This window comes from Pigmentiphaga soli, from assembly GCF_039541095.1.
Classification (GTDB): Bacteria; Pseudomonadota; Gammaproteobacteria; order Burkholderiales; family Burkholderiaceae_B; genus Pigmentiphaga; species Pigmentiphaga soli.
The window spans coordinates 55,417-111,795 of the sequence record NZ_BAABFO010000015.1; the positions used below are offsets into that span (position 1 = coordinate 55,417).

Consider the following 56,379-nt stretch of genomic DNA (forward strand, 5'->3'; position numbering starts at 1 on the left):
GGCCGGTGTTGGCGAACGTCAGTTCGACGATGCCCGAGTCCGCGTCGGTCCTGGCGTCGACATGCAACTCGTACGGCAGCGCGCGCGACGGACGGAAGCCGGTCGCTTGCGCCGGCATGCCGCGGTTGGCATCCGGCACGATCTGGCCCAGCGCCTGTTGCGCAGCCCGCAGGGCATCGGCGTCGGCCTTGCTCTTCTTGCCAGCGATGGTCGGCAGCGGCTCGTTGTTCGGCGACTTGAAATTGAAGGCCGTGGTCAGGTCGCCGTTGATCAGCCGGCGGTACGGCGAAATATTGGTTTCCTTGATGCCGAAGCGGGCTTCCAGGAAGCGCAGCACCGAAGTGTGGTCGAACGTCTGGGAATTGACCCAGCCGCCGCGGCTCCACGGCGAGACCACCCACAGCGGCACCCGCGGGCCCGGCCCGTACGGCTTGCCGTCCGGGCCGCCGGCCGGTTGGCTGTTGGGCGTGGCGCCGGTGTCGGCGCGGGTCACGTACGGATGCGTGAAATACTCGACGCCCAGGTCGGCGCTGTCCAGCGTGGTCTTGCCGGCGTAGCTGCCGTCGCCGTTCGGCGACGGGGGGGCGGCCGGGGGCACGTGGTCGAAGAAACCGTCGTTCTCGTCGAAATTGATGAGCAGCACGGTCTTGCTCCACACCTCGGGCACGGCGGTCAACGCGTCGAGGAACTGCTGCACGAACCACGCGCCCTGAACCGGGCTCGAGGGCCCCGGGTGCTCGGAATACACGTCGGTCGGAACAATCCACGAGACTTCCGGCAGACGGCCGTTTTTCACATCGTCGGCGAAGGCCTCGACGAAAGTGCCGTTGGTATTGGGGTCCTCATCGGTGGTCGGCAGTGTATTGGCGTAGCCTTTGATCAGCGGCTGGGCCTCGGCATCGGCCGGATCGTAGACCGGCTGGGCGGCCTGGCTCAGCGACGTATTGACCTGGCGCGCCGGCGGCAGCGCCTCGTTGGCCTGGCGGAACTGCTTGAAGCCGAGCAGCGGGTTGCAGCCGTAGGTGTTCTTGATGTTCTGGTAGACCTTCCAGCTCACGCCGGCCTCTTCCAGGCGCTCGGCGGTGGTCTTCCAGTCGAAGTAGGCCGATGCCGACGTGGTGACCGAGAAGTCGCCGCTGAAGTTGTTCACGAAGGTCTTGCCGTACAACGCCCCGGTCGTGCCGGTGGAGTGCATGATGCGGTTCGGGTGCGTGCCGCCTAGGAACGCACAGTGGTAGTCGTCGCAGAGGGTGAATGCCTCGGCCAGCGCCCGCTGGAACGGGATTTCAGCGGTGTCGAAATAGCCCATCGTCTGGTTCTTCTTCGACACCGGCCATGCGGCCATGCGACCGCCGTCCCAGGCGTTCTGCGTGTCGACCCAGCTGTGCGGCGTACCGGCGACGCGCTGTGCGTTGCCTTTGGTCTCATCCAGGTGGTAGGGCAGGTCCACGTTGCCGTTGGCATCGAGCTGCTGCCAGACGTTGCGGCCGTCCGGCAGCGGAATCGTGAAGCGGTCGCCGTAGCCGCGCACACCCTTGTAGGTGCCGAAGTAGTGGTCGAACGCGCGGTTCTCCATCATCAGGATCACGACGTGCTTGACGTCCTTGATGGTGCCGGTCTCGTGGAATGCGGGAATGGCCAGCGCCTTGCGGATGCTGGGCGGGAAGGTGGCGAGTGCGGCGGCGGACAGGCCGCTGCCCGCGACGCCTTGCAGAAACTTGCGGCGTGAGTTCATGGTCTTGGTTCCCTGGATTGAATTTTCTTTTGCCGCCCTGGTGCGTGCGGTGAGGAAAATTTAGGAAAGACTTGTGACACGCCAGTGGCCTGAAACCGCAAAAAACGATTTGGGGCGCAGTGTTACGGTTGTTAAGTTTTCTGCGAATTCCTGACGTTTTTCTGAATCATTGACGAGCGTCATTGCGCTCCCCGGCGATTTTCGTCGTTGGGTTTTCTCTGGAGCGCCGAATAATAATGAGAGTCGGGCGCTTTTTATCCGTTGATGCCTGCCGCGCCTATGGACCGGAGGCATCATAATACCGCCGGGATTTTCGAAGATCTGCTCGCGCAGGCGACCCTTCGGGCGTGGACGTCGATTTTGAAAATGTCGGCGGCCGGTATTCGATGCCGTGCTGGGGCGCCTGAATGATTTTTCCCGTGGCGATATGCGGGCTGATTTCGCAATACAACCTTGCAGTGCCTGACGGCCTGGCCAACGTGGCGGCGATTGTGAACCGCAATGTGACGGTCCAGGGCTTCCGATTGTCGAATTATCCATCGCACCGGCCCGCGGCGCTGGCCGACCTGAAGCGCTTGCTGCGCAGCGGGGCCGTGACCAACGATGAAACCGTGGTCGAAGGCATTGAAAACGCTCCCGGCGCGTTTATCAGCCTGTTCCGCGGAGCAAACATCGGCAAGATGCTGGTGCGGGTTGGCGCCGACGATTGAGCCGTTTCAGCGTTGCCTGGGGTTCATTACTGTATGGACGGGGAGGTGATTTTTCTTCGGGTTTCCAGGGCATATAGTCGTAGCGCAAGCCTATTTCCTGGACGAGACAATGAAACTGAAACCAATGGCGGCGGCCGCCGCGATTGCCGCCGCAAGCGGATGTATCGGCACGCACCCGGCCCATGCGCAGGATGTGGACGGCTATCCCACGCGGCCCATAACGATGGTGCTGCCCTATTCTCCGAGCGGCAGCGGCGACCGGTTCGCGCGCGTTCTGGGGCAGGAGGTCGAGAAAACGCTGGGCCAGCCGATCGTCATTGAATACCGGGCCGGCGGAGGAACGAATATCGGCACGGATTACGTCGTCCGTTCCAAGCCCGATGGCTACACCCTGCTGCTCGCAGGAACGCCGCTGACCGTGAATCCCAGCCTCTACAAAAAGCTGTCGTTCAGCGTGTCCGACCTGGCTTCCATCACGATGGTTTCGATTTCTCCGTACCTCGTGGTGACCGGCCCCAAACTGCCGGTGAACACCTTCCAGGAATTCATCGCCTATGCCAAGGCCAATCCGAACAAGGTGAATTACGCATCGGCAGGCATAGGCAGCGGCGCCCACCTGGCCGGCGCGCTGATGAACCAGATGGCCGGCATCGACATGAATCACATCTCGTACAAGAGTTCGTCCCAGGCGTTGACCGATCTGATCGGCGGGCAGGTGCAGCTGAATTTTTCGCCGCTGGTGGTCAGCACCAATATGGCCGAGGCCGGCCGGCTGAAGGCGCTGGCCGTCACCTCCCTGAAACGGTCCGCCACGCTGCCGAACGTGCCTACCGTGTCCGAGTCGGGTCTGGAAGGCTACGAAATACTGGGTTGGTACGGAATCATGGCGCCGAAAGGCACGCCCGACCCCATCATCCAGAAGCTGAACAAGGCGTTCGTCGATGCGATGCACGAGCCCACCGTCATCAAGGCACTGGCCGTCGACGGCATCGAACTGATACCGGGATCGCCGCAGGACATGGACGCGTTCCTGAAGCGGACCGAAAAACAGGCAGCCAGGATCGTCCAGCTGTCCGGCGCCAGGATCGAGTGAGCGGCAATCGCCCGATCGGTATCTATACAGAGACAGAAATGGATTTCGAACTTCCAGAAGTGACGCGCATGGTGCGCGATACCGTCAAGCGATTCGTCACGAACGAATTGATTCCGCACGAGGCCCTGATCATACGGCGCGAGGCTGAACGCGGTTATACCGATGACCCCCTGATTCCGCCCGATCTCGAAAAGTCCTTGCAGGACAAGGCGAAGGCCTTGGGACTCTGGGGCGTTGACGTGCCGGAGGCGTTCGGCGGGCAAGACCTTGGCATGCTGACCAAATGCATCGTCATCGAACAGATCAAGAACACCATCCTGCCGTTCGTCCTGCCCCCCGAAAGCCCGAATCTTTTCCTCCTCAGCCAGCTTTGCAAGGGCGCCCAGATCGACCGCTATCTGGTCCCCTATGCCAAGGGCGAGAAAAGAAGCTGCCTGGCGCTCAGCGAGCCCGGCGCGGGATCCGACGCCGGCGCGATCAAGACGCGGGCCACGCGCAAGAACGGAAAGTGGTACCTGAACGGCAACAAGACCTGGATCAGTAACGCCCGCAGGGCGGATTTCATGATCGTCCTGGCAAAGGTCGAAGGCATCGAAAACCAGAAGGCGGCGATGACGGCTTTCCTGGTCGACAAGGACACGCCCGGCGTCACGATCACGGGCCCGATTCCCATGATCGGCGAACACGCCCCCTATTCGATTTTCTTCGACAACGTCGAATTGACGGACGAGAACGTGCTCGGGGGCATCGGCGAAGCGTTCACGCCCTTGAAGAAGCGCCTGGGAGTAAGACGCCTGGACATCGCGTCCCGCTGTGTCGGCCTCGCCACCCGGTGTCTGAACATGATGATCGAACAGGCCAACAGCCGCTCGACGTTCGGCCAATTGCTCGCCGATCGTCAAACCATCCAGTTCTGGATCGCCGATAGCTATCAGGAACTGGAGATGGTGCGCCAGCTCGTCTACAAGCTCGCGTGGCGGATCGATAAAGGCGAATCCGACATCCGGATGGACGGCGCGATGGTGAAAATCCAGTCCACCGAAATGATCGGAAGAGTCGTCGACCGGGCCATCCAGTTGTTCGGTGGAATGGGGCTTTCCAAGGATCTTCCCTTGGAATACATCGCGAGGCAGGTGCGGGTGTTGCGCGTCGTGGAAGGGCCCAGCGAGGTCCATCGCTGGACGATCGGCCGCGACCTGCTGAAAAACGGGCTGCCGGAGTCCTGATGCTTCACCATTCAAGATGCCCGGCGTCTGCCCCGCGCTTCACTGCCCCTCGGCCACCGCCGCCTTGCGCGCATAGAACGCCGCCACCTCTTCGATCTCGGCATCCGTCATCGGCCTGGCCATGTTGCGCATTTGCGCCTCGGCGTCGTTGCGCCGCGTGCCGGCCCTGAAGGCCTGCAGCTGTTCCACCAGGTATTCGCGCGGCATGCCTTCGATCCATGGAGCGCCCAGCTTCTGGTCGACGCCGCCATGGCAGGAAATGCAGGGCGCGATGTTGCGCAGCGGGGCGCCCACGCGCACCAGCGCCGGCAGGCTCTCGTCGTAGGTGGTCGGCGCCGTGCGCGCCTTGGGCAGGTAGGCATAGTAGGCCGCGAGATCGCGGATGTCGCGATCCGACAGATTGGCCGTCAGCGCCTGCATGATCGCGCTTCGGCGCTGTCCGCTCTTGTAGTCGAGCAGCTGCTTGATGACCACTTCCGGATACTGGCCGGCAAGATTGGGCGCGTTGGAAATGCTGGCGCCCTGGACGCCGTGGCACATCGTGCAGTTCAGCGCGAGCGTGGCGCCGCGCCCCACCGAGCCGGTGCTGCTGCGCAGGTCGGCCATCGATCGTTCGAGGATCACGTCGGTGGAGGGCGGACCGGCGCGTATTCCGTCGGCGCCGGACGACCACGAAGCGGGCGCGCCCGCCGCGCGGCAGATGCTGTCCCACAATCCCCCGGCGGTGAAATCGCCGTGCACCGAGGGCAGCCAGACGAAGCCCACCAGAAAGGCGCCGGCGGTCAGCCCCGCCAGCGCGGCGATGCTGCGCCGGAACCCGCGATTGCGCCACGAATGGCCGTCGTGCCGGTTCATCAGCGGCCTCCGATCGGAATGATGGGCACCGAGGCGTCCTTCAGTACCGCGAGCTGGAAGATGGGGTAGCCGTAGTTGACCAGCGTCAGGCCTATCATCATCGCCACCCACAGGCCGAAGCCGTTCAGCAGCACGGGCGTGTGGCCGTCGGGATGCGCCATGCGGCTGAACGAGAAGGGCTGCGGCCGGGGCCCGGCCTTGCGCCGGCCGGCCGTGGCCAGGATGTAGACGAGCAGGAAGGCCGACACCACCAGCAGCAGGCCCCCCAGCGTCGAGGCCGTCACCGTCCACGCCTGCGACCGCAGATCGGGATGGGTATAGTCGAAATACGCCATGCGCCGCGGCATGCCCAGCAGGCCGACCAGGTGCCACGGCATCGACAGCACCAGCATGCCGACGAACCACAGCCACAGCTGGGTGCTGACCAGACGCCGCGGCAGCGGCCCGCAGCCGGTCAGCTGCGGCCACAGATCGTAGGCGATCATGAAATACATGATGACGATCGCGCCGGCGAAGATCAGGTGGAAGTGGCCCGTGACCCACTGCGTGTTGTGCACGGTTTCGTTGAGCTGGTAGCTCATGTTGATGATGCCGCCGGCGCCGCCGAAGCCCAGCATGACGAAAGAGAAGGTCACCGCCAGCATCATCGGGTTGTCCCAGGGCAGGGCCTTGACCCAGCCGAACAGCCCCTTGCCGCCGCGCAGCCGCCCGGCGATTTCGACCGACGCGACGATGGTGAAGACCGTCAGCAAGGTCGGCACGGACACCATCGCAGTCATCGCCGCATGCACGAACTTGAAGCCGGCGCCCACCTGCGGGTCGGCGAACAGGTGATGGATGCCGATGGGCATCGAGAAGACCAGGAACAGCACGAAGGCGACGCGGCCCATCGTGTCGCTGTACAGCCGCCCGCCGATGGCGCGCGGTACCAGCGTATAGAACGCGATGTAGGCCGGCATCAGCCAGAAATAGACGATGGCATGCAGCGTCCACGAGAAGAACACGCGCGCCAGGCCCGCGTTGATGGTGTCGTTCAGGCCGAGCGAGGCGGGCAGGATCAGCACCAGCACCTCGACCGCCGCGCCCACCGACGTCCAGGCCCACAGGTAGGCGCCGGCCACGTTGCCGAACATCGCCAGCGGCACGGCGGCGCCGGGATTGGCCTTTTTCCAGGCGCGCAGATTGATCGACATCAGCGCGACCCAGAACCACGAGCCCACCACGACCAGCACCACGCCCAGGTAGTAGAAGGGACTGGCGATCATCGGCGGGTAGAAGGTGTAGAGCACCGAGGCCCTGCCCAGCGCCATCGTGACCGCGGCCATGGCGGTGCCGGCGATGACCAGCCAGAAACCGGCCCAGGCCCATTTGAGGCCGACCAGCGGCCGTTTCAGCGCCAGCTCGGAAATGGCGTAGCCGAACCCCATCGCCACCAGCGTCGGCAGCACGTAGGCCATGACCGTGCCGTGCGCGGTGACCGAGCGGTAATAGTGCTCGGGATTGTTGACCCATGCAGCCAGCGGGCTGCGCACGAACATCTGCCATTCCCCCAGCAGGATGGCGCCCAGGAAGGCGATGAAGGCGACCCAGAAGTGCGCCAGGACGAGTTTCTTAGCGTGGAACACAGCTCATCCTCTCTTCGTTGCGGGCGCGGGCCAGGAAGTCTTCGGGCGGCAGTACCTGCACGTGCGCCCACATCGCCTCGTGGCCGGTGCCGCAGTACTCGTGGCAAGGCATGAGCTGTTCGCCAGGCTTGGAGAACGTGGTCGTGAAGGTGGAGACGAATCCCGGGACCAGCATCGTGTTGGCGTTCGTGCGGCCGACCACGAAGCCGTGGATGGCGTCGCTGGCGGTGCCGCGGAAAGTGACGGGGATCCCGGCCGGGACCACGATGCACTGCGGCTGGAAGGAATACTGCTGCGCCACCAGGCGCACGGTCACCTTGCCGTCGGCGTCGACGGCGGTGCCGAGATTGCTTTCGACGAACTCGCCGCGCAGATGCAGCGTTTTGACGTCGACCGTCTCCACGCGCGAAGGCGGCATCGAGGCCCAGTGCAGGCCGGTCACGATCATCATCAGCACCAGCAGCGCGATGATGGCGCCGACGATGACGGCCCAGCGCCGTTCGGCGGCGACGGCGACCGCCTCGGGGGCGTGGCCCGGCGGCCCGTGCGGCGGCATCGTCGCGCTCATTGCACCGCTCCACGCGGCAGATAGACCACCAGGTAGAAGGCGAAATAGATGGCCACCACGATGAAGGTCGCCACGCCGGCCACGGCGAAGGCGCCCATGGGGCCCTTGCTGACGATCTCTTCCACCCGCGCATCTTCGTGGCGCAGCGGTTCGGCGTTATCGCTTTCTTCAGCCATCTTGCCCTGCCTTATTCCGGAAGCAGTTTGCGCAATTCGTTGACTTGCGCCGGCGTGACCGGCGTGCCGCTGTTATCCCACGCCACGCGGATGTAGGTCACCACGGCGGCCGCTTCCCGGTCGTCCAGAATGTGGCCGAACGGCGGCATGCCATGCGGCCGCGGATTCTTTTGCGTGCCAGGCGGATAGCCGCCATTGAGCACCATGCGGATGGAGTTGACCGGCGATGCCATCGTGATCGACTGGTTGCCGGCCAGCGGCGGGTAGGCGGGCGGATGCCCCTTGCCTTCTTCGTCGTGGCAGACCGCGCATTGCTTGCCGTAGATGCGCCGGCCCAGTTCCAGCGTGCCGGGATCGACCAGGCGCGCCTGGCTGGTGGGCGGCGGCTCGGAATCCCGTTGCGGCAAGGCCTTCAGGTAGACGGCCATGGCTTCGATGTCGTCGTCGCTCATGTATTGCAGGCTGTTGTAGACCACTTCGGCCATCGGGCCATAGACCGTGCCGCGATGGGAAACACCGATCTGCAGCAGATCGGCGATCTCCCTGATCGTCCAGTTGCCCAGCCCGGCCTCGTGGTTCGAGGTCAGCGACGGCGCATACCAGTTCTGGTTCGGAATCATGCCGCCCTCGAATTCCCGCGAGGTGCTCGATCCGCCCAGGGCGTTGATGGCGGTGTGGCACATCGAACAATGCCCCAGGCCCTGGACCAGATACCCACCGCGGTTCCATTGCTTCGACTGTTGCGGGTCGGGCTGGTATTCGCCCTGGCGGAAGTACAGCGCGCGCCAGCCGAGCAGCAGCTCGCGGTTGTTGTACGGAAACTTGAGCTCGTGCGGCCGGTTCTTCAGGTTGACCGGCGGAACCGACATCAGGTACGCGTAGATGGCATCGGAGTCCTCGCGCGTGACCTTGGTGTACGAGGCGAAGGGCATGGCCGGGTAGAGCAGCGTGCCGTCGCGCGAGACTCCGGTGTGCATCATCCGGTAGAACTCCTCGGCCGTCCACCGTCCGATGCCGGTTTCGTCGTCGGGCGTGATGTTGGGCGTATACAGGGCGCCGAACGGCGTCGGCATTGCGCGCCCGCCGGCGAAGGTCTTGCCGCCGGGCGCGGTGTGGCAGGCCACGCAATCGCCGGCGCGAGCCAGGTATTCGCCTTTCGTGATGATCTGCGTCGTCGCGTCGACGGCTGCGGCATGCTCGCCGCGCGGCAGAGCCGCCGGATACAGGACGTAGACCACGCCTGCCGCCACGATGACAAGCAGGGCCAGGACGGCGAACAATGCGGTGCGTGTTCTCATCGCGTTACCGTTGGCTGCCGCATGCCAGCGGCATGCGTACCAGGTTCGGGGACTCGGGCGAGGGATTGGACGGCGGCCGCTGCGTGGCCAGCCATGCCGATACGGCGGTGATATCGGCGTCGGACAGGCGCCCCGCTATCCGCTTCATGCAGTCCGGCTCCGCGGCGTGGCGTTCGCCGACACGCCACCGGGTAATCTGGGCGGCGATATAGCTCTGCCGAAGGCCCACCAGCCCCGGAATGCCCGGGTTCATGCCGGTGAGCCCGGCGCCGTGACAGGTGACGCAGGCCGGAACGCCGGCATCCGGATCGCCGGCCGTGGCCAGCGTCTGGCCGCGCCGCAGCGTGGCGGCGTCGGCCGTCGGCGCGCCGCCCGCAGAGAAGGGGGGCTGCTGCCTGGCGAAGTGCTCGGCGATCTCGCGCAGGTATCCGTCCGGAAGGTAGGCCACCAGGTAATTCATCGGCGGGTAGCGCCGCGTTCCGTCGCGGAATGCGACCAGCTGGTTGTACAGATAGCCCGCGGGCTTGCCTGCGATGCGGGGGAAGTAGCCGTTGTTGGTGCCTTGGCCGCTTTGCCCGTGACAGGTGACGCAGCCCTGCACCCGGGCCTCCATGCTGTCGAGCGTCTTGTAGGCCGGCACGGCGTCGTCCTGCGCGCCGGCGCACAGCGGACCGAGGGCGAGCGCCGCGGCGGCGATGCCGGTTCGAACGGCGGGCAGTAGGGGGCGGGATTCGTGGCGTTTCATTATCTTCCCCGGGGGCGGGTCTTACCACTTATGCCGGCTTTATATCGCAGCTTCGACAAAGAGGTACACATTGCGAAGACAAACTTGCGACAGGATGCGACGAAATCCCCCCGCCGCCTCTGCCGCGGCTGGTGGATCCGACAGCTTGACACGCCTTCGATTTCGTCTAGGATTGGATCCAATTAGGATTCAATCGGCTGGAGGATGACCATGGACAGTGGCAAGAAAGCGGCCGTCGCGCCCCGCACGATCGAAGTCCGCACCGACGACGGCGTGCAACTGGCGGTTCGCGTCCTGCGCGAAGGCGCGGCCGCTGCCAGGCCGGTCCTGTTCATCCATGCGCTGGCGATGGACGGCCGCATGTGGGAGCGCGTGGCAGCCGTGCTCGACGTGCCCGGCACGCTGTATGCCATTGACTGCCGCGGCCATGGCGCCTCCGGAAGGCCCCCCGCGCCGTTCACCACCGAACGATTCGCGCGCGATGCCGCCAACGTGCTGGACGCCGTCGGCGCGCCCATCGCGCACCTGGTGGGATGCTCCATGGGCGGCACCGTCGCGCTGGCCTTCGCCGGCCGCTTCCCCGGGCGCCTGGCCAGCCTCACCGCGATCGATTCCACCGCCTGGTACGGTCCCGAGGCCGCCGGCGCGTGGGAAGACAGGGCGCGACGCGGGCTGGCCGATGGCCTGGCCTCGCTGGTCGAATTCCAGGTCGCGCGCTGGTTCAGCCCCGGCTTTGCCCAGGCCAATCCCGATATCGTCGAACAGGCCGTCGCCACGTTTGTGCGCAACGACCCGGAGTGCTACGCCGCGGCCTGCCGCATGCTGGGCACGGCCGACGAACGCGGACTCCTGGGCGCCTATGCCGGCCCGGCGGCATTCGTGGTGGGCGAGGACGACTACGCCACGCCGCCCGCCATGTCTCGGGAGGCCGCCGGTTTTATCGCGGGCGCCCGGGTCACGGTGCTGCCCGGCTGCCGGCACTACACGCCGCTCGAAGCTCCCGAGCAGGTGGGCCGATGCATCGCCGGGGTGGTGTCGGGCGGCTGAACGCCCTGCGGCCGATGCGCTCCGCACCGCATTCTCGTGGATCCAGAAAGGATTCGATTCATGTCCGATTCGCAGACCGAAGCCTATACCTATCTCAAGGACGCCATCCTCAACCTCGAACTCAGGCCGGGGCAGCCGCTGCGAACCCAGGCGCTGGCCGAGGCCGTCGGCCTCAGCCGCACGCCGATCCGGCTGGCGCTCGGGCAGCTCGAGCAGGAAGGCCTGGTCAGCCGGGCGGGCGGCTGGGGCTATGTGGTGCGTACCTTGTCGTTCAAGGAAGCCATCGATCTGTACAAGGTGCGCGAGGCGCTGGAAGTGGAGGCGGTGCGCGAAATGCTGCCGCGCTGCGACGCCGCCGTGCTGGCTTCGTTGCGCCAGTGCCTGGATCGCGCCGAAAGCCATATCGAAAAAGGCAGGCTCGCCGACTTTCGCGGCAATACGCGGCAGTTCTACCGGATCATCGCCAGGGCTTCAGGCAACGAATGCCTCATCTCCATCCTGGCATCGCTCGACGCCCGCATCCGGTTGCTGGGCGCCATGATGGCCCACCGCCACCTGGGCCGCCCGCGCGAGTCGCTCGCCGAAAACCGGGCCTTGCTGGCGGCGCTCGAGCGGCGCGACGCGGCCGGCGCCGAGCGGGCGGTCAGGCAGCACGTGTCCAATGCGCGCGACACGCTGGCGCGATGGGTGATGACCGAGGCCAATGACCTGGCAGTGCGGACCGAGAGCTTTCCAACCTGATCGACCGGGGCATCCCGCCCCTGCAGCACAGAGGAGACACGCCATGAAAATTACCGAGGTCCTGATCCGTCCGATGCGCATCCCGCGCAAGGAGAGCTTCGCCGTCCGCACCGGCGCCTACGATTTCCTGCCCAACACGCATGTGGAAATCCGCACCGACGAGGGCCTGGTGGGCCATGGCGAAGGCGCGCCCATCGTCGATTATTTCGGCGAGGGCCAGGAAAGCATGGTCGAGACCATGAAGCGCTATCTCGCGCCCGCGCTGCTCGGGAAGGACCCGCTGAACATCCGCGAGCGCATCCGCGACATGGACGCCGCCATTCCGCGCAATCCCTGCGCCAAGGCGGCGCTCGACATCGCGCTGCACGACATCAAGGGCAAGGCGTTCGGCGCGTCCATCGGTTCGCTGCTGGGCGGAGCGTCCAGCCGGGAGGTGCCGATCACGGTGTCGATCGGGCTGGCCGAAAGCGAAAAGATGAAGGCCAAGGCGGTGGAGGCGGCCGAGCAGGGCTTCACCGTATTGAAGCTCAAGGGAGGGCAGAGCGTCGTCGAAGACCTGACCCATCTGTCGGTGGTTCGCGAGGCGGTCGGCGAACGCGGGCCCTGGCTGCGGCTCGACGCCAACGCCGGGTACGTGAACCGGGGCGAGATCTACCGCTACCTGGACGAGCTGCGCGCCTTGCGCCTGATCCTGCTCGAACAGCCGTATCCCTCCCAGGAATGGGAGGCGCTGCGATCGCTGCGCGACCAGCTGCGCATTCCCATCCTGCTCGACGAATCGATGCAGACGCCGTGGGACTTCCAGCAACTGGTCAAGTCCCCCGAAGGCTTCGTGGCCAATCTGAAGGTCCAGATATGCGGCGGCCTGTACAAGGCCTCGCAACTGGTGGCCGCGTGCGAGCGCTTCCAGATCCCGGTGATGATCGGCTCGCAGCGCGAGTCCGCGATCGGCAATACCGCCAGCCTGCATCTCGCGTCGCTGATCACGCGCATGGACTACACCTGCGACCAGCGCTACGCCAACGCCGTGCCCGAGTCCGCCGAGGTGGTGGTCGACGGCCCGTCGCTGGCGCGGCCGATGGTTACCGTGCCGACCGGCCCGGGGCTGGGCGTGACGGTGGACTGGAAGCGCGGCGAGGCGAACGCGCTGGCCACGCTGTCGGTCCGCTGACCTTCCCGCCCGCCTGTCGAAGCCCTTCCGCCAGCCGCCGCAAGGCGGCGTCCCGCATCGCAAGCAGTCCCCCCCCCCCCCCCCCCCGCAAACACCCGCTGGACAAATCCATACAGCCGCGCGCACAATCCGGATCGTGCTGACACGTCAGTCAGTACTCCTCGTCATCCAAAAATACACTCCTATGGAGGGGACATCCGATGAGAAAGCTCCTGTGCGCATTCGCCGCCGCGCTGACGCTGGCCGGCGCGGCGGCCCCGGCGGCGGCCAAGTATCCCGACAAGCCGATCACCCTCATCCTGCCGTTCGCCGTGGGCGGCCCCACCGACCTGATCGCCCGCCTTATCGCCTCCGGCATGTCCGACGACCTCGGGCAGCAGGTGGTCGTGAAGAACATCGGCGGCGCCGGCGGCGTCATCGGTTCGGGCGAAGTCGCCAAGGCGGCGCCCGACGGCTACACGCTGCTGTTCCACCACATCGGCATGGCCACGGCGCCCGCCCTGTATCCCGACCTGAAGTTCGACCCGCTCAAGGATTTCTCCTACGTCGGCCTGATCGCCGAAGGCCCGGCGGCCATCGTGGCCCGCAAGGACCTGCCGCCCAATACGCTGGGCGAACTGGTGGCCTACATGAAGAAAAACCAGCCCGACGTGACGATGGTCAACGGCGGCGTGGGCGGCGCCTCCTACCTGTGCGCGATCCTGTTCTCGCACTTCATCGGCACCAAGGTCACCTACGTGCCGTACAAGGGCATGGGCCCGGCGCTGATCGACGTGCTGGGCGGGCAGGCCGATACTGCCTGCGACCTGACCACTTCCTTCGCGGGCTATCTGGACGCCGGCAAGCTCAAGGGCTATGCGCTGGCCGCGCCGCAGCGGATGGACCTGGTCAGGCAGTTGCCGACCACCGAGGAGGCGGGCCTGCCCGGTTTCCATTTCAGCGTGTGGTTCGGCATGTACGCGCCCAAGCATACGCCGGACGACGTCATCGCCACGGTCAACGCCTCGCTGAAGAAAGTGCTGCGCGGCCCCGGCATCGCCAAGAAGATGAACGAGATGGGCGTGGTCATCGTGCCGCAGGAACAGATCACGCCCAGGGCCCTGCAGGAGCGCCTGACCAAGGAGGTGGCCCTGTGGACGCCGCTGATCAACGAAGCGCTGGCCGGCGCGGCCAAGTGACGGAAAGGAAGGCCATCGATATGTTGAAGGGCAAGACCGCCATCGTCACCGGCTCGGTCGGCGGCATCGGCTTCGCCACCGCCGAAATGCTGGCCAGCAACGGCTGCGCCGTGATGCTCAACGGCTTCGCCGCGCCCGACGTGGCCGCCGCGAAAGCGGACTATCTGGCCGGCCGCTATGGCGTGCGCGTGCAATACCACGGCGCCGACCTGCGCGACGTGGACCAGATCGAAGAACTGGTGCTCGCCACCACCGAGCGGCTGGGGCCGGTCGACATCCTGGTCAACAACGCGGCGGTCCGGCACTTCAAGCCTACCGAGGCGCTCGGCCGCGCGGCCTGGGACGAGTCGATCGCGGTCAACATCACGGCGCCGTTCCACCTGTGCCGCCTGGCGCTGCCGATGATGCGCGCCGCCGACTGGGGGCGCATCGTCAACATGGCCTCGGTCCTGGGCTTCTTCGCCCAGCCCGACCGCATCGAGTACGTGACCACCAAGACGGCGCTGCTCGGCCTGACGCGTTCGATCGCGGTCGACGTGGCACGCACCGGCATCACCTGCAACGCGATCTGTCCGGGCACCGTCCACACCGAATCGATCGAGGCGCGCATCCGCAGGCAGATGGCCGAGTCGGGCCTGTCCTACGACGAGGCCTTCGCGCGCTTCATGGAAAGCCGCGCCGCCGCCGGCCGGCTGGTCAGCGAAAACAGCGTCACGTCGATGATCGAGCTGTTGTGCGGCCCCGCGGGCAAGGACATCAACGGTTCGGCGCTGACCATCGACGTCGGCTATTCGGCGGGGCGCTGACCATGGCCGCTTCCGATACCGTTACCCGCGTTCTGGCCCGGTGGTGCGCCGATACGCCTTTCGACGGCATTCCCGGCGACGTGCTGGCATCGACCCGGCTGCGGATTCTCGACACGCTGGGGCTGGGCATCGCCGGCGCCGCCTCGCCCATCGGCCGCGCGCTGTCGGCCGCGGTGGGCGAGGCCCGCTGCCCGCAGGGCGGGGCCACGGTGCTGGCCGGCCCGGCGGGCGTGCCGGCGCAGACCGCCGCCTTCGCCAACGGCGCGCTGGCCGAGGCGCTGGACTTCGGCGATTCGCACAATGAAACCGTGGTCCATGTGTCCAGCCCGGTGGTGGCCGCCGCGCTGGCCGCGGCCGAGGCGCGGGGCCTGCCGGGGCCCGAGCTGCTGCGGATCGTCGCGCTGGCCTCGGAGCTGACCTGCCGCGTCGCGCTCGGCGCGCCGGGCGCCTTCCATGCGCGCGGCTTCCATCCCACGGGCATCTTCGGCGCGTTCGGCGCCGCCGCGGCCGCGGCGCTGGCGCGCAGGCTCGACGCACGGCGCATGGCCGACGCGCTGGGCATCGCCGGCGGCTTCGCGGCCGGGCTGCTGGAGAGCTGGGCCGATGGCACCTGGGCCAAGGCCGCCCAGCCCGGCTGGGGCGCCATGGCCGGCGTGCTGGCGGCCGACCTGGCGCACGGCGGGCTCACCGGCCCGGGCACCGTCATCGAAGGGCGCGCGGGGGTCTACGCCTCGCACGTGCAAGGCGCGGCCGCGCCCGATTTCGCGCGCATCGCCGCCGATCTCGGCCGGACCTGGGAAAACCGCGAGATCTCGTTCAAGCCCTATCCGAACGCCCACATCATGCACGGCGTGATCGACGCCGCCTTCGACGCGCTGCGCAGCGGCGGCTTCGGCCCGGGCGAGGTGGAATCGGTGGATTGCCTGGTGGCCGGCTACATGGTCGACACCATCTGTGAGCCGCGCCAGTCCAAGCAGCGGCCCGCCACGCCGGCGCAGGCGCGGATCAGCGCCGCGCATTCGGTGGCCGAGCTGTTCTGCACCGGCCGCATGGATCTGTCGAACTACACCGAAGCCAGCCTGGCCGACCCCGCCATCCGGGCCCTGGCCGCGCGCATCGGCTACGAGGTCCAGCCGCAGTGGACGGGCCGCAAGACCTATCCCGGCGGCGTGCGGGTCCGGCTGCGCGACGGGCGGACGATAGAGCGCATCGCGCAGGCCAATCTCGGCAGCCGCGCCAATCCGATGACGCGGGCCGCGATCGAGGCGAAGTTCCATGCCTGCACGGCGGCGCTGCTGCCGCGCGAGCGGGCCGACGCCATCGTGGCCGCGGTGTTCGACGAGGATGGGCCCGATGCGCGCGGCCTGATGCGGCTGGCCGCGGCGGTTTGAGGCGCGTTGAGGCGGTTTGGCGTCGTTCGAGGCCGTCCGGGCGGCCGCCCGGCGCTCTGGCCTCAGTCCGCTCCGGCTTTCTTTTCTTTCTTCTTCGCGACGCCGTAGGCGTGTTCGACGATGCGGTAGAAGCCCAGGTACAGGTCGGCCAGCTTGTCGAACGAGCCGGTGTCCTGCGTGAGGGCGCCGGCGCTGTTGGCGATCGCCACGAACTGCAGCATGATTTCCTGCACCGGCGCATCGGCCCGCAGCCGGCCCGCCGTCACTTCCATTCCCACGCCGGTCAGGATGTATTTTTCCAGCGAGCGGGCGAACTGCTCCAGCGCGTTGCGCGCCTTGTCGCCCAGCAGGTGGCGGTCGGCGCGCAGCACCGAGATCAGGCTCCAGCTGTGGCCGGAAGTGCCGGGCGGATTGAAGGTGTCGTAGCGCGAGCGGTGGAAGGCCAGCAGCGCTTCGATCTTCTGCTTGAGCGTGGTGCTGTCGTCGGTCCAGATCACCCGGAAGCGGTCGATGACGTTTTCCACGTATTCGACCGTGACGATCTCGATCAGCTCCTGTTTGTTGTTGAAGTGGTAGTGCACGTTGCCGCGCGTGATCCCCAAGCGTTCGGATATCTGGTGAAAACGCAGGCCCTGGTAGCCGTCGCGGATCAGGATTTCCGTCGTCACGGCCTTGATCCGGTCGCGCATCAGCATGGGTTCTTTGACAACATCTTCCAAGGTTTACCGTTCCCCCGATCAATGGCCGCGCGGATGGGCCGGGCCGCCCGCATCGGCGGCGCCGCCGTCCCGGCGTTCCAGCGCCGCCGCATAGGCCTGGCGGATGGCGTCCACGCTCTTGCCCGGCTTGCGCGCGTCGCCGATCACGACGACCTCCGGGCCGGCCAGCCCACGCAGCGCCGGAACGGCGGGCGTCCTGGCACGATAATAAGTCCAGTCGCGGAACGCCGGCCAGCCCGCCAGGCGCCGCAGCCCCGGCCAGCGGAAGAGGCCGCCGCGCAGCGCCCGGCGCGCCAGCCCGTCCAGCCCGCAGCGGTAGCGCGCGCCGGTCGCGATCACGACCACGTCGAAGCGTTGCAGCTCCGCCGCGGCGGCCTCGTGGTTGAAGACGAATCCGACGCCGCGTTCGACGCATTCCCGTTCCAGCCCGGCGATGAAGCGCGCCAGGCTCGCCACCCTGGCCTCGACGTTCTGGAAGCGGGGCGCCTCGCCGGCCAGCAGCAGCGAACCGCCGGCGCGCGCCGCGCGTTCGAAGACGACCACCTCGTTGCCGCGCGCCGCCAGCGCCGCGAAGCTCAGGCCCGCCGGGCCGGCGCCGACCACGGCGATGGACTTGCCCGCATAGCGCAGCCGCTGGGTCGCTTCGGTGTTACCGTAGATGCGTTCCCGGCCGGTGGCCGGATTGACCAGGCAATGCAGGCGATCGCCCTCGCGCATGCCGTCGACGCAGGTATTGCAGGCCACGCACATCCGCACCGGCCGGCCGGCCCGCACCTTGGCAACCCATTCGGGGTCGGCCAGCAGCGGGCGCCCGAGCGCCACGAAGTCGGCGCGGCCGGCGGCCACCGCGTCGATTGCCAGTTCCGGCACGCCGAGCCGGCCCACCGCGATGACCGGCACCGCCACGTCTTCCTTGATGCGGGCGGCGAAATCCAGGAAGCTGGCGTCGGGCATCGCCATCGGCGGGATCATCACGGCCGCCGACGGCAGCGAACGGTAGTGGCCGGCCGACACGTTGATGGCGTCGGCTCCGGCCTCGGCCGCCCAGACCGACACCTGCCGCCCTTCGTCGAAGCCCATGCCGCCGGGGAACAGATCGTCGGCGCTCAGCCGGAAGATCACCGGCAGGTCCGGCGCGCGCAGCTTGATGCGGCGCACGACCTCGAGCGCGAAGCGGGCGCGGTTTTCCAGGCTGCCGCCATATTCGTCCCGGCGCAGATTTTCCGCCGGACAGAGGAATTGCGACAGCAGGTAGCCGTGCGCGGCGTGCACCTCGACCATGTCGAAGCCCGCGGCCTGCGCGCGCACGGCGGCCTGGGCGAAGGCTTCGACCGCCTGCCCGATGCGCTCGCGCGTCATCGCTTCGGGCATGACTTCGATCGTGTCGCCTTCCTGCACGTAGTGCCGCAAGGCCGACGGCGCGACCGGCGTGCAGCCGGTGACGTCGGCGCGCGTATGTCCGCCGGCATGGCCGAGCTGGATCGAGGCACGCGCGCCGTGGTCGTGGATCAGCCGCGTCAGGCGCGACAGGCCGGGGATGAATTTGTCGTCGGCGATGCCGAGTTCGAAGCGGCGGTGGCGGCCCGCGGCCTCGGGCGACGACATTTCTACCGTGATCAGGCCCACGCCGCCGGCGGCCCGGGCCTGGTAATAGGCCAGCGTGTCGCCGGTCACGAAGCCTTGTTCGTCGGCGCAGCGCGTCGTCATCGGCGGCATGACGATGCGGTTGCGGATCTCGACCGTGCCGATCCGGCCCGGTTGCAGCAGCGTGCGGACCGCCGCCTCCGGCAGCTCGGCGTTGCGGCGCGTCGTCATGGCCGCGGGCCCCGCTAGCGGGCGCCGGCGCCGTCGCGCAGGCCGGCCGCGTCGATCATGCGCGCCAGCCGGTCGATCTCGGCGGCAGGCAGTTTCATCAGCGGCGGGCGCACCACGGCGCGCTCCAGCTTGCCCAGCAGCACCAGGGTTTCCTTCATGCGGTTGTGCATGTCGACGAAGGGCTGCGCGTAGAAGGCCTGGGCGGCGGGATAGATGCGGTCGTTGATCTCCTGCGCCCGCTTCAGGTCGCCCGCCTGCACCGCGCGGAACAACTGCACCTGCAGCGCGGCGATCACGCTGCCGGCGCCGGACAGCAGGCCCTGCGCGCCCATCGACAACGAGCCCAGCAGCCACGAGCTGTGCGTGGTCAGCACGTTGACCGGCCGTGACAGGCCGCGGAAGGTGCGGATGTGGCGTTCGTGCAGCATCGGGTCGTTGCACCAGTCCTTGATGGCCACCACGGTGGGCACCTTGTCGAAAATCCGCAGCAGCGTGTCGAAGGGGTAGTGCACGCCCGACTCGGCCGGATACTGGAACAGGATGATGGGCAGGTCGGTGGCGCCGGCGATGCGGCGGAAGTGTTCGATGGCCATTTCCGGGCGCAGTTGCGAGCCCATCGTGAGCGAGTGCGGCGGAAACACCAGCAGCGCGGAGGCGCCGCGGCGCGCCGACATGGCGGCGATGCGGGCGGCTTCGATGCTGCCGTCGGCATACACGCCGGCCACCAGCGGCAGCTGGCCGCCCACTTCGTCCACCGAGAAGCCGAGAATGCGTTCCTGTTCCTCGAAGGTGCAGGCATGGACCTCCGACGCGTGGCCGTTCACGGTGATGGCCGTCAGTCCCTCCACCTGGGCGACGTCGCGCAGGTGTTTGCGCGAGGATGCCTCGTCGATCGACATGTCTTCATTGAAGGCCAGCAAGGTGGCGGGGATGACGCCTTCAGGCCTGAATTGCGGTCTCGTGCTCATTGTTCGTATCCTTGTCTTCCTGACATGTTAGTCAGTATACTGGGCACACCCGTCTTCGGGCAAGCGCAAGGCGGCTCACACTACGGAGACATTCCATGACGACCAAACACCATATCGGCTTCCTGGGCCTGGGCCAGATGGGCGGCCTGATCGCCGCCAACCTGCTGCGCGACGACGCCACCCTGCACATCTTCGATCCCAGCCCCGCCGCGCGCGAGCCTTTCGTCAAGGCCGGCGCCGTGGCGCACGGCTCGCCGCGCGAGGTGGCCGACGCGGCCGACATCGTCTTCGCCTGCCTGCCGTCGCCGGCCGTCAGCAAGGAAGTCGCCTTCGGCGCCAACGGCGTGGCGGGCGCCGGCCGCGCCAGGGTCTACGTCGAATTGTCGACCATCGGCCGCGAAGCGGTGCAAGCCATCGCCGCCAGGCTGAACGAAGCCGGCATCGCCGTGCTGGACGCGCCGGTCAGCGGCGCCTCCAAGAGCGCGCGCGCCGGCACGCTGTCCATCATGGCGGCCGGCCCCCGGCAGGCGCTGGAAACGGCGCGGCCGTTCTTCGAACGGATCGGCAAGCGTATCTTCGCCATCGACGAGCGCCCAGGCCTGGGCCAGGTCATGAAGCTGGTCAACAACCTGATCTCGGCCACCGCCATGGCTTCCTCGTACGAGGCGCTGGTGATGGGCGCCAAGGCCGGCCTCGACCCCGACCTGATGGTGGAGGTCATCAACGCCAGCACCGGCCGCAACAGCGCCACGCTGGAAAAAGTGCCCGACGCCATCCTGCCCGGCACCTTCGATTTCGGCTCGGCGCTGCGCATCATCGCCAAGGACGTCGACCTCGGCCTGGCCGAGGCCCATTCGCTGGGCGCCACCATGTGGGTGGCCGAAACCGTGGGGCAGCTGTGGCGCTTCGCGATCAGCCAGGGGGCGGCGGAAGACGACTACACCACGTTGATCCGGTTCATGGAGAAATGGGCGGGGGTGGAGGTGCGCAGCCGGAAGGCGCAGGAATCGTAGGCGCCTGGAAGCCGACGGCGGCTGGCGCCGCCGCCCGCGGCGTTCAGTCCGACCAGGCGGCATACAGCATGGCGACGCCGGCGCACAGGAACAGCGCGTCCAGCACGTGCTGGAACAAAGCCACGCTCATGCGCCGGACGACGGCCTTGCCGGCGAAGGTGCCGGCCATCACCGAGGCGCCGACCACGAGTCCCTGCACGATGGAAGGGTAGGGCAGCAGCCCGAGCTCCCGGAAGGTCGCCGCCTTGCTCAGCCCCATGGCCAGCGAACTGGCCGCCTCGGTCGAAAGGAAGGCGCCTTTCACCAGGCCGTAGCTGGCGAAGGCCGGCACGCTGAGCGGCCCGGTGGAGGTGACGATGCCGGTCAGCAGCCCGATCAGCCCGCCCGCCACGGCAAGCTGCCACGGCGCAAGGCGCGCGTCCATCGCGGCCAGGCGTCGCCGGCAGGGGATCATGGCGAGAAAGAACGCGCCCAACACGATGTCGACCGCATGCGACGGCAGCACCAGCAGCCCGCGCGCGCCGACGGCGGCGGCCGGGACGCCTGTGACCGAATATGCCGAGAAGGCTTTCCAGTCGATTTCGCGCCGCCACGCCAGCACCTTGCCGATGTTCGACATCAGCCCGGCGATGGCCATGATGGGCACGGCCTGCCTGGGCCCGAACTGCAGGACCAGCACGGGCAGCAGCATGATGGAGGCCCCGGTGCCGATGACCCCGCTCAGCGCGCCGGCCGCCAGCCCCACGCCCAGCACGAACAGGTAGGCCGTCACGCCGCTCAGCCGGCGGCCGGCGAGACCTGCAGGCTGCGCCTGGGCAACTGCAGCGATATGGCGGCCGCGCCCAGCAGCAACAGGCCGGCCGAGCCGAAGGCGATCCAATGGGTGCCGAAGGTTTCGTATGCCCAGCCGCCCAGCCAGGCGCTGATGGTGCCGCCCACCTGGTGCCCGAAGTAGCACAGGCCGTACAGCACGCCGACCGTGCGCGTGCCGTAGACGTCGGCCAGGATGGCCGAGGCCAGCGCGATGCTGCCGGCCCAGGCCACGCCGCCGATCACCGACACGCTGTACAGCTGCCAGTCCGCGCCGGCGGCCACCAGGCCGAAGAAGCCCAGCCCGCGCACGAAATAGATGGTGGCCAGCAGCTGGCGCCGCTCCAGCGCGTCGGCCAGCCGGCCCAGCACCACCGTGCTGCAGAGGGCCACGATGCCGATCAGGCCGATGCCCAGCGAACCCGTCATCGCGTCGAAACCGTGGTCCATCAGCATCGGCACGCCCTGGCTGCCCAGCAGGTTCATGCTGAATCCGCAGGCGAACAGCCCCAGCGCCACCTGCCAGAAGGGCACCGTGCGCAGCGCATCGGCCACGCCCAGGTTGGCGGCGGGCGCTTTCGGCGCCGGCGCGCGCCCGGCCGCGGAAGGTTCCAGGTCGGCGCCGGGCGGCGGTTCGTCGCGCACGATGAACAGCGCCGCGGGGATCGTGAACAGCACGAAGAATGCGGCGAATCCCGCCAGCGTGGCGCGCCATCCCGCCACGTCGATCGCGTAGGTGAAAACCGGCGTCAGCAGCGCCATGCCGCCCATCGAGCCGGTGGACAGGAACAGCAGCGCCATGCCGCGCCGGCGGATGAACCAGCGGGTCAGCACCGGGGTGAGCGCCACCGGACTGACCATGCCCAGCCCGACCGACAGGCCCACGCCGAAAGCCAGCAGGAAGCCGATCGCGCTGTGCGCCATCACCGTTGCCGCGGTCGAGGCCGCGATCAGCGCCGTGCCCGCCACCAGCACGAAGCGGGTGCCGCGCGTGGCGGCCAGGTGGCCCGCCACCGGCATGGCCAGGCCATAGCAAAGCATGCCGAGCGCGACGATGCCCGCCAGCAGGCTGCGGCTGAAGCCGAGGTCGCGCGCCATCGGCAGGAAGAAGGGGCCGATGCCCATGCGCATGCCGACCGTCAGCAGCGTGAGAATGGCCGCCACGGCTACGATGTTCCAGCCGAAGTACCAGTTTCCAAGACGTTTTCCCAAGGTCTCCTCCGGGCTCTTGTAGTTGTAGTGTTCGTGTCCGTTACCTTAACTCATCGGCGGCCGCGCGCTGTGTTCAAGCCAGGCATGGATCAGCCCGCCTTCCGAAAGGTGAAATTGATGCGTTGGCTGCCGAGCAGGGGATGGGGATCGCCCTTCAACGGCATCACGCCGTGGTAGCGCAATCGATCTTCGCCGCCCCACACGGCCACGTCGCCATGGTACAGGGCCACCCTGGCGGCCGTGTCGGAACGTTCGCGGCCGCCGAACAGGAACGTGGCCGTCATGCCCAGGGATACCGAAACGATGGGGGCGCCGAAATCCCTTTCGTTCCTGTCCTGGTGCAGCGTCATCCGGGCGCCGGGAAGGTAGCGGTTGAGGAGACAGGCGTCGGGCTCGAAGCTTTCGAAGCCCGTCGCCGCGGCTGCGTCCCGCGCCAGCCCGGCGAACGCCGGGGGCATGGCGGGCCAGGGCTTGCCGTTACCGGGGTCGGTGCGGGTGTAGCGATAGCCGCGCCTGTCGGTCACCCAGCCCAGCTGCCCGCAATTGGTCAGCGCGACCGACATGGCGAAGCCGCCCGGCGTGACCATGTTGCGGAACGGCGAATGCGCCTCGATGGCGGCGATGGCGGGCGGGAAGCCCTCTACATAGGGCAGGGCGAATCCGCGCAGCACGAAGGCGCAGGGTCCCAGGCGCTCGCGCTCGCCGGGCGCGGGGCCGGGGAAGAGATCAGGCGTCGTCGCCACGGGCATGTAAAAGGGCAAGAAGGCAGTCATTCATGACTGTCATTCTCGCCCATTCGTGGCAAGCATGGGCCGGCGACCGGCCGGACGCTACCTGTCGCGCGAACGCCCTCCGATCGTGGCGGCGAAGCTGGCGACGAAAGCGCCGATGAGCAGCGAGGCGAAGGCCCACAGAGAGAATGCCGCCGCCCCCTTGCGGGCCGCATCGGCTGCTTCGCGTGCCCGCCGCTCGGCGTCTTGCGCCGCCTGCCTGGCCTGGTCGGTCAGCTGGGTGACGCGCTGCTGCGCCGTGGCTTCGTCCACCCCGGTCCGCTGGGCAACCAGCCGGGTGAGGTAGGCGCGATCCTCGTCCGACAATTGGCCTTGGACCACGCTGCGCGCGAGGATGCGGGACACCTCCTGCCGCGGGGCGCCCGGCGCGCTCGCCAGGGCGGGGTCGTTCGGCCGCAGCAGCACGTCGGTGAAATAGGCCAGCGAGCCGTCATCGGCGCCGTTGCGGGCCGCTTCACCCGCCACGGCGGTGGCTGCGCCGGCCCCGGCTCCCGCCAGCGCCGCCCCGGCCTTGGCCGTGCCCGATATCGCCGAGGCCACCGCCGATGCCAGCAGGAGCGCCCCGACTACCGCGCTCAGGGCCCACACGAGAAAGCCGTGGGCGGTGTCCCTGAAATAGATTTCGTCGACGGCCGCGTCCGTCCATTTGGTGCGCAGCCGGCCCGCGACGTATCCTGCCACCCCGTAGGCGATGATCTGCGTTATCAGCAGCCAGACGATGGATCCGATGGCCAGCGCGGATCCCGACGCTCCTTCCTGCCGCCATGGCGAAACGGCCAGGAAACCCAGCCCCGTGCCGCCCACGATCAGCATGGCCGATACTGCTGCCGCAATGACGGCGCCCGCGATGACCGCGCCCCACGAAACGGCGGAACGCGGCGATTCGATGCCGACCGGCATGCCGGCATACGGTGTGGCCGATTGGATATTCTGCATGTTTTTCTCCTTTTTTCTGGATGTCGGTCAGTGCCAGAACAGGGCGATCAGAATAATGATGGGAATGGGCACGCCCAGCAGCCACAAGAGAATGGATCGCATGAAGTCTCCTGGTTTCCATATGAAATAAAGGGGAACCGCGCAACCGATGCCGCAAAAAGCATTCCCGCCCCCGTTTTATTCGACGCCGGGCAGTTTGCCGCGGGCGAAAAAAAGCCCGCAGTCCAGGACTGCGGGCCAGCCGCGTACTGCAAGAAGACTTATTCGTCGTCCATGGCGTCCCGCACCTTGTCCGCGGTTTCGCCGATGTTGCGCTGGGCCTTGCCCACGGTCTTTTCGACCTTGCCTTCGGCTTCGGTCCGGCGGTCGCCCGTTACCTTGCCTGCCGCTTCTTTCACGGTACCCTTGATTTCCTTCCCGGCGCCTTTGATGCGATTGTCGTCCATGATCGTTTCCTCTTCGGTCTGGGAAAGCTTCACTATAGAAAACATGGAAAGGCCTGTCCGTTAGTTTGGGTAAGGTACGTACCGGCTTGATTCGCCCGCGGTATCTTCATCCGCCGAATCTCACCTTATGGACTCCATGCGGTAGGCAGGACCGCCATTCCCTGGGGATAATGGCAGGCACGATGTCCAGCTTTACGTGAATAGATAGTCCACATTGAGGGAGAACGGCCAGGTGACAACCACTGCCATGGACACCAGCACATCGCAGATCGCCGCCGTGACCGGCGTCGGCCACACGGATTGGGTGGAAGACTACCGGCGCGTGCGCAATGGCGAGAAGCCCCACGATTCCTACGGCTACGCGGCCCTCGCATTCAAGCGCGCGCTGGAAGACGCCGGCATTTCGCGCGACGAGATCGACGGCCTGATCGTAGGCCCCACCACCGCCTACGAACGCATGGGCGAGATCCTGAACATCGATCCGCGCTGGGGCGGCCAGGCCGACGCCGTGCAGGCCATGTTCCAGGCCGTCATGGCCATCAAGTCGGGCATGGCCGAGGTGGTGGCGCTGGTGTACGGCAACGACCAGCGCTCGGCGGCGGTTCAGTACGGCGGGCCCGAGGCCATGGGCGGCGGGTCGTTCCTGTCGTACGTGTACCACAGCCCCTGGGGGCTGACCTCGCAGGGCGCGCTCTACGCCCTGATGTTCCAGCGCTACAAGGCGCTGCGCGGCATCACCGACCGCGACCTGGGGCAGGTCGCGGTGGCCCAGCGCCAGTGGGCCAGCCTGAATCCCAACGCCATCATGCAGAAAAAGCCGTTGAGCCTGGACGACTACCTGGCGGTGAAATACGTGGCCGAGCCGCTGCGCGTGAACGACTATTGCCTCATCAACGACGGCGGCGTGGCGTTGATCGTCATGGAGGCCAGCCGCGCGCGGCGCGCGTCAGACAAGGCGGTGGCGATCCACGGCCTGGGCCGCAGCGATCTCAATCACAACGCCACCAGCCTGGGCCCGCGCTTGATGGATTTCTACCTGCCGGCGCAGCAGGGCGCGGCCGGGCAGGTGTACGCGGCGGCTGGCATCGGCCCGGAGGATATCGACGCGCTGCTGGTGTACGACAGCTTCAGTCCGCACATCTTCTTCGCGCTGGAGGGTTTCGGCTACTGCCGGCCGGGCGAGGCGGCGAAGTTCATCGCCGACAACGGCATCGGGGTCGGCGGCAAGCTGCCGATCAATACCCATGGCGGCCACCTGTCGGAATCCTACATGCAGGGATGGAGCCACCAGGTCGAAGCGGTGCGCCAGGTGCGCGGCGGCCTGGGCGGCCGGCAGGTGCCCGACTGCCGGTACGTGCAATACGTGTCCGACGTGGCAGGCAAGGCCATGTCCATCATCTACGGGCGTTGAGGAGGCCGCATCATGAGCAAATCGCCCCGTCTGTATTCGCCCTACGACGCGCCCATGTGGAAAAGCATCGCCGAAAGGCAGATGAAGCTGCAGCGCTGCCCGGAGTCCGGCGAGTTCCGCTATCCGCCCGGCCCCATGTGCCCCGTCAGCCTGAGCATGGAATACGAGTGGAAGCCCATCTCGGGCAAGGCGAAGATCATCTCCTGGACCGTGTTCCACCGCCAGTACCTGCCGGCGTACCCCGCGCCCCATCTGGTGGTGGCCGTTCAGCTGGAAGAAGGCCCCATCATGGTGTCGTACATGGATCATGCCGAGCTGGAAAACGTCAGGCTCGACGCGCCGGTGCGGATGGTCTACGCCGACCATCCCGACGGCTACGTGGTGCCCAGGTTCACGCTCGAGCACTGAAGGCCGGGGCGGTTCGAAGGCTGCCGGCCCGGCGAAGGCCTACCCCGCCTCCACCCGGTTGCGCCCGTTCTCCTTTGCCCGGTACAGCGCCTGGTCGGCGCGCTTCAGGATCGCCTGCAGGTCGCGCTCGCCCGGCGCCCGCGCCGCCACGCCGATGCTGACCGTGAACGCAATGGGCTTGACGCGCCAGTTGTGGCTGAAATCCTGCCGTTCGATCTTTGCCCGCAGGCCGTCGGCGATGGCCTTGCCCTGTTCCAGCGTCGTCCCGGGCATGGCGGCGACGAATTCCTCGCCGCCCCAGCGGGCGAAGATGTCGATCTTCGAGCCGGCGGACATCGCGATCTTCGCCAGCGCCCGCAGGACTTCGTCGCCGATGTCGTGCCCGTGGCTGTCGTTGATCTTCTTGAAGAAGTCGATGTCGAGGATGAATACCGACAGCTCGCCGTCCGCCTTCAGCATGTTGCCCGCCACTTCCAGGAATTCCCGCCGGTTCGGCAGGCCGGTGAGCTGGTCGGTCACGGCCTGTTTCTGCAGCAGGTCCATCAGCCGCACGCGGTCGGTGATGTCGCGGATGACCGCGGTGAATTCGATCAGGCCGTCCACGTTGATCTTCGAGATCGCGATCTCGACCGGCAGCAGGGTGCCGTCGCGATGCTGGCCGTAGACGCGGTTGCGCTCGTCCATCTGCCGCGACCGCACCGGCGAGCGGGCGAACTGGTGCACGTACTGGGCGTGGTGGCTGCGGTATTTTTCCGGCAGCAGGCTTTCGATCGGCTTGCCGAGCATTTCCGACGAGGTGTAGCCGAACAGGTTTTCCGCCGCGCGGTTGAACAGGGTGATGTTCTGCTGCTGGTCGATGGTAATGATGGCGTCGTAGGCGGCGTCGACCACGGAGCGGAAACGCGAGGTGCTGACCTCCAGATCGTGGGTCAGCTGCATTTTCGGAGTGATGTCGAGCCCGGTGACCAGGATCTCGACCACGGTGGCCCCGGCATCGATGTGCCGGAACGGCTTCAGCGACATGCGCCACCAATGGGTGCCGTCGCGCAGGTCGTAGGCCTGCTCCAGTTCCTGGGCTGTGCCGGCCTGGAAGCATTCCAGCAGTTTCTGGCGGAATTCGTTGCGCGCGTAATTGGGCAGCAGGGTATCGAACGGCGCAGGGAAGTCGCACGCGCTCAGGCGCCGCCCGCCCGTCATCTGGAAGAAAAGGTCGTTACAGGCCGGGACGATCAGCCGCCCGGAATCGTCGCGCCCGACGATCGCCACGCTGGCCGCGATGCCATCGACGAACTCCTGGATGCTGTTGGGCAGATCGGCCATCGCGCCTCCCGGAAAGGGTTGCCGCACACTCGCGGGCGGATGCAGTCGTGCCGCAGGCTGCGTTCCGCAGCATAACGCCATCGGAACGCGCCGGACAGGGAGCCCGCGCGGGGCGGCGGCGGGCCGATTCGACACGGCCGCAACGGCTCCCCGCCAGCTTGCCGTCAGCTTCTTGATTGTTCAGTGAGTTGTAAGTATCTTGTCCACTCCACCAACAATAAATGATGAAAGGAGATCGAAAATGGTGTGGATCACTGAAGCCCTGGCCCTTGGCCTGATCGCCGGCGGGCTCGGCGCCCATCTGTTTGCCAAGCTGTTCCCGCAGTTCAGCCTCGGCATGGTCGGTACCACCATCGTCGGCGTTGCCGGCGGCGGGGCGCTGAGCCATCTGCTGTTCTCGACGATGCCGCTGGTCGAGAACGCATCCGACAAGCTGAGCTTCCCGGGCGCGATCACGCACGTCGTCGTCGGCGGCATCGGCGGCGCGCTGCTGACCGCGATCATCGGCAAGTTCAAGCCTCGGACGGCGTAGGGCCCCAGGTTCAGTGACGGCCGGTTTCCGGTATGTAGCGTACCAGCAGGTAGGCCACCACCACGGACGACAGCGCGACGAAAAGGAAGGCGGAGCCGTAGTCCACGTGGTCGGCCAGTACCGCGAACAGGATGGGGCTGACGGTGGCGCCTCCCTGGCCGGTAAAGCGCCATAGCCCCAGGAACCTGCCGCGCGCTTCGGGCGGCGCGACGTCGGCGCCGACGGTCTGGATCGAGCCGCCCGTCAGCGCCTGCAGCGCCACGCCCAGCATGAACAGCGCCACGTACCAGGTCAGGCTCCATTGCAGATAGGCGGACGCGGCCAGCGCCGCCATCGAAATGCCGACGCCGGTGAAGCCCGGCACCATCGTTTGCTTGCGGCCGAAGCGGTCCATCATCCAGCCGGCCAGGAAGCCGATCGGCCACGACAACGCGGTGGCGGCGGTGGCCAGGTAGCCGATCGCGCGCGGGCCCAGGTTGTAGGCGAACGCGGCGTACAGATGCAGCAGGTCGGCCAGCAGCGGGCCGCGGGTCAGGCCGGCGAACAGCGCCACGCCGAAATAGGGCAGGCGCGGCATCACGATCTGGCGCAGCGTCAGTGTGGGCGCGGCGGCGTCTTTGGCCGGCGCCGGCCGTTCCTCGTGCGCCTCGCCGCGCGAAAAGGCCAGCGCGGGCGCCAGCGACAGCAGCGCCAGGACGGCGTAGGCCACGAAGGGCGCCCGCGGGCCCCAGGCTGCCGCGATGAACCCGCCCAGCACCGGGCCGCCCAGCTTGCCGGTATTGTCCATGCCGAACATCCAGCTCACCAGCCGTCCGCGCTGCGCCGGCGGCGCATTCTGAGAAATCGCGGCCAGCCTCGCCATCAGCCACATCTGCGCCGCGCAGCCATTGAAAAAGCGCAGGACAAGCAGCATCGTGAACGATTGCGTGAACACGACCAGGATCGCCGTCACCGCGGTCAGCGCCGGGCCGGCGATCATGACGGGCCGGCGGCCGTAGCGGTCGATCAGCCATCCCGACGGCAGCGTGCCGGCCAGGTTGCCGAGCAGGAACGAAGTGATGACGCCGCTGGCAACGCCGAAGCCCACGCCGAAGGATTGCGCCAGCGTGGGGATGGCCGGCAGCGCGATGCCGGCGCCCAGCGCCAGGATCAGCGCCGGCAGGTAGGTGGCGAGAAAGGAATCCCACGACAGCGCCGATTGCGCGCGCGGGGAAGATGAAGCGTTGCCCGCGGCAACTGACGTGTCGGCCGATTTCATGCCGGCGATGATATCAACAATCGCCCTTGCCGCGGCGCTATCTACGACGCCGCCGATCCCGCTTCGCCAGCACCGTCCCCGCACGCAACTGACGCTATCCAGGATGCGGCGGATCCGGCTCCGCCGGTCCGCCCGCATCGCCCCTTGAGGGGCGCGCGAAGCGCGTAGGGGTGGACTTTCCCCTCGGGCGCGCGAAGCGCGTAGGGGTGGGCTTTCCCCTCGGGCGCGCGAAGCGCGCAGGGGTGGGCTTCACTCCACTTCGCAGTCCGCCGGCCGCGAATGCAGGCTCCATGGCGTGCGCAGCCGCGTGCTGCGCGATGCGGCGCGCGGCGGCGGTGGCGGCGGCGCGTCGCCCGGCACTTCGGGCTGGATCTGCAGATGGAACGACGGCAGGTACAGCCGCGCCCAGTTCAGGTTGACGGCTTCCCACGGGAACCGCGCGCCCGTGCTGCGCACCCCGACCAGGCGGTCGACGTTGTAGATGCGCCAGCCGGGCGGGTCGCCCCAGCGCCCCTGCAACTGCCAGGCGACCACCAGATGGACGCCTTCGTCGTTGACGCCGCAGGCATACGGATGCGCGGTACGCGGTATGCCCCGGTATCGGAATTTCAGGACCAGTCGATGAGTGATGGCGGTATGGATCAGCTTTTCCAACTTCGGCTCCGTCCGGACCGCGCATGGCGGAGTTAAGGGTTAACCCCATCGTAGCGGCAAGCACCCGGGTTCTTCAAGCCTTTGATGGTCGACCGTCACCGTTTTTCGTGCCGCGCCGTCAGACGACGGTGGTGGGCGCCTCTTTCGGCCACTTCTTGTACGCGAAGACCCACAGGGCGACGATGTTCACCGCCGGGATCAGCGCCAGGATGATCCACCACCCCGAGTGGCCGGTGCGTTCGAGAATGCGATAGCCGGGAACGCCCACGGCGATGAGATAGAGCAGGCCGAGAATCGCTTCCATGAAAATGCCTCCGATGGGGACACAGCGCTGCCATCCTAAGCGAGATTCAGGGCGCGGGCCAGTGCGCCGCGCAGCTGGTCCAGCGTGTAGGGCTTCTGCAGCCGGGCCGCCTCGAAACCCAGTTCGGCCTCTGACGGCAGCCGGCGGCCCGATGCGAACACCACCGCGAGGCCGGGAAAGCGGCGCCGCAGCTCGGCCGCCAGCTCGGTGCCCGGCATGTCGGGCAGCAACTGGTCGGCCAGCAGCAGGTCGGCCGGGCGCTCGGCCATCGCCTGCAGGGCCTCGGCGCCGCTGGCCGCGGTGTGCACGTCGTAGTCCAGCAGCGCCAGCATGTCGGCCACGGTGGCCCGCATGTCGCAGTCGTCGTCCACCAGCAGCACCAGCGGCCGCCGCTGCGAGTTCGGCGCCGTCCCCAGCAGTTGCCGGATCCGGCGCGCCAGGTCTTCGCGCCGGTAGGGCTTGCTCAGCAGCGCCACGCCGGCGTCGAGCCGGCCGCCGTGGACCAGTGCGTTGCGGGTGTAGCCGGAGGTGAACAACACTTTGATCCCGGGCAGCCGCGCGACCGCGCGGCGCGCCATTTCGGGGCTGGAGAGCGCGCCCGGCATCACCACGTCGGTGAAGATCAGGTCCACGTGGGTGCCGCTCTCGATCAGCCTGAGCGCGTCGGAGGCGTTGTCGGCGGTCAGCACGGCATAGCCGAGCGAGGCCAGCATGTCCACCACTGTCGTTCGGACCGTGGGATGGTCTTCCACTACCAGGATGGTCTCGCTGCCGCCGTCGCCCGCTCCTGCCGTCGGCGCGACGATGGGATCCTCGCCGGCGTCGGTGCCCGGCAGGTAGATCTTGACCACCGAGCCGTGGCCCGGCTCGCTGTAGATCTTGATGTGGCCGCCGCTCTGCTTGACGAAGCCGTAGGCCATGCTCAGGCCCAGGCCGGTGCCGGCGCCCTCGGGCTTGGTCGTGAAGAAGGGCTCGAACACCCTTTCGCGGATTTCTTTCGTCATCCCGATGCCCGTGTCCGTAATGGCGAGCATCACGTAGCGGCCGGGCGCGATGTCGGCGTTCCGGTTGCAGTAGGCCTCGTCCAGCGTCGCATTGGCCGCCTCCAGCGTGAGCCGGCCGCCGCCCGGCATCGCGTCGCGCGCATTCAGGGCGATGTTCAGGATGACGTTCTCGAGCTGGTGGGCGTCGGCCAGGACGTTCCACAGGCCGTCGGCGGCCGCCATCTCGATCTGTATCGTTTCGCCCAGCACCCGCCGCAGCATGTCTTCCATGCCCCGCAGCAGCCGGGCCGGGTTGATCGGCGCCGGGCGCAGCGGCTGGCGCCGGCCGAAGGCCAGCAACTGGGCGCACAGCGTGGCGCCGCGATCGACGGCCTCCGAGGCGCGGGCCAGCCGGTCGCGCATCCAGGCGTCGTCGATCGCTCGCGACTGCATCAGCTCCAGATTGCCGCGCAGTACCTGCAGCACGTTGTTGAAATCGTGGGCGATGCCGCCGGTCAGCTTGCCGACCGCCTCCATTTTTTGCGCCTGGAACAGCGCGGCGCGGGTTTCTTCCAGCGTCTGTTCCGCCTGGCGCCGCTCGGTGACGTCGCGCGTGATCTTGGCGAAGCCCACCAGCGTGCCCTGTTCGTCGCGGATGGCGTCGATCACTACGTGGGCCCAGAAGCGGCTGCCGTCGCGCCGCACCCGGAAGCCCTCGTTCTCGAAGCGGCCCTCGCGCGTGGCGATGGCCAGGCCGCGCGCCGGCAGGCCGGCGGCGGCGTCTTCGGGCGTGTAGAAGCGGGAAAAATGCGTGCCCAGCACTTCGTGTTCGGCGTAGCCTTTGATCCGCTGCGCGCCGCTGTTCCAGCTGCTGACCAGCCCTTCGGGCGACAGCATGTATAGCGCGTAGTCGGTAACGCCTTGCACGAGCAGGCGAAACTGCATGTCGCTTTGTTGCAGCGCCGCCTGCGGGAAGTTCTTGTCGCTCGGGTCTGCCATGCCACTGTCAGGAATGTGCCGATACCGGGCATCGTAGCATCAGGCGGCGGCGCGCCGCGCCGTGGCGGCGCGGCCCGGACAAGGCGATGTTTATCGGTTGGTAACCCGCTTGGTCACGGCCGTTTCGTAGTCCTTGGTCCACTTGTCGTACATGTCCAGCGACTTGCCCGGGTCCACCATGCGCAGGTCGATGTTGCGCCACGGCGAATCGATCTTCGTGCTGTTGGGCGCGCGGGCGCGGTCCAGCAGCAGCTGCTGGCCTTCCGGGCTCAGCAGGAAGTCGTAGTACAGCAGCGCCGCATAGGGATGGGGCGCCGTCCTGGTCACGCCGATGGCGCGCAGCGCGCCGACCGCCGGCGAGATGACGAAGTGCTCGATCGGGCCCCCCCGTTTCTTGATGTCGGCCGTGGAGTAGTTGTAGACCGTCAGCGCCAGCGGCACTTCGCCCGAAGCGACCAGGTTGGCCAGCAGCGTGTGGCCCTGGCGCACCGAGATGCCGTTGGTGTCGACGATCTGCCCGAACAGCTTCATGCCCTGGTCGCGGCCCAGGATGTCGAGCAGGCCGGCGAACCAGTGCTGGTCGCGCGCTTCGATGGCCAGCTTGCCCTTCCACTTCGGATCGAGCAGGTCGTTCCAGGTCTTGGGCAGGTCTTCTTTCTTGATCAGGTTGGTGTTGTAGGCCTGCACGATGATGTCGGTGCTGCCGCCGGCCCATTCCCTGTGGTCGGGCAGGGCGCCCGGCCGCAGGTCGGCCTGGTAGGGAGAATACACGGCCTGCAGCAGATGTTCGCGGCGCAGTGCCTCCATTTCGGGGCCGTTGTTGTCGACCACGTCCACTTCATAGCGCCTGGCGCGATTCTCGGCCACGGTCTTCTGCAGCACGGCTTCCGACAGCCCGCGCCAGGTCCTGACCTGGATGCCGTACTTCTTCTGGAAGGCATCGCTGAGCACCTGCTGGTCGGGCGGGTCCATCGAGGTGTAGAGCGTGAGCGTGCCTTCCTTCTTGGCGCCCTCGATCAGCTTCTGCTGGCGGTCGGCGCCCTGGTACCGGGCGATGCCGGCCCACGCCGCGTCCGCGGTCTGGGCGGCGGCGGGCAAGACGGGTTGCAGGGTGAACGCGAGCAGCAGGGCCGCGCCGGTTCGTGCGAGCGAGTATTTCATGAAGGATTCTCCTGGGTGATGCGCAATGCGTTCAGCGCGCGCGGCGCTTGGTGACCGCGGTCTCGAAGTCGCGGGTCCACTGGTCGGCCAGGTCGACCGCCTCGGTCGGATCGATGAACCGGACCTGCGCGTCTTTCCACGGCGAATCGATCTTCGTGTTGGTAGGCACGCGGGTGCGATCCTTCAGGATCTGCTGCGCCTGCGGCCCGAGCAGGAAGTCGTAGTAGAGCAGCGCGGCGTGCGGGTGGGGCGCGGTCTTCAACAGCGCGATGGGCTTGAACGCGCCGATCGCCGGCGCGATCACGAACTGCTCGATCGGCGCGCCTTTCTGCTTCAGTTCGGCCGGCGAATAGTCGTAGATCGTCAGGGCCAGCGGCACTTCGCCGGAGGCCACCAGGTTGGCCAGCAGCGTATGGCCCTTGCGCACCGAGATGCCGTTGGTGTCGGCGATCTGGCCGAACAGCTTCATGCCCTTGTCGCGGCCAAGCGCTTCCAGCAGCGTGGCGAACCAGTTCTCGTCGGTTGCCTCGATGCCCAGCTGGCCTTTCCACTTCGGGTCGAGCAGGTCGTCCCAGGCCTTGGGCAGGTCTTCCTTCCTGACCTTGGTGGTGTTGTAGGCCTGGACCAGCATGTCGAGCGTCTGTCCCGCCCACTCCTTGCCCGGGGCCACGGCGCCTTTCATCAGTTCGGCGTGCAGCGGCGATTCGACCGGCTGCAGCAGCTTCTCGCGGCGCACGGCCTCCATCTGCATCGCGTTCAGGTCGAGCAGGTCGGCCTCGTGGTGGCCGGCCTGCGCTTCCTTCAGCGTGCGCTGCAGGATCGCCTCGGAACTGGCGCGCCAGTAGTTGATCTTCAGGCCGTATTTCTTCTGGAAGGCCTCGTTCAATAACTGCTGGTCGGTGGCGGTGGTGGAGCCGTAGATGGTAAGGCTGCCTTCTTTCTTCGCGCCTTCCAGCAGTCTTTGCTGGCGGTCTGCGCCGTGGTACGTGGCGATTGCCGCCACCTGGGCCGGGGCGGCGTCCTGGGCGGCTGCCAGGCCGGCGCAGAAGGGCTGCCCGAGCAGCGCCAGCGCCAGCCCGATTCGCGTGAGCATGCGATTCATCGGATTTCCTGGTTGCGATTCTTCGGCGGGATCACTTGGCGCGCTTGGTGACCGCGGTCTCGTATTCCCTGGTCCACTGTTCGTCCATGTCGAGCGCCTTGCCCGGATCGATGAAGGTGATCCTGGTGTCCTTCCACGGCGAATCGATCTGGGTATTGGTCGGCACGCGGGTGAAGTCCTTCAGCATCTGCTGGCCTTCCTTGCTGATCACGAAGTCGTAGAACAGCAGCGCGGAGTAGGGATGCGGCGCGTTCCTGAGCATGCCGATGGAACGGAAGGCGCCCACCGCCGGCTCGATCACGAACGATTCGATCGGGCCGCCCTTCTTGCGGATCGCCGCCGGCGAATAGTCGTAGACCGTCAGCGCCAGCGGCACCTCGCCCGAGGCCACCATGTTGGCCAGCAGCGTATGGCCCTTGCGCACCGAAATGCCGTTCTTGTCGGCGATGTCTTCGAACAGCTTCATGCCCTTGTCATGGCCGAGGTAGTCGACGATGGTGCCGAACCAGGCCTGGTCGCTGACCTCCATCCCCAGCTGGCCTTTCCACTTCGGATCGAGCAGGTCTTCCCACTTCCTGGGCAGGTCTTCCTTCTTGAACTTGTTGCTGTTGTAGGCCTGCACGATCATGTCGATGCTATTGCCGACCCATTCCTTGTGCGCCGGCACCGCCTCGGGCATCAACGATTTCTGCCACGGCGAGTCGACTTTCTGCAGCAGGCCTTCGCGGCGCAGCGCTTCCATCTGGGCCACATTGTTGTCGGCGATATCGGCGGCCAGGCGCCTGGCGCGGGCCTCGGTCAGCGCGCGCTGCAGCACGCCTTCGGAACCGGCGCGCCAGTCGTTGACCTTGATGCCGTATTTGTTCGTGAAGGCGGCCAGGAACCTGTCCAGATCGTGGCCGCTCATGGACGTGTACAGCGTAAGACCGCCTTCCTTCCTGGCGCCTTCCAGCAGCTTCTGCTCGCGGTCCGGGCCCTGGTACATGGAGGCCAATTCGGCGGCCGACTGGGCAGACGCCGGCGCGGCGGCATACAGATTGAGGCCGAGCGCCATAATGGCGAGCCCGGTCCTGACAATCGAACGGTTCATCAAAATTCTCCTGACTGACGTCGAACGGAAAAACAGAAAGGCATTGTTCGATGCAGGAGCGCGGCCCGGCCATTTCTTTTTTCAAAAGCAAAATGCCGATTTCTTATAGGCGGCCGGTCGCGATGCCGCGATGCACCATGCTTGGTGCGCCGCACCAACCTGGACACCCGCTCTGCACGATCGCGATGCGCAGCGCCCGACGCTATAAGAAAACTGCACTACCGATGGTGAAAAAAGAAGTGTTGGCCCAGCGTGGCCGGTAGACAATCTTTACCTCACGATCGCGCAGGGCTGTGCCGCCGCGGCCCGCGCGGTCCGGCCCACGCAGACATGCGGCCGCACCGCCGCGCGCCGGCTGGTCAGTATAGGAATATCACCGATGGAAAAAGTGGAGCGCTTGCCCGTGGATGTCGGCAGACCGGCGCCGTGGCAACGTATCGATTTCAAATGGCTCATCATCGCGGTTTGTTCGCTGGGGGTGGCTTACCTGGTTCTGATGCCGCTCGGCTTTCTGGTGTGGGAGAGTTTCCATACCCCGGCCACGGCCAGCCAGCCGGCGGTTTTCACCCTCGATAATTATCTCCAGACCTATACCGACCCCCAGACATTCAAACTGCTTACCAATTCGGTAACGTTCGCCGTCGGCACTTCGCTGCTGGCGTTCGTCATCGGCACCGCGCTGGCCTGGATGAACGAGCGCACCAATACGCCGTTCAAATCGCTGTTCTTCGCGCTGTCGATTATCCCGCTGATCATTCCCGGCATTTTGTTCACGATTTCGTGGATTTTCCTGGCCAGCCCGAAAATCGGCATCATCAATCTGGTCGCGCAGCGCTGGCTGGGCATGGATTCGCCGCTGCTGAGCGTTTATTCGATGTGGGGGATGATCTGGGTCGAGGCGCTGCAGTATTCGCCGATGGCCTTCCTGTTCATGAGCGCGGCGTTCCGCTCGATGGACCCGTCGCTGGAGGAGTCGGCCATGATGAGCGGCGCCAGCGTGCCGCAGATCGTCTGGCGGGTAACGCTCAAGCTGACCTGGCCGGCCATCGTCGCCACCATCCTGGTGATTTTCATCCGTTCGATCGAATCGTTCGAAGTGCCTGCGCTGCTGGGCCTGCCGGTCGGCATCTATGTGTTCACCTCGGCCATCTACGACGCGATCCAGCAATACCCGAGCAAGATCGGCCTGGGCGCCACCTATTCGATCACGCTGCTGCTGATCACCACGGCCGGCATCTATTTCCAGTCGCGCCTGTCGAGCAAGGGCGGCCGCTATTCCACCGTGACCGGCAAGGGCTTCCGTCCGCGCACCATGGACCTGGGCAAGTGGCGCTATCTGACGGCCGCGATTTTCATCGCCTACTTCTTCCTGATCGTGGTGCTGCCGTTCCTGGTCCTCGTCTGGGCCTCGTTCCAGAAGTTCTACGGCGTGCCGTCGCTCGACGCGCTGAAGAACGCCAGCTTCGACGCCTACCGCTACGTGCTCAGCCGCCCGAACCTGCTCGATTCGATGTGGAACAGCCTGCTGCTGGCCCTGGGCAGCGCCACCATCATCATGCTGGTGACCTCGGTGATCTGCTGGATCGTGGTCAAGACCAGGATCCCGGGCCGCTGGCTGCTGGACAACCTGACCTCGATGCCGATGGTGTTCCCGGGCCTGGTGCTGGGCCTGGCGCTGATGGTGTTCTACCTGGAGTTCGACGTCGGCATCTACGGCACCATGTGGATCATGCTGGTGGCCTACGTGACGCGCTTCCTGCCCTATGGCCTGCGCTACAACATGACTTCCATGCTGCAGATCCACAAGGAACTGGAAGAGTCGGCGCAGATGAGCGGCGCCTCGTGGTCGACCATGTTCTGGCGCGTCATCCTGCCGCTGCTCAAGCCTGGCCTGTTCGCCGGCTGGCTCTACATCGTCATCGTTTCGATCCGCGAGCTGTCGTCGTCGATCCTGCTGTACAGCCCGGGATCCGAGGTGGTCGCGATCTCGATCTGGGAATTGTGGGAAAACGGGCAGTACGTGGAACTGTCCGCGCTGGGGGTGTTGTTCATCCTGGCCCTGTTCGTGCTTGTCATGGTCGCGCAGTCGATCGGCAAGCGATACGGCGTCAAGGAAGCGTGATCCGTCCGCCGCCACCGACACGAATGCAAGGAAGCGAACCATGTTGATCGTCGACAGACTCTGTACCGAATACCCCAACGACCGCGGCCAGACCGTCCGCGCCGCGCAGGACGTCAGCTTCAAGGTGCCGGAGGGCAAGCTGTTCACGCTGCTCGGCCCCAGCGGCTGCGGCAAGACCACCACGCTGCGCTCGATCGCCGGGCTCGAGCGGCCCAAGCTGGGCACCATCTCGGTAGCCGGCGCCACCGTGTTCTCGGCCGAGAAGAACATCTTCGTGCAGCCCAACAAGCGCAATTTCGGCATGGTGTTCCAGTCGTACGCGATCTGGCCGCACATGAACGTGTTCCGCAACGCCGCCTTCCCGCTCGAAGTGGGGCCGCGCAAGTTCAGCAGGCGGGAAATCGAGCAGCGCGTGATGCGCGTGCTGGAGGCCGTCGGGCTCGACCAGTTCGCCGGCCGCGAAGCCACCCGCATGTCGGGCGGCCAGCAGCAGCGCCTGGCGCTGGCCCGCGCGCTGGTCATGGAGCCCAAGCTGCTGCTGCTCGACGAGCCGCTGTCCAACCTCGACGCCAAGCTGCGCGAGCGCATGCGCTTCGAGCTCAAGCGGATGCAGCGCGAACTGGGCCTGACCACCATCTACGTCACCCACGACCAGAGCGAGGCGCTGGCGCTGTCGCACGAGATCGCGGTGATGAGCGAAGGGCGCGTGGTGCAGATCGGCGCGCCGCGCGACATCTATGTGCGGCCGCGCAGCCGTTTCGTGGCCGATTTCGTGGGCCTGACCAACTTTCTCGACGCCACCGTCGACGGCCCCGCGGAGGGCGACGGCCGCTACCGCGTCACCTCGGAAATCGGCCCGCTGACCGTCAGCCTGTTCGATCCCGGCCGCGCCGGCGAGCAGATCCTGGTGTCGGTGCGCCCCGAAGACATCGAACTCAGCAGCACGCAGCCCCAGGGCGACAACGTCGTCGCCGGCAAGGTGGCCCTCAAGGTATTCCTGGGCGAGTACGTCGATTACCAGATCGCGCTGGGCGAACGGCGCGTGCTGGCGCGCGCCCACCCGACCTTCGACGTGCCGGTCGGCAGCCCGGTGTTCATCCAGATGCGCGCAGAGAAGTGCATCAGCGTGCCCGGCGATCCGGCGCGCAAAGCCGCTTGAGCCATCGCGGCCCGGCCGCCGCTCCGGGGGGAGCGCGCGCGGCCGGCTGCCGCAATACCTGAACAGTCAGCCGCGTGCCGCACGGCACGTACCCGGCGAGAGGGCGGGGCCGCGCGCGCCGGTTTGCTTCATGGATCCAGTTTGAGTCATTCACAGCGGAGATGAACCGATGAAGGCGTATCCTTCCTGGGCCCGGGCTGCCGCCCGGCATGCGGCCGTGCTATGCATGGCCGCCACGGCATTCGCGTCCGGCGCGGCCCGGGCGGCCGGTCCGGCCGGGACCTATCCCGACCATCCGGTCAGGCTGATCGTCACCTATTCGCCCGGCGGCGCCTTCGACTTCATCGGCCGCCTGCTGGCCAAGGGGCTGCAGGACCTGTGGGGCCAGGCCGTGGTGGTGGAGAACCGGCCGGGCGCTTCGGGCGCGATCGGCGCCGATCTGGTGGCGCGCGCCAAGCCCGACGGCCTGACGCTGCTGATCGGCAGCGCCGGCCCGGTGGTGGTGGTGCCCTTCCTGCGCGACAGCCTGCCCTACGATCCGCTCAAGGATCTGCAGCCGGTGGCGATGACGGCCATCATTCCCAACGTGCTGGTGGTGGGCGCCAAGTCCAGGTACCACACCTTCAAGGAACTGCTCGACGACGCCCGCGCGCGTCCGGGCCAGATCGACTATGCCTCCAGCGGCCGCGGCGATTCGCACCAGATGTCGATGGAACACATGATGCGCGCCACCGGCGTGCGGCTCAACGAGATTCCCTACAAGGGCGGCGCGCCCGCCGTGGTCGCGGTCTCCAGCGGCGAGGTATCGGCGGCGTGGCTGGCCGTGTCGACCGCGCTGCCGCTGATCCAGACCGGCCAGGTGCGGCCGCTGGCGGTCAGCACCAATGTGCGGGTGCCCGACCTGCCCGGCGTGCCGACCGTGGCCGAGTCGGGCTACCCGGGCTTCGAGGTGATCTACTGGATCGGCGTGATGGGCCCGGCCAACATGCCGCCGGCGGTGCTGCGGAAGCTGCAGGCCGACCTGCGCAAGGTCTACGACACCAGGGAATACCGCGACAACATCGAAAAGACCGGCAATATGATGCGTTTCGGCGACGCCGAAGAGTACGGCCGCGTCATCCGCGCCGACTACGCGCGCAACAAGCAGCTGCTGGCGCCGTAACGGCATTCGGCCGGGCCATCATGCCGGCGCGCCGCGGACGGCCCTGGCCGGGCCGCCCGCGGTTCAGAACGCTTCTTCCACCAGCCGGCAGTAGTAGCGCCAGGCGGCGTCGGTGCCGCCGTCGCCCAGGCTGGCGAACGAGGCGATGTCCTCGGCCGAGATCGGCCGCGGGTTGCCCAGCAGGTAGGCGCGGTAGTTGATGTCGGCCAGGTCGTTGAGCTTGATGGCGGTCAGCGTCGCTTCCTCTATGTTCGGGCCGCAGGTGGTGATGCCGTGGCCGCGCATCATGCAGGCGCGGCCGCGCACCACCGAGGCCAGGTCGCGGCCCAGCTCGTCGTTGGCGATCAGCACGCTGCGCGGATACTGCGAGATGGCGTCGGCTTCGGTCAGCAGTCGCAGGCAGCTCGGGTCGTAGGCGCCGAACAGCGGCAACAGCGGCTTGTCGCAGATGGTGAACATCATCACCGTAGACGGATGGGCGTGCAGCACCGACTGCACCTCGGGGCGGGCGCGGTACAGGCCGGTATGGATGAATACTTCCTTGGGCACGTCCAGGCCGGCGCGGCCGTCGAGCTTGTTGCCGTCGAAGTCGACCGCGATCACGTCGTCGGCGGCGGTGAAGCGGATGCCCGATTCGCCGGGGCCGCGCGCGCGGATCAGCATCGAATCGGTGCCGGGCACGCGCACGCTGATGTGGCCGTAGGTGCTCTTGGTCAGCTCCAGCTTGCCGAGCACGCGGCAGGCCAGCGCCACGCGTTCGCGCAGCGCCTGGAGTTCATTGGTGTCTGCCATGGGGGATTCCTTGCCCGGGCGGGCAGGGCCCGCCCGGTGGGTCAGGAGGCTTCGGCGGTTTCGGTGTCCGTCGCTTCGTTGCGATACAGGCCGAACGGTTCGTGGAAGGTATCGAGATCGAGGATCCTGTTCTTCGAGGGGTCGCGGATGACGCCGATCGGATCGCCGCCGGCGCGCACGATCTCGATCTGCTCCTTGATCAGCTTGCGCAGCAGCACGATGCCCTTGTCCGATACGCCCAGGTTCTCGAGCGAACGGTCGGTCAGGCCGCCTTGCGATTCCCAGGCCAGCGCGTCCTGCGCCGTCACGATGTTCATGTTGACCACGCCGTTTTCCTTCAGCGGGCAGTATTCGAACGGCACGTCGTCGTAGTCGGGCGACGAGGTGAGGGTGTCCGACGGCATGAAGCTGACCTGGTACTGCATCGTGTGGGTGTCGTCGATCGGCACGCGCAGCTGCATGTTGTGCAGATAGCCCAGACTGGTTTCTTCAGGGGTGAACTCCTTGGCGGCGGCGAAACCCTGGGCGCGCACCGCGTCGATGCCCAGCACCAGCCGCAGGCTGGTCGGGAACACCAGCGGATGCTGTTCGAGCAGCGGGGGGTCGCCGGGCTTGGCGCCCTGAGTGGTGCGCAGCTTCTGGATGCCGAAATCGAAGCGGAAGAACTCGTGCTTTTCCTCGTAGTCGGGCTGCACGCCCAGGGCGTGGAAGCGCTCGGTGCTGACCGGCATGTTGGGCGAGGCGAGGAAGCCGTGCAGCCAGTACAGGTGGGCCGGGTCGACCGAGTTTTCCATCGCCTGCAGCCAGTTGCACTCGATCACCGACTCGATCACGCCCCAGCGGCGGCCGTCTTCGCGCGCCAGCACGTCCCAGCGCGGCAATTCCGGCGCGGGCAGCGGGCCCATGTAGGCGAACAGCACGCCGGCCAGGCGCCGCACCGGGTAGGCGGCGTGATGGATGCGGTCCTTGTAGCTGCTGTTGGCCGGCTCGGCGGGCTGCTCCAGGCAGCGGCCGGCGGCGCTGAACTTCCAGCCGTGGTAGGGGCAGCGGATGCCCTCCTTGTCCACGTGGCCGTAGGTGAACGCGGCCAGGCGATGCGGGCAATGCCGGCCCACCAGGCCGTAGCGCGGCACCTTCTCGCCCGGTTCCATCGGCATCCGGAACAGCGTCAGGTCTTCACCCAGGATCCGGACGTCCTTGATCGGCTTTTCTTCGGTCAGCTCGCAGGCGGCGGAGACCGGCATCCAGTAGCGCCGCAGCAGTTCGCCGGCGGGCGTGCCGGGCCCTACGCGCGCCAGGTAATCGTTTTCTTCCCGAGTCAGCATGATTCGACCCCTCTGATTAGACTGTGAAACATTTGCGCATCCATCCTTCTTTCTAAATACGCTGCCATCGGTCCGCGCCGCCGGCATCCGGATCCGGACCCCGTTGCGCCGGCCCTGGCGCTCATTGCCATTTTCGGTACTCGCTTCCGGCCCGAACAGTTCTTTTTCCGGAAGCCGGCTGCCGAATTCTTATAGTGTCGGGTTTGCTTTACGCCCCCAGGCTGTCGTAATAGGCATCCAGGAAATCCAGCGCTTGCGTGCGCCAGCCGGCGCGCGCGGCCGGGGTGTTTCCGAATTCCAGATAGCAGTCGGCAGCCGCGTCGTAGGCCGGCCACCGAGCCAGTCCGGGCGCGTTCGGATTGCCGGTGCGGGCGAACGCGACCCAGGCATCCATGATGGCTTTCGACACGGCCATGTCGGTGGCGTCGTACTCGGGGTCGTCATCGGGCCGGATGTCGTCCAGGTTGCCGAACACGTAGGGCACTTCCTGCACGTGGTGCGGTCCCGTGGTCTGCTTCGGGCGGCGGCGCGCGAACAGATAGCGCCAGGTCGGCTGGCCGGCGGCCGCCATCGATCGCGCCAGCAGCCGCGTGCCGTAGTTGAACTGCGTGTCGGCGAAGATTTCGCCCACGCGGGCGGGCACGCCGCCGCCGGCGTCCGGCGGATAGACCGCCATCGCCTGGCCGGTCATGCCGGGAAAATTGGCGTCCAGCAGATCGCGATATTTTTCCGGCGTGTCGATCGGCCAGGCCGAGGTGAAGCGCGAGCCCTCGTCGACGTTGCTGCCGACGATGGTAGGCATCGCATGCAGTCGTCCCTGCTTGAACACCGGCCGTTCGTCTTCGGGCAGCAGCCAGCCGTCGCGGATCGGGCGCAGCACGCGCGGCAGCGTCAGGCCCCGCACCTTGGGCGACAGCAGCGAGGTCTTGGCCAGCACCTCGTCGGCCGGCAGCGCGCGCAGCGCGTCGATGTCGGTGCCGAGCACGGTGCCGGCGGCCTCGGCGTCGGCCAGCGAGGCCAGGCGCCGGCCGGCGCCCGCGCTTTCCAGGATGGTCTGCTGGAACAGCCCGCCGCCCAGCGGCGAGGCCAGGAGCAGCGACAGGCTGGCCGAGCCGGCCGAGACGCCGAAGGCCGTGACCCTGGACGGATCGCCGCCGAACGCGGCGATGTTGTCGCGGATCCAGCCGAACGCGGCGATCTGGTCGAGCAGGCCGTAGTTGCCCGACACGCCGTGTTCCGATTCGCGGCTCAGGGCCGGGTGGGCCAGGTATCCGAACAGGCCCACGCGATAGTTGATGGTGACCGCCACCACGCCCATGGCGGCCAGGCGCGTGCCGTCCAGGCGCGCTTCGGCGCCGCTGCCGAACATGAAGCTGCCGCCGTGCACCCACACCATGACGGGCAGCGAACCGGGGGCAGCGCCCGCGGGCGCCCATACGTTCAGGTAGAGGCAATCTTCGCTGCGCGTTTTCGAGCGCGAGCCGACGTCGGCCGACTGCGGGCAGTCAGGCCCGAATTCCAGCGCCGGACGCACGCCGCGCCACGGCGCGGGCGGCCGCGGCGCGCGCCAGCGCAGCGCGCCGACAGGCGGCGCCGCGTACGGAATGCCTTTGAAGACGCGGACGCCGCTGCCGGCCATCGCGCCGGCGATCGGCCCGCACCGGGTGGCGACCGTCAGGTCGGCGGCACCGGTTTGCTGATCTTGCATGGTGGTTCTCCCAAATTCGCCGATTCGTAGGAACTGTTGCCGCGCCGGGCCTCAGGGCCGCGGCTGGATCACCGCGACCACTTCCAGCTGCAGCAGCATGCCCAGGCGCAGGTCGAGGACCAGCGTGTGGCGCGCCGGCCGGTCGTGCGGATCGGGGAAGCATTTGATCCATTCGTCGTTGATGAACTGCCGGGCCGAGTCGTCCTTGACGAACACGGTCACTTTCGCGACGTCCTGCAGCGTGGCGCCGCCGTTGGCCAGCAGCGTGCGCATGTTCTGGAACGCGAACCGGGCCTGGGCGGCCGGATCGGCCGGCAGTTCGCCGGTGGCAGGATTCTTGCCGGCAATGCCCGACGAGAAGATCATGTTGCCGACCCGCGCGCCCATGGGGATGGGCATGTTGCCGTGGGTGACGCCGGGCACTTCGATCGAACGTTTGGCCATGTCGTTTCCTGATTGGTCAGTAGGGTGGGCCGCGCTTACAGGTCGAGGGTGATCGAGTCTCCCTTGCAGCGGGAGACGCAGATCATCATGCGGTCGCTTACCTCGGCTTCCTGGCCCATGAAGATGGAATCCAGGTGGACCGGGCTGCCTTCCACGACACCGACCTCGCAGGCGCCGCAGACGCCGCCGCAGCAGCCGTAGGGGGCATCGACGCCGGCGTCGAGCAGCACGTCGAGGATGGTCTTTCCGGGCGGTATCGTGAAGGTCCGGCCGCTGCGCGCCAGGCGCACCTCGAAGGCGCCGTCCGCGGCTTGCGGCCGCGCGCCCGGTTCGGGCGGCGAGAACCATTCCACGTGCACCGTCTGCGGCCGGCGCGCCGCCAGCGCCTGCTCGAAGGCGCGCATCAGCGAAGTCGGGCCGCAGCAGTACAGGTGGGTGTCGGGGCCCGCCGCGGCGGCTATCGCCTTCAGGTCGATCGGCGCCACGCCCGGCACGCCGTCGAAGATGGGCACGACGCGGCCTGGCAGGGCCAGGGCCTCGGCCAGGAAGGCCGCGCGCCGTGGCTCGCGCACGCAGTAATAGAGCGTCCAGTCGCGGCCGAGCGCGGACAGCCGGCGCGCCATCGCCAGCAGCGGCGTGATGCCGATGCCGCCGGCGATCAGCACGGTCCGGCCTGCCGTTTCGTCCAGCGCGAACAGGTTGCGCGGCGCGCCGACCTGCACGGTTGCGCCCTCGGGCAGCACGTCGTGCAGGTAGAGCGAGCCACCGGCGCTTTGCGGCGCGCGGCCGACGCCGATCACGTAGCGGTGGCGCTCGGCCGGGTCGTTGCACAGCGAATACTGGCGGATCAGCGGCCGGCCGCCGGGATCGGGCTGCGGCACGTGGATGTCGATGTGGGCGCCGGCCGTGAAGGGCGGCAGTCCGGCGCCGCCGGGCGCCCGCAGGTCCAGCGACACGACGCCATCGGCTTCGACGCGCTTGGCGTGGACATACAAATTGAGAAGTTCGGTGGACAAGATGGCAAACCGGTTGGATGACGGAGGCGGTCAGCGCGGGTTCTCGAAGATGAGATGGCCGACCGCGGTGTTGGAGGCCGGGACGTGATAGAAGCGGTGGATTTCCTTCGCCTCGCGGCGGAGTGCGCCGCGCATGATCAGCCACATGATGAGTTCGATGCCTTCCGAGCCCGCCTGGTATATGTAGTCCAGGTGCGGGATGCGGGCCGCGGCCTCGGGGTCGCGGCTGATCAGGTCGAGGAACAGCGTGTCGAACTCGCTGTTGATCACGCCGGCGCGGCGGCCCTGCAACTGGTGCGACATGCCGCCGGTGCCCCAGACCATGACCTTCAGGTCCTGCGGGAAGGTTTCGACCGCCTTGCGGATCGCCTTGCCCAGGTTGTAGCAGCGGTTGCCGGTGGGGGGCGGGTACTGCACCACGTTGACCGCCAGCGGAATCACCTTGCACGGCCAGGCATCGGCCTGGCCGAACATCAGCGACAGCGGCACCGTCAGCCCGTGGTCGACGTCCATCTTGTTGACGATGGTCATGTCGAACTCGTCGAGGATGGCGCTCTCGGCAATATGCCAGGCCAGTTCCGGGTGGCCCTTGACCACCGGCACCTTGCGCGCGCCGCGGCCTTCGTCGGCGGGGTGGAATTGCTCGCCGCAGCCGATCGCGAAGGTAGGGATCAGGTCGAGCGTGAAAGCGGCGGCGTGGTCGTTGTAGACCAGGATGACGACGTCGGGCTTTTCCTCGGCGATCCAGCGCTGCGAGAACTCGTAGCCCTTGAATACCGGGCTCCAGTAGTCGTCTTCGGACAGGCCCCGGTCGATGGCCGCGCCTACCGCGCCGATGTGCGAAGTGGTGACGCCGGCGACGATTCTAGCCATGGTTCTTTCCCCTTTCTTCATTGTCGAAGGCGCTGACCGACCGGCCGCCCGCCAGCATGATCTTGCGCAGCTCGTCTTCCGGAATGCCGGTCATCCGCGCCGTGAGCTGCTGGAACGACTGGCCGTCGTAGGCCCCCAGCTTGCCCAGGTAGTAGATGTTGCCGCCCAGCGCCAGCATCGCGTTGTAGTCGCGCGCCAGCATGGCCTCGCGCTGCGCCGGCGTCAGCGGAAAGCGTTCGGTGTAGGCGCGTTCGTCCTGCCGGAACGCTTCGCGGTTTTCCTCGCGCATCAGCGAGGCGCAGCACATGTTCAGGTGATACCCCCTGCGGGATTGTTCCGGCGTGAATACCGTCGTCCCCGGGATGTCATCGATGCTTTTGATATGGGCCGGCAGCCCTGTATCCGGGGCGCTTGCGCCCGAATTTGAAGTGTCCATGGACTTTGCCTTTTGATCGGGGCGGTTTGCGCGAGAGCGCCGGCCCCGGGGTTTTCACGGAGGCATTTTCCGACCTGCCAATAAGGGCGAAAAGTTCTATTTCGGCGCTGAGGGTTGCAAATTTCTTATAGGTCGCCGCAGGGGTTTCCCTATAAGAAATTGGCAGCACGGCCAAGAAAAAAGAACTGTTCCCTGCTCGAAGGCGGCCCGCACAATAAGGTCCGTAACAAACTCTTCCGGCGGAACAGGCGCATGAATCGGTTCGTGGTGAAGCTAGGGGCGGCGCTGGGGCTGGCCGTCTGTTTGCAGGGCGCCGCGCTGGGCGCGCAGCCGGCCGCCGATGGGGCGTCGCTGGCGCTGTACGGCGGCCCCGACCGCCAGGCCAGATTGCTGCAGGCGGCGCGCAAAGAAGGCGAACTCACGCTGTACACCGTTACGCCCGGCCCCAACTCCGATCCCATCATCGCCGCCTTCACCAGGAAGTACGGCATCAAGGTCAACGTCTGGCGCGCCAGTTCCGACGCCGTGCTCAAGCGGGTGGTGACCGAGGCGCAGGGCAGCCGCTTCGACGTCGACGTGATCGAGAACAACACGCTCGAAAACGAGGCGCTGCACCGCGAAGGCCTGCTGCAGGCCGTCGAATCGCCCTATGCGGCCGACCTGCTGCCGCAGGCGACCGCACCGCACCGGGAATGGGCAGGCACCGTCATCAACGTCTGGATCGGCGCCTACAACACCGAACTGATCAAGGCCCAGGACCTGCCCAAGAGCTACTCCGACCTGCGCGATCCGAAATGGAAGGGCAAGCTGGGCATCGAGGGCAACAACTACCAGTGGTTCGCCACCCTGACGCAGGCCATGGGCGGCCAGCCGGCGGTACAGCTGTTCCGCGACATCGTCGACACCAACGGGCTGTCGGTGCGCAAGGGCCATTCGCTGCTGGCCAATCTGGTGGCCTCGGGCGAGGTGCCCCTGTCGCTGACGGTCTACAACTGGAACGTGCCCACGCTGGAAAAGAAGGGCGCGCCGATCAGGGGTTTCACCATGTCGCCGCTGGTGGGCCAGTTCCGCACGGTGGCGCTGTCGAAAAAAGCGCCGCATCCGGCCGCCGGCCTGCTGTTCTACGACTTCATGCTCAACGAGGCCCAGCCGATGCTGGCCGACCTGGGCGAGCTGGTGCCCAGCAAGCGCGTCGACTCGCCCTACACCAGGCAGCCCATCACGTTCGTCGACCCCGGCCAGGCGCTGGACATGAACGAACGATGGAAGCGCACCTGGGACGACGTCGTCCTCAAGCGCGGGCAGTGAAGCCGCGGCCGCGCTGCGCGTCCGCCGGCGGCCGCCCGTGTCCGGGGCGCAGCCATCTGGCCCCGGACTTCGTTTTTGACATCTATTGCGAGACCGATATGTCCGACGCCGCCACGCCGACCATGCCGGGCGGGCCCCAAGCGGGCCTGTCCGCGCCTGCCGGCGGATCGCGCCTCCCGCAGCCCTTCCTCCACGAAGGCTTCGGGCAGGAGCATTTCCACGACATGACCGACGAGGAGAAGGAGGCGGTCGACGATTTCATCTGGACGCTCGACAACGTCGAGCTGACCACCGTCGGCATCGACATCGGCAGTTCCACCTCCCACCTGATGTTCGCCAAGGTGCACCTGCAGCGCAAGGCGCAGATGCTGTCGAGCGCCTACGTGGTGGTGAACCGCACGGTCTTGTGGAAATCGCCGATCCTGCTCACCCCCTTCCTGCCGGACAACACCATCGATGCCGGCAAGCTCAAGGCTTTCATCGACGACGCCTACCGCGAAGCGGGGCTGGCGCGCGACGCCGTCGACAGCGGCGCGGTGATCCTGACCGGCGAGGCGATCAAGCGCAGCAACGCGCGGGCCATCGCCGAACTGTTCGCCGACGAGACCGGGAAGTTCGTATGCGCCTCGGCCGGCCATCACCTGGAGTGCACGCTGGCCTCGCACGGCTCGGGCTCGGTGGCGCTGTCGCGACGCACTCACCGCACGGTGCTGAACGTCGACATCGGCGGCGGCACGACCAAGTTCGGCCTGATCGAAAAAGGCGTGCTGCGCGCGACCTACGCCGTCGCCGTGGGCGGCCGGCTGCTGGTGCGCGATGCCGGTGGCGTGGTCACCCGCATGGAAGACAGCGCGCGGATGGCCGCCGAGCACCTTGGCCTGCCGCTGCGCCTGGGCCAGCCCGCCGGCGATGCCGACGTGGCGCGCATTTCCGACCTGCTGTCCGAGGTGGTCATCGATTTCATGCGCGGCGCGCCGCCCTCGGCCTTCGCGCAGTCGCTGATGCTGACCGAGCTGCCGGCGGCCTTCGCCAGGCCGCACTGGATCACCTTCTCCGGCGGGGTGTCGGAATACCTGTTCGGGCGCGAGCCGCAAACCTTCGGCGACATCGCCAGGCCGCTGGCCGACCGCATCACGGCGGCCTTCGTCCAGGACCGCATCCCCGCGGCGATGATCGACCCCGGACACGGCATCCGCGCCACGGTCATCGGCGCCTCGCAGTTCACGGTGCAGGTCAGCGGCAAGACCATCCATATCTCGCCTCGCGCCGAGCTGCCGCTGCACAACGTGCCGGTCGTGTTCCCGGCGCTGCCCAAAGACGGCGATTTCGATCCCGGGCTGGTGCGGACCGAGGTGCTGGGCGCCTTGCAACGCATGGACCTGGACGCCGGCCAGACGATCGCCATCGCCATCGCCTGGCACGGCGACCCGCATTACCAGCGGCTGCGCAACCTGGTCGACGGCCTGGCTGCGGCGCTGGGCGCCGGCAGCGAGTTGCCGGTCGTGCTGATGGTGGACGGCGACGTGGCGCGCACGCTGGGCATGATCCTCGAAGAGGAGGTGGGCGTGGCGCGGCCGGTCATCGCGATCGACGGCGTGCAGCTGCAGGAGCTCGACTACGTCGACATCGGCAAGATGGTGATGCCCGCGGCCGTGGTGCCCGTCGTCATCAAATCCCTGCTTTTCTCGGCGGGCCGCTGAAGCCCGGTCGCCGCGATTCGTCAATTTCACGAGGCATGCACATGAGCAATTCGAATGAGGCCAAGACGCCGGCCGCGCGCGATCCCTACAAGATCCTGCGCGACCCCTACCTGGAATGGATCGAGCGGGAAGGCGCGGCGGTGTTCGAGGACTTCGGCTGCAACATGTTCGAGGTCGAGACCAAACCTTGGCCGCGTTTCGGCATGGACGGCGTGGCGGTGCACCTGAAGGGCCGCGGCGATTTCATGTCGATCTTCGTGATGGACTTGAAGCCCGGCAAGTCCAGCACGCCGGTGCGCCACCTGTACGAAGAAACCATCTACGTGCTGGCGGGCCGCGGCAGCACCACCATCGAGGCCGCCGACGGCCGCAAGTACAGCTTCGAATGGGGCCCCGGCAGCCTGTTCGCGATCCCGCTGAACGCGCGCTACCAGCATTTCAACGGCAGTGGCCGCGATACCGCGCGGCTGGCCTGCAGCACCACGGCGCCCGGCTCGATGAACATGTTCTACAACGAGAACTTCATCTTCGACAACCCGTGGCACTTTCCCGAGCGGATGGGGCAGGACCGCTACTTCGACGGCGACGGCGACTACATCCCGATCAAGCCGGGCCAGAACATCTGGGAAACCAATTTCGTGCCCGACCTGGCCTCGCTAGAGCTGACCGACTGGGCCGCGCGCGGCGTGGGCAGCACCAACATCATGCTGATGATGGCCGACAGCGTCATGCACGTGCACAGCTCGGAAATGCCGGTGGGCACCTACAAGAAGGCGCACCGCCACGACCCGGGCGCGCACGTGATGTGCGTGACCGGCAAGGGCTATTCGCTGGGCTGGTTCAAGGACGAGAGCGACCTGATCCGAGTCGACTGGACCCACGGCGTGGTGTTCGCCCCGATGAACAACATGTTCCACCAGCACTTCAACGCCGGGCCGATGCCCGCGCGCTACCTGGCCACCATCTTCGGCAGCCTGCGCTATCCCTTCCTGACCAACAAGCGCGAGCTGAACCAGAGCGGCGTCGACACCAGCGTGAAGGAAGGCGGCAACCAGATCGAATACGAAGACCAGTTCCCGCTGATCGCGCAGATGTACGAAGAGTCCGCCCGCGAAAACGGCTTCGAAGTCAAGATGTCGAAGTTCGACATCCCCGGAATGAAGAAGAGGTAAGCCAATGAATCAGCCACTCGCGAATCCGACGCTGGAGAACAAGATCCCCGCGGATCTCGACCCGTTCCGCATCATGCGCGATCCCTACCTGGAGTGGATCGAGCGGGAAGGCGCTGCGGTATACGAAGACTTCGGCTGCAACATGTTCGAGGTCGAGACCAAGCCCTGGCCGCGCTTCGGCATGGACGGCGTGGCGGTGCACCTGAAGGGCCGCGGCGATTTCATGTCGATCTTCGTGATGGACTTGAAGCCTGGCAAGTCGAGCACGCCGGTGCACCACCTGTACGAGGAAACCATCTACGTGCTGGCGGGCCGCGGCAGCACCACCATCTGGACGGCCGACGGCCGCAAGTACAGCTTCGAATGGGGCCCGAGCAGCCTGTTCGCGATCCCGCTGAACGCGCGCTACCAGCACTTCAACGGCAGCGGCACGGAAACCGCGCGGCTGGCGTGCAGCACCACGGCGCCCACCACGCTCAACATGTTCCACAGCGAGGCCTTCGTTTTCGAGAACGACTACCAGTTCCCGGAACGGCTGGGCCAGGACCGCTACTTCAACGGCGAAGGCGACTATATCGAGATCCGCCCCGGCCAGAACATGTGGGAAACCAATTTCGTGCCCGACCTGAAGGCGCTCGAACTCAAGGCCTGGGCGGCGCGCGGCATGAACAGCACCAACATCAAGCTGATCATGGCCGACAGCCTGATGCACGTGCACAGCTCGGAAATGCCGGTGGGAACGTACAAGAAGGCGCACCGCCACGACCCGGGCGCGCACGTGATGTGCGTGACCGGCAAGGGCTATTCGCTCGGCTGGTACAAGGGCGAGGAAGACATGATCCGCGTGGACTGGAGCCACGGCGTGGTGTTCGCCCCGCTGAACAATATGTTCCACCAGCACTTCAACGCCGGGCCCACGCCCTCGCGCTACCTGGCCACCATCTTCGGCAGCATGCGCTATCCCTTCCTCGCCAACAAGCGCGAGCTCAACGAGGGCGGCGGCGAGACCAGCGTGAAGGACGGCGGCAACCAGATCGAATACGAAGACCAGTTCCCGCTGATCGCGCAGCTGTACGACCAGGCCGCCCGCGAAAACGGCTTCGAGGTGAGGATGTCGAAGTTCGACATCCCGGGCATGTGAGGAATTCATGCGCCGGGTGGCGCGCCGCATCATGGGGAACTGCAATGAAGAAGATTCTGAAAGCCGCGGCCGCCGCCGCGCTGGCCTGCCCGTTGTTCGCCCTGATGGCGTCGCCGGCGGGCGCCGCCGACAGCCTGGCCCGGTACCAGGGCCCTGACCGCGAGGCGCGCCTGCTCGAGGCTGCCAAGAAGGAAGGCGCGGTCTCCATCTACTACATCTTCCCGAACCTCAGCAGCCTGACCGATGCCTTCACCAGGAAATACGGCATCAAGGTGCAGGCCTGGCGTTCGAGTTCGGAAGGCGTGCTGCAGCGGGTGCTGACCGAATCGCGCGGCAACCGCTTCGAGGTCGACCTGATCCAGAACAGCGCGCAGGAGAACGAGGCGCTGCACCGCGAGCATCTGCTGCAGCCCGTGATATCGCCCAATTACGCCAACATCATTCCCGAGGCGGTGCAGGCGCACCACGACTGGGTGGGCACCAAGATCAACGTCTTCATCTCCGCCTACAACACGCAGGTCGTGAAGAAGGAAGACGTGCCGGCCAGCTACGAAGGTTTCCTCGACCCGAAGTGGAAGGGCAAGCTGGGCATCGAGGGCAACAACCAGCACTGGTTCGCCACGCTGTCCAAGGCGATGGGCGAAGACAAGGCGCGCCAGCTGTTCGGCAAGATCGTCGACACCAACGGCATTTCCGTGCGCCGCGGCCATTCGCAGCTGGCCAACCTGGTGGCCTCGGGCGAGGTGCCGGTGTCGCTGACGCTGTACGACTGGAACATCGGACCGCTGCAGAAGAAGGGCGCGCCGATCGCCGCCCTGCCGCTGCCGCCGTCGGTCGCGCAGTTCGACACGCTGGGCATGCACGCGCGCGCGCCGCATCCGAACGCCGCGCTGCTGTTCTACGACTTCATGCTGAGCGAAGAAGGCCAGAAGCTGATCGCCGCCGCCGGCGCGATCCCGGTGCTGAAGAACTTCGATTCCCCCTATACCAGGCAGCCGCTGCATTTCGTCGACCCAGGCCAGGCGATCGACATGAATGACGCGTGGCGCAAGACGTTCGAAGACGTGATTCTCAAGAAGGCTGGATGAAATGGAATCGCAGGGTAAGGCGGCGCCGGCTGGCCGCGTTCTGAAACTGGGCATTGCCGGCGTCGGCGTCGGCGCCGCCGAGATGCTGCCCTCGATGGAAGCGATGGGACACATCGAGATGACGGCGGCCGCCGACATCAACCCGCGCATCCTCGAGGCCTTCCGCACCCGCTACGGCGGCCGTACCTACGACAGCGTCGAGAAACTGTGCGCCGATCCCGAGGTCGAGGCCGTGTGGATCGCCACGCCCAACCGCTTCCACGCCGAGCACGCCATCATCGCCGCCGAGCACGGCAAGCACGTGGTGGTCGAAAAGCCGATGGCGATCTCGATGCAGGAGGCCGAGCGGATGATCGAGGCCTCGATCCGCAACGGCGTCAAACTCATCTGCGGCCACACCCAGAGCTTCCTGCCGCACGTGCAGACCATGCGGCGGATCATCCGCTCGGGCGAGGTCGGCAAGCTGTGCGCGCTGAACGTGTGGGCCTATTCCGACTGGATGCTGCGGCCGCGCACGGCCGAGGAACTCGACATCGCCCAGGGGGGCGGCGTGCCGTTCCGCCAGGGGCCGCATCAGGTCGACACGCTGCGGCTGCTAGGCGGCGGCCTGGTGCGCAGCGTGCGCGGCGCGGTCGGCCAATGGTTCGCCGGCCGCCCGATTCCGGGCTACTACTCGGCCTTCATGGAGTTCGAAGACGGCCTTCCCGCCACCCTGGTGCACAACGGCTACGGCTATTTCGTGGCGGCCGAACTGGTGCCGTGGGGCAGCCAGAACCATCACTACTCGCCCGAACAGCGGATCGCGGTGCGCCGCGGCCTGTCGGCCGGCAATGCCGACGAATCGAACGCCAAAGACCAGATGCGGATCGGCGGCGCGCACGAACGGCCGCCCGCCGTGGCGGACGGCCCGCAGTCCTGGACGCCGAACGACCTCGGCATCCTGATCGCGTCGTGCGAAAGGGGCGACCTGCGCCAGTCGCGGTTCGGCATCTACGTGCACGACGACGGCGGCACGCGCGACGTGCCGCTGACCGGCAGCGCCGACCCCAAGGCCGGCCGCATCGCCGAACTGGAAGAACTGTACGCCGCCGTGGTGCTGGATCGCCCGGTGCGGCATTCCGGACCGTGGGGCATGGCCACGCTGGAAGTGTGCCTGGCCATCATGCAGTCTTCGCGCGAACGCCGGGAAATCCGGCTCGCGCACCAGGTGGCGGCGGCGGATTAATCCGCGCCGCCGCACGCGGTAAATACGCCCCATTTTCGCGCACGCGCCGCACGGTTATGGCCGTGCGGCGCACATTATCGTGCAAGTCGCCGGGAATTATCGCCGGCGGGCAGCGGCCGCCGATGTCGCGAAAATGAATCTATAAGAATTCCGCACATTCTCCCAAAAAAAAGAACTATTCGGGCTCAAGGGTGCGCCACAAAATGAAATGACGCAGGAATAACCGCGCGCCAGAGGCGGCATTTCCTGGCGAAGCAGGGGGGCGTGCTCCGAAGGGTATCGCCGTGATTATCGGAAACCGGGCCGCGATTCGTTCGCGCGGGGGCCGGGGGATGGTTTTGCCTGGCGAATCCCGGTTCTCGTTGCCGCTCGAGGCGCCGAGGGGGGAGACAAGGCGTCAAGGGTTTCATTTTCAACCAGGAGAATAGCGGTGCATCAACAAACAAGCAGAATCGTCGGCGCGGCTGCGGCCTGCGCTGCGTTGTGTCTGCCGTTTATGGCACATGCCCAGAGCAGCGTGACGGTCTACGGGAAGCTTTATCCGCAGATTAACAACTACGATATTTCCAGCGCCACCCCGGTGGGCTCGGCGAATTCGCTGAGCGTTTCAAACGGCGCGCCGAGCCGGCACGGCACCGCGATGGAGTCGAGCAATTCGCGGCTCGGTTTCCGCGGCGTCGAAAGCCTCGGCAACGACATGAAGGCGTTCTTCAAGCTGGAAATGCAGCTTGGCGTAGACGATGGCTCGGTCAGTTCCACCAATTTCTGGAACCGCGCGTCGCTGGTCGGCCTGTCTGGCAATTTCGGTTCGTTCAGTTTCGGCCGCATGGACACGGTCTACAAGACCTTGGGCGACCAGTTGGACATGCTTGGCATCGGCAGCGGCAACTTCCCGGGCGTGACGACGATCCTGTCGTACCAGGGCTTCGGCGCCAATACCACATCCAACTTCCACGGGCGTGCCAACAACAGCGTGCTGTACGAGTCGCCGAAGTTCTACGGCTTCCAGCTGCTGGGCCAGTATGCGTTCGGCGAGGTGCCCAACGATTCGTCGTCGGGCAGCCAGATCTCGGCTGGCCTCAAGTACCAGAGCGGTTCGCTGTACGTCGCCCTTGCGCATGAGATCCACGACGATCTGTACGGCGGCTCGCGCAACATGCCGACGGCTGCGCAGCGTTCGCTGACCGGCAAGCAATCGCGCGACCAGGCCACCCGCTTCACGGCCCGCTACGGCTTCACCAAGTCGACCACCGCCGAATTCGACATCGCCAGCCTGCAATGGAAGGAATCCGGCGGGCCGATCGGCGATTTCGAGAAGTACAAGCGGATTTCCTGGTCGCTGATCGGCCAGCACAAGATCGGCCCGTGGACGCTGCAGGCTTCGTACGGCGAAGCCACCGCCGGCAGCTGC

General features: G+C 66.9%; 53 protein-coding genes (2 of these 53 cut by a window edge). 23 read left to right on the top strand and 30 right to left on the bottom strand.

From position 1 onward, the window contains the following. Window positions 1-1,735 carry the 5' portion of a phosphocholine-specific phospholipase C gene (locus ABD927_RS15675; protein WP_345250770.1) on the bottom strand. The gene continues 578 nt to the left of window position 1, outside the view, so the window shows 1,735 of its 2,313 coding nt (coding positions 1-1,735); it begins with the start codon at window positions 1,733-1,735; the stop codon falls past the left edge of the window. Window positions 1,736-2,142: 407 nt separating this feature from the next. Between ABD927_RS15675 and ABD927_RS15680 the strand changes: the two genes are divergently transcribed. The 3 genes from ABD927_RS15680 (at window position 2,143) to ABD927_RS15690 (ending at window position 4,764) form a co-directional block, all read left to right on the top strand. After that, a complete protein-coding gene (locus ABD927_RS15680) occupies window positions 2,143-2,445 on the top strand; it encodes a hypothetical protein (protein ID WP_345250771.1) in 303 nt (100 codons plus the stop codon). Window positions 2,446-2,554: 109 nt separating this feature from the next. Then, a complete protein-coding gene (locus ABD927_RS15685) occupies window positions 2,555-3,538 on the top strand; it encodes a Bug family tripartite tricarboxylate transporter substrate binding protein (protein WP_345250772.1) in 984 nt (327 codons plus the stop codon). A gap of 38 nt (window positions 3,539-3,576) precedes the next feature. Continuing rightward, window positions 3,577-4,764: an acyl-CoA dehydrogenase family protein gene (locus ABD927_RS15690; RefSeq protein WP_345250773.1), complete on the top strand. Its 1,188-nt coding sequence runs from the start codon at window positions 3,577-3,579 to the stop codon at window positions 4,762-4,764. Between the two features lie 39 nt (window positions 4,765-4,803). On the opposite strand, the gene ABD927_RS15695 is transcribed toward ABD927_RS15690, so the two are convergent. From ABD927_RS15695 to ABD927_RS15720, 6 genes are read right to left on the bottom strand one after another with little or no spacing between them, the layout of a single operon-like run. Next, window positions 4,804-5,619, bottom strand: coding sequence for a c-type cytochrome (locus ABD927_RS15695; protein ID WP_345250774.1), 816 nt, complete (start codon window positions 5,617-5,619; stop codon window positions 4,804-4,806). Beyond that, entirely contained in the window at window positions 5,619-7,244 is a 1,626-nt protein-coding gene (locus ABD927_RS15700; RefSeq protein WP_345250775.1) for a b(o/a)3-type cytochrome-c oxidase subunit 1, read from the bottom strand. Before ABD927_RS15700 ends, ABD927_RS15695 begins: the two co-directional genes overlap by 1 nt. Then, a complete protein-coding gene (locus tag ABD927_RS15705; protein WP_425570268.1) occupies window positions 7,231-7,812 on the bottom strand; it encodes a cupredoxin domain-containing protein in 582 nt (193 codons plus the stop codon). The genes ABD927_RS15700 and ABD927_RS15705 overlap by 14 nt, the downstream gene beginning before the upstream one ends. After that, a complete protein-coding gene (locus ABD927_RS15710; RefSeq protein WP_345250776.1) occupies window positions 7,809-7,988 on the bottom strand; it encodes a hypothetical protein in 180 nt (59 codons plus the stop codon). Before ABD927_RS15710 ends, ABD927_RS15705 begins: the two co-directional genes overlap by 4 nt. A gap of 11 nt (window positions 7,989-7,999) precedes the next feature. Next, a complete protein-coding gene (locus ABD927_RS15715) occupies window positions 8,000-9,286 on the bottom strand; it encodes a c-type cytochrome (protein WP_345250777.1) in 1,287 nt (428 codons plus the stop codon). A 4-nt stretch (window positions 9,287-9,290) separates the two neighbouring features. Then, the gene (locus tag ABD927_RS15720; protein WP_425570269.1) at window positions 9,291-10,031 is read right to left on the bottom strand and encodes a c-type cytochrome; all 741 of its coding nucleotides are present in this window, start codon (window positions 10,029-10,031) and stop codon (window positions 9,291-9,293) included. Between the two features lie 210 nt (window positions 10,032-10,241). On the opposite strand from ABD927_RS15720, the gene ABD927_RS15725 reads away from it, so the two are divergent. From ABD927_RS15725 to ABD927_RS15750, 6 genes are all read left to right on the top strand, one after another. Further along, a complete protein-coding gene (locus ABD927_RS15725) occupies window positions 10,242-11,078 on the top strand; it encodes an alpha/beta fold hydrolase (protein WP_345250778.1) in 837 nt (278 codons plus the stop codon). Between the two features lie 60 nt (window positions 11,079-11,138). Then, window positions 11,139-11,819, top strand: a complete 681-nt coding sequence (locus ABD927_RS15730; RefSeq protein WP_345250779.1) for a GntR family transcriptional regulator — start codon at window positions 11,139-11,141, stop codon at window positions 11,817-11,819. Between the two features lie 43 nt (window positions 11,820-11,862). Next, on the top strand, window positions 11,863-12,990 hold the full coding sequence (locus ABD927_RS15735) for a mandelate racemase/muconate lactonizing enzyme family protein (protein WP_345250780.1): 1,128 nt from the start codon (window positions 11,863-11,865) through the stop codon (window positions 12,988-12,990). A gap of 200 nt (window positions 12,991-13,190) precedes the next feature. After that, window positions 13,191-14,168 (top strand): tripartite tricarboxylate transporter substrate-binding protein, encoded by a 978-nt coding sequence (locus ABD927_RS15740; RefSeq protein WP_345250781.1) that lies wholly within the window; start codon window positions 13,191-13,193, stop codon window positions 14,166-14,168. 20 nt (window positions 14,169-14,188) lie between these two features. Next, window positions 14,189-14,974 carry an SDR family NAD(P)-dependent oxidoreductase gene (locus ABD927_RS15745; RefSeq protein ID WP_345250782.1) on the top strand — a complete coding sequence of 262 codons (786 nt, stop codon included), beginning with the start codon at window positions 14,189-14,191 and terminating at the stop codon, window positions 14,972-14,974. A 2-nt stretch (window positions 14,975-14,976) separates the two neighbouring features. Then, entirely contained in the window at window positions 14,977-16,365 is a 1,389-nt protein-coding gene (locus ABD927_RS15750; RefSeq protein ID WP_345250783.1) for an MmgE/PrpD family protein, read from the top strand. A gap of 62 nt (window positions 16,366-16,427) precedes the next feature. Here ABD927_RS15750 and ABD927_RS15755 read toward each other — a convergent pair whose 3' ends face one another. From ABD927_RS15755 to ABD927_RS15765, 3 genes are read right to left on the bottom strand one after another with little or no spacing between them, the layout of a single operon-like run. After that, window positions 16,428-17,084, bottom strand: a complete 657-nt coding sequence (locus ABD927_RS15755) for a TetR/AcrR family transcriptional regulator (protein WP_345250784.1) — start codon at window positions 17,082-17,084, stop codon at window positions 16,428-16,430. A gap of 18 nt (window positions 17,085-17,102) precedes the next feature. Beyond that, the gene (locus tag ABD927_RS15760; RefSeq protein WP_345250785.1) at window positions 17,103-18,899 is read right to left on the bottom strand and encodes an oxidoreductase; all 1,797 of its coding nucleotides are present in this window, start codon (window positions 18,897-18,899) and stop codon (window positions 17,103-17,105) included. A 14-nt stretch (window positions 18,900-18,913) separates the two neighbouring features. After that, window positions 18,914-19,867 (bottom strand): dihydrodipicolinate synthase family protein, encoded by a 954-nt coding sequence (locus ABD927_RS15765; RefSeq protein ID WP_345250786.1) that lies wholly within the window; start codon window positions 19,865-19,867, stop codon window positions 18,914-18,916. Window positions 19,868-19,962: 95 nt separating this feature from the next. On the opposite strand from ABD927_RS15765, the gene ABD927_RS15770 reads away from it, so the two are divergent. Beyond that, the gene (locus tag ABD927_RS15770; RefSeq protein WP_345250787.1) at window positions 19,963-20,880 is read left to right on the top strand and encodes an NAD(P)-dependent oxidoreductase; all 918 of its coding nucleotides are present in this window, start codon (window positions 19,963-19,965) and stop codon (window positions 20,878-20,880) included. Between the two features lie 43 nt (window positions 20,881-20,923). On the opposite strand, the gene ABD927_RS15775 is transcribed toward ABD927_RS15770, so the two are convergent. The 5 genes from ABD927_RS15775 to ABD927_RS15795 all read right to left on the bottom strand — a co-directional run bounded on the left by ABD927_RS15775 (window position 20,924) and on the right by ABD927_RS15795 (window position 25,075). After that, window positions 20,924-21,652, bottom strand: a complete 729-nt coding sequence (locus ABD927_RS15775) for a sulfite exporter TauE/SafE family protein (RefSeq protein ID WP_345250788.1) — start codon at window positions 21,650-21,652, stop codon at window positions 20,924-20,926. 5 nt (window positions 21,653-21,657) lie between these two features. Beyond that, the gene (locus ABD927_RS15780) at window positions 21,658-22,902 is read right to left on the bottom strand and encodes an MFS transporter (protein WP_345250789.1); all 1,245 of its coding nucleotides are present in this window, start codon (window positions 22,900-22,902) and stop codon (window positions 21,658-21,660) included. 89 nt (window positions 22,903-22,991) lie between these two features. Continuing rightward, window positions 22,992-23,675, bottom strand: a complete 684-nt coding sequence (gene alkB / locus ABD927_RS15785) for a DNA oxidative demethylase AlkB (RefSeq protein ID WP_425570270.1) — start codon at window positions 23,673-23,675, stop codon at window positions 22,992-22,994. A gap of 57 nt (window positions 23,676-23,732) precedes the next feature. Further along, window positions 23,733-24,629: a hypothetical protein gene (locus ABD927_RS15790; protein ID WP_345250790.1), complete on the bottom strand. Its 897-nt coding sequence runs from the start codon at window positions 24,627-24,629 to the stop codon at window positions 23,733-23,735. A 260-nt stretch (window positions 24,630-24,889) separates the two neighbouring features. Then, window positions 24,890-25,075 carry a CsbD family protein gene (locus ABD927_RS15795; RefSeq protein WP_345250791.1) on the bottom strand — a complete coding sequence of 62 codons (186 nt, stop codon included), beginning with the start codon at window positions 25,073-25,075 and terminating at the stop codon, window positions 24,890-24,892. Between the two features lie 247 nt (window positions 25,076-25,322). Here ABD927_RS15795 and ABD927_RS15800 point away from each other — a divergent pair, with 247 nt between their 5' ends. Both ABD927_RS15800 and ABD927_RS15805 read left to right on the top strand, forming a co-directional pair. Then, entirely contained in the window at window positions 25,323-26,486 is a 1,164-nt protein-coding gene (locus ABD927_RS15800) for a thiolase family protein (protein ID WP_345250792.1), read from the top strand. A gap of 12 nt (window positions 26,487-26,498) precedes the next feature. Then, window positions 26,499-26,894: a Zn-ribbon domain-containing OB-fold protein gene (locus ABD927_RS15805; protein ID WP_345250793.1), complete on the top strand. Its 396-nt coding sequence runs from the start codon at window positions 26,499-26,501 to the stop codon at window positions 26,892-26,894. 39 nt (window positions 26,895-26,933) lie between these two features. On the opposite strand, the gene ABD927_RS15810 is transcribed toward ABD927_RS15805, so the two are convergent. After that, window positions 26,934-28,214 carry a sensor domain-containing diguanylate cyclase gene (locus ABD927_RS15810; protein ID WP_345250794.1) on the bottom strand — a complete coding sequence of 427 codons (1,281 nt, stop codon included), beginning with the start codon at window positions 28,212-28,214 and terminating at the stop codon, window positions 26,934-26,936. Between the two features lie 241 nt (window positions 28,215-28,455). Here ABD927_RS15810 and ABD927_RS15815 point away from each other — a divergent pair, with 241 nt between their 5' ends. Continuing rightward, on the top strand, window positions 28,456-28,746 hold the full coding sequence (locus ABD927_RS15815; protein WP_345250795.1) for a hypothetical protein: 291 nt from the start codon (window positions 28,456-28,458) through the stop codon (window positions 28,744-28,746). Between the two features lie 10 nt (window positions 28,747-28,756). Here ABD927_RS15815 and ABD927_RS15820 read toward each other — a convergent pair whose 3' ends face one another. The 7 genes from ABD927_RS15820 to ABD927_RS15850 all read right to left on the bottom strand — a co-directional run bounded on the left by ABD927_RS15820 (window position 28,757) and on the right by ABD927_RS15850 (window position 36,297). Beyond that, window positions 28,757-30,004, bottom strand: coding sequence for an MFS transporter (locus ABD927_RS15820; protein WP_345250796.1), 1,248 nt, complete (start codon window positions 30,002-30,004; stop codon window positions 28,757-28,759). A gap of 249 nt (window positions 30,005-30,253) precedes the next feature. Next, a complete protein-coding gene (locus ABD927_RS15825; protein ID WP_345250797.1) occupies window positions 30,254-30,658 on the bottom strand; it encodes a WYL domain-containing protein in 405 nt (134 codons plus the stop codon). Between the two features lie 118 nt (window positions 30,659-30,776). Next, a complete protein-coding gene (locus ABD927_RS15830; protein ID WP_345250798.1) occupies window positions 30,777-30,962 on the bottom strand; it encodes a DUF805 domain-containing protein in 186 nt (61 codons plus the stop codon). Between the two features lie 35 nt (window positions 30,963-30,997). Beyond that, window positions 30,998-32,944 (bottom strand): response regulator, encoded by a 1,947-nt coding sequence (locus ABD927_RS15835; RefSeq protein WP_345250799.1) that lies wholly within the window; start codon window positions 32,942-32,944, stop codon window positions 30,998-31,000. 90 nt (window positions 32,945-33,034) lie between these two features. Continuing rightward, complete coding sequence (locus tag ABD927_RS15840; protein ID WP_345250800.1) at window positions 33,035-34,105, bottom strand: ABC transporter substrate-binding protein; 1,071 nt, start codon at window positions 34,103-34,105, stop codon at window positions 33,035-33,037. Between the two features lie 31 nt (window positions 34,106-34,136). Next, window positions 34,137-35,207, bottom strand: a complete 1,071-nt coding sequence (locus tag ABD927_RS15845) for an ABC transporter substrate-binding protein (protein WP_345250801.1) — start codon at window positions 35,205-35,207, stop codon at window positions 34,137-34,139. Between the two features lie 31 nt (window positions 35,208-35,238). Then, window positions 35,239-36,297: an ABC transporter substrate-binding protein gene (locus ABD927_RS15850; protein WP_345250802.1), complete on the bottom strand. Its 1,059-nt coding sequence runs from the start codon at window positions 36,295-36,297 to the stop codon at window positions 35,239-35,241. A 403-nt stretch (window positions 36,298-36,700) separates the two neighbouring features. Between ABD927_RS15850 and ABD927_RS15855 the strand changes: the two genes are divergently transcribed. From ABD927_RS15855 to ABD927_RS15865, 3 genes are all read left to right on the top strand, one after another. After that, a complete protein-coding gene (locus ABD927_RS15855; RefSeq protein ID WP_345250803.1) occupies window positions 36,701-38,419 on the top strand; it encodes an ABC transporter permease in 1,719 nt (572 codons plus the stop codon). A gap of 40 nt (window positions 38,420-38,459) precedes the next feature. Next, window positions 38,460-39,578 (top strand): ABC transporter ATP-binding protein, encoded by a 1,119-nt coding sequence (locus ABD927_RS15860; RefSeq protein WP_345250804.1) that lies wholly within the window; start codon window positions 38,460-38,462, stop codon window positions 39,576-39,578. A gap of 169 nt (window positions 39,579-39,747) precedes the next feature. Then, window positions 39,748-40,740, top strand: a complete 993-nt coding sequence (locus ABD927_RS15865; protein WP_345250805.1) for a Bug family tripartite tricarboxylate transporter substrate binding protein — start codon at window positions 39,748-39,750, stop codon at window positions 40,738-40,740. Between the two features lie 63 nt (window positions 40,741-40,803). Here ABD927_RS15865 and ABD927_RS15870 read toward each other — a convergent pair whose 3' ends face one another. The 7 genes from ABD927_RS15870 to ligA all read right to left on the bottom strand — a co-directional run bounded on the left by ABD927_RS15870 (window position 40,804) and on the right by ligA (window position 47,334). Continuing rightward, complete coding sequence (locus ABD927_RS15870) at window positions 40,804-41,532, bottom strand: class II aldolase/adducin family protein (protein ID WP_345250806.1); 729 nt, start codon at window positions 41,530-41,532, stop codon at window positions 40,804-40,806. A 41-nt stretch (window positions 41,533-41,573) separates the two neighbouring features. Next, entirely contained in the window at window positions 41,574-42,857 is a 1,284-nt protein-coding gene (locus ABD927_RS15875; protein WP_345250807.1) for a Rieske 2Fe-2S domain-containing protein, read from the bottom strand. A gap of 208 nt (window positions 42,858-43,065) precedes the next feature. Next, window positions 43,066-44,565, bottom strand: a complete 1,500-nt coding sequence (locus ABD927_RS15880) for a carboxylesterase/lipase family protein (protein WP_345250808.1) — start codon at window positions 44,563-44,565, stop codon at window positions 43,066-43,068. 51 nt (window positions 44,566-44,616) lie between these two features. Then, complete coding sequence (locus ABD927_RS15885; RefSeq protein WP_345250809.1) at window positions 44,617-45,009, bottom strand: RidA family protein; 393 nt, start codon at window positions 45,007-45,009, stop codon at window positions 44,617-44,619. Between the two features lie 35 nt (window positions 45,010-45,044). Further along, window positions 45,045-46,025, bottom strand: a complete 981-nt coding sequence (locus tag ABD927_RS15890; protein ID WP_345250810.1) for a PDR/VanB family oxidoreductase — start codon at window positions 46,023-46,025, stop codon at window positions 45,045-45,047. Between the two features lie 30 nt (window positions 46,026-46,055). Continuing rightward, a complete protein-coding gene (locus tag ABD927_RS15895) occupies window positions 46,056-46,898 on the bottom strand; it encodes a class III extradiol dioxygenase subunit beta (RefSeq protein ID WP_345250811.1) in 843 nt (280 codons plus the stop codon). Further along, a complete protein-coding gene (gene ligA / locus ABD927_RS15900; protein ID WP_345250812.1) occupies window positions 46,891-47,334 on the bottom strand; it encodes a protocatechuate 4,5-dioxygenase subunit alpha in 444 nt (147 codons plus the stop codon). The genes ABD927_RS15895 and ligA overlap by 8 nt, the downstream gene beginning before the upstream one ends. A 252-nt stretch (window positions 47,335-47,586) precedes the next feature. Here ligA and ABD927_RS15905 point away from each other — a divergent pair, with 252 nt between their 5' ends. The 7 genes from ABD927_RS15905 to ABD927_RS15935 all read left to right on the top strand — a co-directional run. Continuing rightward, window positions 47,587-48,642: an ABC transporter substrate-binding protein gene (locus tag ABD927_RS15905; protein ID WP_345250813.1), complete on the top strand. Its 1,056-nt coding sequence runs from the start codon at window positions 47,587-47,589 to the stop codon at window positions 48,640-48,642. Window positions 48,643-48,740: 98 nt separating this feature from the next. Continuing rightward, window positions 48,741-50,342, top strand: a complete 1,602-nt coding sequence (locus tag ABD927_RS15910; protein ID WP_345250814.1) for an ethanolamine ammonia-lyase reactivating factor EutA — start codon at window positions 48,741-48,743, stop codon at window positions 50,340-50,342. A gap of 41 nt (window positions 50,343-50,383) precedes the next feature. Beyond that, complete coding sequence (locus tag ABD927_RS15915) at window positions 50,384-51,514, top strand: cupin domain-containing protein (protein WP_345250815.1); 1,131 nt, start codon at window positions 50,384-50,386, stop codon at window positions 51,512-51,514. 4 nt (window positions 51,515-51,518) lie between these two features. Next, complete coding sequence (locus tag ABD927_RS15920) at window positions 51,519-52,655, top strand: cupin domain-containing protein (protein ID WP_345250816.1); 1,137 nt, start codon at window positions 51,519-51,521, stop codon at window positions 52,653-52,655. A gap of 44 nt (window positions 52,656-52,699) precedes the next feature. Beyond that, window positions 52,700-53,743 (top strand): ABC transporter substrate-binding protein, encoded by a 1,044-nt coding sequence (locus ABD927_RS15925; protein ID WP_345250817.1) that lies wholly within the window; start codon window positions 52,700-52,702, stop codon window positions 53,741-53,743. Between the two features lies 1 nt (window position 53,744). After that, entirely contained in the window at window positions 53,745-54,968 is a 1,224-nt protein-coding gene (locus ABD927_RS15930; protein ID WP_345250818.1) for a Gfo/Idh/MocA family protein, read from the top strand. 430 nt (window positions 54,969-55,398) lie between these two features. Then, a protein-coding gene (locus ABD927_RS15935; protein ID WP_345250819.1) for a porin crosses the window boundary here: on the top strand, window positions 55,399-56,379 show its 5' portion. The gene runs 222 nt beyond the window's last position; the window shows 981 of its 1,203 coding nt (coding positions 1-981); the start codon lies at window positions 55,399-55,401; its stop codon lies beyond the right edge, outside the window.

Coding starts and splice junctions, on each gene's coding strand:
- ABD927_RS15680 (WP_345250771.1), top strand. CDS start 2,143: ATGATTTTTCCCGTGGCGATATGCGGGCTGATTTCGCAATACAACCTT.
- ABD927_RS15685 (WP_345250772.1), top strand. CDS start 2,555: ATGAAACTGAAACCAATGGCGGCGGCCGCCGCGATTGCCGCCGCAAGC.
- ABD927_RS15690 (WP_345250773.1), top strand. CDS start 3,577: ATGGATTTCGAACTTCCAGAAGTGACGCGCATGGTGCGCGATACCGTC.
- ABD927_RS15695 (WP_345250774.1), bottom strand. CDS start 5,619: ATGAACCGGCACGACGGCCATTCGTGGCGCAATCGCGGGTTCCGGCGC.
- ABD927_RS15705 (WP_425570268.1), bottom strand. CDS start 7,812: ATGAGCGCGACGATGCCGCCGCACGGGCCGCCGGGCCACGCCCCCGAG.
- ABD927_RS15710 (WP_345250776.1), bottom strand. CDS start 7,988: ATGGCTGAAGAAAGCGATAACGCCGAACCGCTGCGCCACGAAGATGCG.
- ABD927_RS15715 (WP_345250777.1), bottom strand. CDS start 9,286: ATGAGAACACGCACCGCATTGTTCGCCGTCCTGGCCCTGCTTGTCATC.
- ABD927_RS15720 (WP_425570269.1), bottom strand. CDS start 10,031: ATGAAACGCCACGAATCCCGCCCCCTACTGCCCGCCGTTCGAACCGGC.
- ABD927_RS15725 (WP_345250778.1), top strand. CDS start 10,242: ATGGACAGTGGCAAGAAAGCGGCCGTCGCGCCCCGCACGATCGAAGTC.
- ABD927_RS15730 (WP_345250779.1), top strand. CDS start 11,139: ATGTCCGATTCGCAGACCGAAGCCTATACCTATCTCAAGGACGCCATC.
- ABD927_RS15735 (WP_345250780.1), top strand. CDS start 11,863: ATGAAAATTACCGAGGTCCTGATCCGTCCGATGCGCATCCCGCGCAAG.
- ABD927_RS15740 (WP_345250781.1), top strand. CDS start 13,191: ATGAGAAAGCTCCTGTGCGCATTCGCCGCCGCGCTGACGCTGGCCGGC.
- ABD927_RS15745 (WP_345250782.1), top strand. CDS start 14,189: ATGTTGAAGGGCAAGACCGCCATCGTCACCGGCTCGGTCGGCGGCATC.
- ABD927_RS15750 (WP_345250783.1), top strand. CDS start 14,977: ATGGCCGCTTCCGATACCGTTACCCGCGTTCTGGCCCGGTGGTGCGCC.
- ABD927_RS15760 (WP_345250785.1), bottom strand. CDS start 18,899: ATGACGACGCGCCGCAACGCCGAGCTGCCGGAGGCGGCGGTCCGCACG.
- ABD927_RS15765 (WP_345250786.1), bottom strand. CDS start 19,867: ATGAGCACGAGACCGCAATTCAGGCCTGAAGGCGTCATCCCCGCCACC.
- ABD927_RS15770 (WP_345250787.1), top strand. CDS start 19,963: ATGACGACCAAACACCATATCGGCTTCCTGGGCCTGGGCCAGATGGGC.
- alkB (WP_425570270.1), bottom strand. CDS start 23,675: ATGACTGCCTTCTTGCCCTTTTACATGCCCGTGGCGACGACGCCTGAT.
- ABD927_RS15790 (WP_345250790.1), bottom strand. CDS start 24,629: ATGCAGAATATCCAATCGGCCACACCGTATGCCGGCATGCCGGTCGGC.
- ABD927_RS15795 (WP_345250791.1), bottom strand. CDS start 25,075: ATGGACGACAATCGCATCAAAGGCGCCGGGAAGGAAATCAAGGGTACC.
- ABD927_RS15800 (WP_345250792.1), top strand. CDS start 25,323: ATGGACACCAGCACATCGCAGATCGCCGCCGTGACCGGCGTCGGCCAC.
- ABD927_RS15805 (WP_345250793.1), top strand. CDS start 26,499: ATGAGCAAATCGCCCCGTCTGTATTCGCCCTACGACGCGCCCATGTGG.
- ABD927_RS15810 (WP_345250794.1), bottom strand. CDS start 28,214: ATGGCCGATCTGCCCAACAGCATCCAGGAGTTCGTCGATGGCATCGCG.
- ABD927_RS15815 (WP_345250795.1), top strand. CDS start 28,456: ATGGTGTGGATCACTGAAGCCCTGGCCCTTGGCCTGATCGCCGGCGGG.
- ABD927_RS15820 (WP_345250796.1), bottom strand. CDS start 30,004: ATGAAATCGGCCGACACGTCAGTTGCCGCGGGCAACGCTTCATCTTCC.
- ABD927_RS15830 (WP_345250798.1), bottom strand. CDS start 30,962: ATGGAAGCGATTCTCGGCCTGCTCTATCTCATCGCCGTGGGCGTTCCC.
- ABD927_RS15835 (WP_345250799.1), bottom strand. CDS start 32,944: ATGGCAGACCCGAGCGACAAGAACTTCCCGCAGGCGGCGCTGCAACAA.
- ABD927_RS15840 (WP_345250800.1), bottom strand. CDS start 34,105: ATGAAATACTCGCTCGCACGAACCGGCGCGGCCCTGCTGCTCGCGTTC.
- ABD927_RS15845 (WP_345250801.1), bottom strand. CDS start 35,207: ATGAATCGCATGCTCACGCGAATCGGGCTGGCGCTGGCGCTGCTCGGG.
- ABD927_RS15850 (WP_345250802.1), bottom strand. CDS start 36,297: ATGAACCGTTCGATTGTCAGGACCGGGCTCGCCATTATGGCGCTCGGC.
- ABD927_RS15860 (WP_345250804.1), top strand. CDS start 38,460: ATGTTGATCGTCGACAGACTCTGTACCGAATACCCCAACGACCGCGGC.
- ABD927_RS15865 (WP_345250805.1), top strand. CDS start 39,748: ATGAAGGCGTATCCTTCCTGGGCCCGGGCTGCCGCCCGGCATGCGGCC.
- ABD927_RS15870 (WP_345250806.1), bottom strand. CDS start 41,532: ATGGCAGACACCAATGAACTCCAGGCGCTGCGCGAACGCGTGGCGCTG.
- ABD927_RS15875 (WP_345250807.1), bottom strand. CDS start 42,857: ATGCTGACTCGGGAAGAAAACGATTACCTGGCGCGCGTAGGGCCCGGC.
- ABD927_RS15880 (WP_345250808.1), bottom strand. CDS start 44,565: ATGCAAGATCAGCAAACCGGTGCCGCCGACCTGACGGTCGCCACCCGG.
- ABD927_RS15885 (WP_345250809.1), bottom strand. CDS start 45,009: ATGGCCAAACGTTCGATCGAAGTGCCCGGCGTCACCCACGGCAACATG.
- ABD927_RS15895 (WP_345250811.1), bottom strand. CDS start 46,898: ATGGCTAGAATCGTCGCCGGCGTCACCACTTCGCACATCGGCGCGGTA.
- ligA (WP_345250812.1), bottom strand. CDS start 47,334: ATGGACACTTCAAATTCGGGCGCAAGCGCCCCGGATACAGGGCTGCCG.
- ABD927_RS15905 (WP_345250813.1), top strand. CDS start 47,587: ATGAATCGGTTCGTGGTGAAGCTAGGGGCGGCGCTGGGGCTGGCCGTC.
- ABD927_RS15910 (WP_345250814.1), top strand. CDS start 48,741: ATGTCCGACGCCGCCACGCCGACCATGCCGGGCGGGCCCCAAGCGGGC.
- ABD927_RS15915 (WP_345250815.1), top strand. CDS start 50,384: ATGAGCAATTCGAATGAGGCCAAGACGCCGGCCGCGCGCGATCCCTAC.
- ABD927_RS15920 (WP_345250816.1), top strand. CDS start 51,519: ATGAATCAGCCACTCGCGAATCCGACGCTGGAGAACAAGATCCCCGCG.
- ABD927_RS15925 (WP_345250817.1), top strand. CDS start 52,700: ATGAAGAAGATTCTGAAAGCCGCGGCCGCCGCCGCGCTGGCCTGCCCG.
- ABD927_RS15930 (WP_345250818.1), top strand. CDS start 53,745: ATGGAATCGCAGGGTAAGGCGGCGCCGGCTGGCCGCGTTCTGAAACTG.